38 protein-coding genes and 1 tRNA gene (2 of these 39 only partly in view) are annotated in these 57,671 nt (G+C 72.1%); 20 read left to right on the top strand and 19 right to left on the bottom strand.

Translation table 11 applies throughout. From position 1 onward, the window contains the following. The 5 genes from WMF20_RS15105 to WMF20_RS15085 form a co-directional block, all read left to right on the top strand. Nucleotides 1-1,233 carry the 3' portion of a hydantoinase/oxoprolinase family protein gene (locus WMF20_RS15105; RefSeq protein ID WP_437614258.1) on the top strand. It extends 828 nt beyond the left edge of the window, so only the last 1,233 of its 2,061 coding nucleotides appear in the window; its start codon lies beyond the left edge, outside the window; its stop codon occupies nt 1,231-1,233. 34 nt (nt 1,234-1,267) lie between these two features. Then, entirely contained in the window at nt 1,268-2,989 is a 1,722-nt protein-coding gene (locus tag WMF20_RS15100; protein ID WP_129575005.1) for a hydantoinase B/oxoprolinase family protein, read from the top strand. Nucleotides 2,990-3,020: 31 nt separating this feature from the next. Beyond that, a complete protein-coding gene (locus WMF20_RS15095; RefSeq protein WP_437614256.1) occupies nt 3,021-4,562 on the top strand; it encodes a hydantoinase/oxoprolinase N-terminal domain-containing protein in 1,542 nt (513 codons plus the stop codon). Nucleotides 4,563-4,572: 10 nt separating this feature from the next. Further along, nucleotides 4,573-5,670: a DUF917 domain-containing protein gene (locus WMF20_RS15090; RefSeq protein ID WP_129575003.1), complete on the top strand. Its 1,098-nt coding sequence runs from the start codon at nt 4,573-4,575 to the stop codon at nt 5,668-5,670. A gap of 71 nt (nt 5,671-5,741) precedes the next feature. Next, complete coding sequence (locus WMF20_RS15085) at nt 5,742-7,076, top strand: purine-cytosine permease family protein (protein WP_437617124.1); 1,335 nt, start codon at nt 5,742-5,744, stop codon at nt 7,074-7,076. Here the strand turns inward: WMF20_RS15085 and WMF20_RS15080 are convergent. Together WMF20_RS15080 and WMF20_RS15075 are read right to left on the bottom strand one after the other, a co-directional pair. Then, nucleotides 7,039-9,501 carry a SpoIIE family protein phosphatase gene (locus tag WMF20_RS15080; protein WP_437614254.1) on the bottom strand — a complete coding sequence of 821 codons (2,463 nt, stop codon included), beginning with the start codon at nt 9,499-9,501 and terminating at the stop codon, nt 7,039-7,041. The two genes, WMF20_RS15085 and WMF20_RS15080, sit on opposite strands and share 38 nt — an antisense overlap. A gap of 17 nt (nt 9,502-9,518) precedes the next feature. Next, nucleotides 9,519-9,896 carry a hypothetical protein gene (locus WMF20_RS15075; RefSeq protein WP_129575000.1) on the bottom strand — a complete coding sequence of 126 codons (378 nt, stop codon included), beginning with the start codon at nt 9,894-9,896 and terminating at the stop codon, nt 9,519-9,521. A 601-nt stretch (nt 9,897-10,497) separates the two neighbouring features. On the opposite strand from WMF20_RS15075, the gene WMF20_RS15070 reads away from it, so the two are divergent. After that, on the top strand, nt 10,498-13,293 hold the full coding sequence (locus WMF20_RS15070) for a beta-propeller fold lactonase family protein (protein ID WP_437614252.1): 2,796 nt from the start codon (nt 10,498-10,500) through the stop codon (nt 13,291-13,293). 90 nt (nt 13,294-13,383) lie between these two features. Here the strand turns inward: WMF20_RS15070 and WMF20_RS15065 are convergent, their stop codons facing one another. Beyond that, nucleotides 13,384-18,378, bottom strand: coding sequence for an AAA family ATPase (locus WMF20_RS15065; protein WP_437614250.1), 4,995 nt, complete (start codon nt 18,376-18,378; stop codon nt 13,384-13,386). Nucleotides 18,379-18,594: 216 nt separating this feature from the next. Next, on the bottom strand, nt 18,595-19,137 hold the full coding sequence (locus WMF20_RS15060) for an SPW repeat domain-containing protein (RefSeq protein ID WP_437614248.1): 543 nt from the start codon (nt 19,135-19,137) through the stop codon (nt 18,595-18,597). A gap of 113 nt (nt 19,138-19,250) precedes the next feature. Here WMF20_RS15060 and WMF20_RS15055 point away from each other — a divergent pair, with 113 nt between their 5' ends. From WMF20_RS15055 to WMF20_RS15045, 3 genes are all read left to right on the top strand, one after another. Continuing rightward, complete coding sequence (locus WMF20_RS15055) at nt 19,251-20,894, top strand: ribonuclease J (protein WP_129574997.1); 1,644 nt, start codon at nt 19,251-19,253, stop codon at nt 20,892-20,894. A 303-nt stretch (nt 20,895-21,197) separates the two neighbouring features. Further along, nucleotides 21,198-22,547, top strand: a complete 1,350-nt coding sequence (locus WMF20_RS15050; RefSeq protein WP_437614246.1) for an RNA polymerase sigma factor RpoD/SigA — start codon at nt 21,198-21,200, stop codon at nt 22,545-22,547. 372 nt (nt 22,548-22,919) lie between these two features. Beyond that, complete coding sequence (locus tag WMF20_RS15045) at nt 22,920-23,936, top strand: sugar-binding protein (protein ID WP_437614244.1); 1,017 nt, start codon at nt 22,920-22,922, stop codon at nt 23,934-23,936. Nucleotides 23,937-23,987: 51 nt separating this feature from the next. On the opposite strand, the gene WMF20_RS15040 is transcribed toward WMF20_RS15045, so the two are convergent. The 7 genes from WMF20_RS15040 to WMF20_RS15010 all read right to left on the bottom strand — a co-directional run bounded on the left by WMF20_RS15040 (nt 23,988) and on the right by WMF20_RS15010 (nt 33,691). Continuing rightward, nucleotides 23,988-26,417 (bottom strand): substrate-binding domain-containing protein, encoded by a 2,430-nt coding sequence (locus WMF20_RS15040; protein WP_437614242.1) that lies wholly within the window; start codon nt 26,415-26,417, stop codon nt 23,988-23,990. Nucleotides 26,418-26,741: 324 nt separating this feature from the next. After that, a complete protein-coding gene (locus WMF20_RS15035) occupies nt 26,742-27,737 on the bottom strand; it encodes an aldo/keto reductase (protein WP_437614240.1) in 996 nt (331 codons plus the stop codon). Nucleotides 27,738-27,976: 239 nt separating this feature from the next. Continuing rightward, nucleotides 27,977-28,735, bottom strand: a complete 759-nt coding sequence (locus WMF20_RS15030; RefSeq protein WP_437614238.1) for an SDR family NAD(P)-dependent oxidoreductase — start codon at nt 28,733-28,735, stop codon at nt 27,977-27,979. A 2-nt stretch (nt 28,736-28,737) separates the two neighbouring features. After that, nucleotides 28,738-29,382, bottom strand: a complete 645-nt coding sequence (locus WMF20_RS15025; RefSeq protein WP_437614236.1) for a hypothetical protein — start codon at nt 29,380-29,382, stop codon at nt 28,738-28,740. Between the two features lie 25 nt (nt 29,383-29,407). Next, entirely contained in the window at nt 29,408-30,259 is an 852-nt protein-coding gene (locus WMF20_RS15020) for an SDR family NAD(P)-dependent oxidoreductase (protein ID WP_437614234.1), read from the bottom strand. A gap of 93 nt (nt 30,260-30,352) precedes the next feature. Next, nucleotides 30,353-32,539 (bottom strand): glycoside hydrolase family 3 N-terminal domain-containing protein, encoded by a 2,187-nt coding sequence (locus WMF20_RS15015; protein ID WP_437614232.1) that lies wholly within the window; start codon nt 32,537-32,539, stop codon nt 30,353-30,355. A 147-nt stretch (nt 32,540-32,686) separates the two neighbouring features. Then, the gene (locus WMF20_RS15010) at nt 32,687-33,691 is read right to left on the bottom strand and encodes a beta-ketoacyl-ACP synthase 3 (protein ID WP_437614230.1); all 1,005 of its coding nucleotides are present in this window, start codon (nt 33,689-33,691) and stop codon (nt 32,687-32,689) included. Between the two features lie 111 nt (nt 33,692-33,802). On the opposite strand from WMF20_RS15010, the gene WMF20_RS15005 reads away from it, so the two are divergent. Together WMF20_RS15005 and WMF20_RS15000 are read left to right on the top strand one after the other, a co-directional pair. Next, nucleotides 33,803-34,522, top strand: a complete 720-nt coding sequence (locus WMF20_RS15005; protein ID WP_437614228.1) for a hypothetical protein — start codon at nt 33,803-33,805, stop codon at nt 34,520-34,522. A gap of 227 nt (nt 34,523-34,749) precedes the next feature. Continuing rightward, nucleotides 34,750-35,196, top strand: coding sequence for a hypothetical protein (locus WMF20_RS15000; RefSeq protein WP_437614226.1), 447 nt, complete (start codon nt 34,750-34,752; stop codon nt 35,194-35,196). 165 nt (nt 35,197-35,361) lie between these two features. On the opposite strand, the gene WMF20_RS14995 is transcribed toward WMF20_RS15000, so the two are convergent. Beyond that, nucleotides 35,362-35,733, bottom strand: a complete 372-nt coding sequence (locus tag WMF20_RS14995; RefSeq protein ID WP_437614224.1) for a hypothetical protein — start codon at nt 35,731-35,733, stop codon at nt 35,362-35,364. Nucleotides 35,734-35,986: 253 nt separating this feature from the next. On the opposite strand from WMF20_RS14995, the gene WMF20_RS14990 reads away from it, so the two are divergent. Both WMF20_RS14990 and WMF20_RS14985 read left to right on the top strand, forming a co-directional pair. Next, entirely contained in the window at nt 35,987-37,687 is a 1,701-nt protein-coding gene (locus tag WMF20_RS14990; RefSeq protein WP_437614222.1) for a hypothetical protein, read from the top strand. Nucleotides 37,688-37,942: 255 nt separating this feature from the next. Beyond that, nucleotides 37,943-39,943, top strand: a complete 2,001-nt coding sequence (locus WMF20_RS14985; protein ID WP_437614220.1) for a DUF1565 domain-containing protein — start codon at nt 37,943-37,945, stop codon at nt 39,941-39,943. Nucleotides 39,944-39,982: 39 nt separating this feature from the next. Here the strand turns inward: WMF20_RS14985 and WMF20_RS14980 are convergent, their stop codons facing one another. Then, the gene (locus WMF20_RS14980) at nt 39,983-41,506 is read right to left on the bottom strand and encodes a cyclic nucleotide-binding domain-containing protein (RefSeq protein WP_437614218.1); all 1,524 of its coding nucleotides are present in this window, start codon (nt 41,504-41,506) and stop codon (nt 39,983-39,985) included. Between the two features lie 228 nt (nt 41,507-41,734). Here WMF20_RS14980 and WMF20_RS14975 point away from each other — a divergent pair, with 228 nt between their 5' ends. The 4 genes from WMF20_RS14975 (at nt 41,735) to WMF20_RS14960 (ending at nt 45,519) form a co-directional block, all read left to right on the top strand. Continuing rightward, entirely contained in the window at nt 41,735-42,571 is an 837-nt protein-coding gene (locus WMF20_RS14975; RefSeq protein ID WP_437614216.1) for a metallophosphoesterase family protein, read from the top strand. Between the two features lie 87 nt (nt 42,572-42,658). Beyond that, nucleotides 42,659-43,393: an AgmX/PglI C-terminal domain-containing protein gene (locus WMF20_RS14970; protein ID WP_437614214.1), complete on the top strand. Its 735-nt coding sequence runs from the start codon at nt 42,659-42,661 to the stop codon at nt 43,391-43,393. A 173-nt stretch (nt 43,394-43,566) separates the two neighbouring features. Further along, the gene (locus WMF20_RS14965) at nt 43,567-43,725 is read left to right on the top strand and encodes a hypothetical protein (RefSeq protein ID WP_165373982.1); all 159 of its coding nucleotides are present in this window, start codon (nt 43,567-43,569) and stop codon (nt 43,723-43,725) included. Nucleotides 43,726-43,800: 75 nt separating this feature from the next. After that, entirely contained in the window at nt 43,801-45,519 is a 1,719-nt protein-coding gene (locus WMF20_RS14960; RefSeq protein WP_437614212.1) for a L,D-transpeptidase family protein, read from the top strand. Here the strand turns inward: WMF20_RS14960 and WMF20_RS14955 are convergent. The 5 genes from WMF20_RS14955 to WMF20_RS14935 form a co-directional block, all read right to left on the bottom strand. Beyond that, entirely contained in the window at nt 45,506-46,762 is a 1,257-nt protein-coding gene (locus tag WMF20_RS14955) for a pyridoxal phosphate-dependent aminotransferase (RefSeq protein WP_437614210.1), read from the bottom strand. The genes WMF20_RS14960 and WMF20_RS14955 overlap by 14 nt on opposite strands. 141 nt (nt 46,763-46,903) lie before the next feature. Beyond that, nucleotides 46,904-49,336 (bottom strand): S8 family serine peptidase, encoded by a 2,433-nt coding sequence (locus WMF20_RS14950; protein WP_437614208.1) that lies wholly within the window; start codon nt 49,334-49,336, stop codon nt 46,904-46,906. A gap of 116 nt (nt 49,337-49,452) precedes the next feature. After that, complete coding sequence (locus tag WMF20_RS14945; protein ID WP_129574979.1) at nt 49,453-50,985, bottom strand: acyl-CoA carboxylase subunit beta; 1,533 nt, start codon at nt 50,983-50,985, stop codon at nt 49,453-49,455. Nucleotides 50,986-51,001: 16 nt separating this feature from the next. After that, nucleotides 51,002-52,405, bottom strand: a complete 1,404-nt coding sequence (locus WMF20_RS14940) for a VWA domain-containing protein (RefSeq protein ID WP_437614206.1) — start codon at nt 52,403-52,405, stop codon at nt 51,002-51,004. A gap of 35 nt (nt 52,406-52,440) precedes the next feature. Then, nucleotides 52,441-53,211, bottom strand: coding sequence for a redoxin domain-containing protein (locus tag WMF20_RS14935; protein ID WP_437614204.1), 771 nt, complete (start codon nt 53,209-53,211; stop codon nt 52,441-52,443). Between the two features lie 108 nt (nt 53,212-53,319). On the opposite strand from WMF20_RS14935, the gene WMF20_RS14930 reads away from it, so the two are divergent. From WMF20_RS14930 to WMF20_RS14920, 3 genes are all read left to right on the top strand, one after another. Then, entirely contained in the window at nt 53,320-53,955 is a 636-nt protein-coding gene (locus tag WMF20_RS14930) for a hypothetical protein (RefSeq protein ID WP_437614202.1), read from the top strand. Between the two features lie 813 nt (nt 53,956-54,768). After that, a tRNA-Arg gene (locus WMF20_RS14925) sits at nt 54,769-54,842 on the top strand. 34 nt (nt 54,843-54,876) lie between these two features. Then, nucleotides 54,877-55,416, top strand: coding sequence for a nucleoside deaminase (locus tag WMF20_RS14920; RefSeq protein WP_437614200.1), 540 nt, complete (start codon nt 54,877-54,879; stop codon nt 55,414-55,416). A 138-nt stretch (nt 55,417-55,554) separates the two neighbouring features. Here WMF20_RS14920 and WMF20_RS14915 read toward each other — a convergent pair whose 3' ends face one another. Next, nucleotides 55,555-57,671 carry the 3' portion of a biosynthetic peptidoglycan transglycosylase gene (locus tag WMF20_RS14915; protein ID WP_437614198.1) on the bottom strand. It continues 250 nt past the right edge of the window, so the window shows 2,117 of its 2,367 coding nt (coding positions 251-2,367); its start codon lies beyond the right edge, outside the window; its stop codon occupies nt 55,555-55,557.

Genomic DNA, 57,671 nt, shown 5'->3' with positions numbered 1-57,671 from the left:
GACATCATTTCCCTCGATATCGGGGGCACGACCGCCAAGTGCGCCGTCCTCCAGGGCGGAGAGGCGCGCGTCACCACCGAATACAAAGTGGAGTGGACCCCGACGTCCCCCGGATACCCCCTCATGATCCCGGTGATCGATATCGCGGAGATCGGCGCAGGCGGCGGCTCGATCGCCCGTATCGACGAGGCCGGACGGCTGGAGGTCGGCCCGCGATCGGCAGGCGCTGTGCCGGGGCCGGCCTGCTACGGTCGAGGTGGAGAGGAGCCGACCACCACCGACGCGAACCTCCTGTGTGGCCGCATCAACCCCGCGTACTTCCTCGGCGGCCGCATCCTGCTCGACGTGCAGGCCGCCCGCAGGGCGATCCACCGCATCGCCGCGCCCTGCGGCGTCACCGAGGCCGAGGCCGCGCGCGGGGTCGTCCGCCTGGCAAACGCGATGACGGAGAGCCTGCTCAGGCGCGTGACCGTCCGCCGCGGGCACGATCCGCGGGAGTTCGCGCTCGTCGCCTTCGGCGGCGGCGGCTCGATGCACGCCGCGGCCCTGGCGCGAAGCCTCCGGATCCGACGGGTCATCATCCCGGTCGCACCCGCGCATTTCTCGGCCTGGGGCATGCTCATGGCCGACGCGCGGGCCGACCTCGTGCGGACCGCGCTGGTGCGCGCCGAGCCCTCGCAGTCAGCCGCGCTCGCCGCTCTCCTCCGGGAGCTCGAGCACGAGAGCAGCGCCCTCGTCTGTCGGGGAGGGCTCGATCCGGCCCGCGTCTCCGCGCGCCGCTTCGCCGAGATGCGTTATGCCGGTCAGGAGCATACCGTCAAGGTCCCCCTCCCCGACGGCACGCTGGACAGCGCTGCGCTGAACGAGACCCTGGGGCGCTTCCAGGCCCTCCACGAGCAGCGTTACACGTTTCGCCTGGACGCGGCCGTGGAGATCGTGAGCCTCCACGTCGCAGCCGTCGGCGCCGTGGACAGGCCGCGTCCGGCGCGGCTCGATCGCTCTCCGCCGGATCCCACGCCCGCGCGCAAGGGCGCGCGCGCCATCGACTTCGACGAGCTCGGCGTGCTGGAGAGCCCCGTGTACGAGCGCGCTCGTCTGAGGCCGGGCATGCGCGTCGAAGGACCGGCCGTCGTCGAGGAGCCGGCCGCCTCGACGATCCTATCTCCAGGAGATCGCCTCACCGTGCACGAGCAGGGCAGCTTCCTCGTCGACATCGACGCCTCCGCCCGGTGAAGCGCGCCTCGACCCCTCAGCCGACGGATTTGTCATGAGCACGAGAACGAGGATCGATCCCTTCACGCTCGAGATCATCAAGAACGAGCTCATCGCTGCGGGCGACGAGATGTTCCACGCGCTGCAGCGGGCCGCCATGAGCCCCATCATCTACGAGGTCCTCGACTATGCCGCCGGGCTCACGGATGCGCGCGGAGACCTCCTCACCCAGGGCAACGGGGTCGCCGACTTCATCGGCGCGCTGAGCTTCGGCGTGGCCCACGTCCTCGACAAGTTCGGGAAAGAGCGCCTGGCCAGCGGCGATGTCGTCCTCCTGAACGATCCCTACGTGGGCGGCGGCACGCACCTCTCCGACGTCGCGCTGATCATGCCGATCTTCCACGAGGGCGAGCTCGTCGCGTTCGCCGTGGACAAGGCGCATTGGACCGAGGTGGGCGGCAAGGATCCGGGCTCCTGGACCACGGACGCGACCGATGTGTTCCAGGAGGGGCTCCAGTTTCCTGGCATCAAGCTCTTCAATGCCGGCAGGCCCGACGAGGGGCTCCTCGAGCTCATCCGGGCCAACGTGCGCACGCCCGACGCGACGCTCGGCGACCTGTACGCCTGCGTGGGCGCGCTGCGCGTGGGCGAGCGCGCGCTGCACCGTATCCTCCGCAAGTTCGGCGAGGGGACCGTCCTCCACGCCATGCAGGAGCTCCTCGGCGAGGGAGAGCGCAGGGCTCGCCTGGAGCTGGAGAGGCTCCCCCGCGGGACGTACGAGGCGACCGACTTCATCGACGACGACGGCGTCGGGAACGGGCCGTTCGAGGTGCGGGTGAAGGTGACGATCGACGACAGCTTCCTCTGCGACTTCACAGGGACGAGCGCGCAGGTGCCGGGGCCGATCAACTGCGGCCGCACCGGCCTGCATTCCGCGGTACGCCAGGCCTGGAAGGCGATCACCGATCCGCTGCTCCCGACCAATGAAGGCGTATTCCGGCTCGTCCGGGTCGTGTGCCCTCCGGGGACGATCTTCACGGCCGACAGGCCGGCCCCGGTCTCCACCTACTGGGAGACCATGCAGTACGCGACGGATCTCGTCTGGAAAGCCCTGGCGCACCTCGCCCCGCGCCGCCTGACCGCCGGACACTTCCTCTCCGTCTGCGGGACGATCATCCATGGCATTCACCCCGACGACGGCACCCCCTACCTCCTCGTCGAGCCGCAGGCGGGCGGCTGGGGGGCCGGCGCGGACAAGGACGGCGAGAACGGCCTCGTCTGCGCCGGCGACGGAGAGACCTACATGATCCCCGTCGAGATCTGCGAGGCCCGCTACGGGCTCCGCGTCGAGCAGTATGCGCTGGATATCGTGGACGGCGGGGCCGGCGAGCGGCGCGGCGGGCGAGGCCTAGTGCGCGACTACCGCATCACGTCGGCGTGGGCCAAGGTGACCGCGACCTTCGGTCGGCATCGATTCCCGCCATGGGGCCTGAACGGCGGCCAGCAGGGCTCGCCCAACTACCTGGAGCTCGTGCACGAGGACGGCAGTCGGACCGCGCTGGGCAAATGCGCCCGCCACCTCCTCAAGCGGGGTGAGCTCTGCCGGCTGCACACGGGCACCGGCGGCGGGTACGGCGATCCGGCGCGGCGGAGCCGCGAGCGCGTGCTCGAGGATCTGCGCTGCGGCTACATCACCGAGGAGCAGGCCAGGCGCGATTACGGCCTCGACCCTGCGCATGAGCCAGCAGCCAGGGCCCTCCCCTCCGAGGAGGGATGAGCCTCACGGCGTCCTGCGGAGGTGACCGCTCATGCGCATGGGCATCGACGTCGGCGGAACCAACACCGACGCTGTCATGATGGACGGCAGCGAGGTCGTGGCGAAGGTCAAGGTGCCGACCACGACCGAGGTGAGCTGCGGTGTCCTCGACGCCGTGACGCGCCTGCTGGCGCGAGCGCGGGTACCGGTCGGCCAGATCCACGGCGTCATGGTCGGCACCACCCACTTCACGAACGCGCTCGTCGAGCGCCGCCGGCTGCAGGAGGTCGCGGCGGTGCGGCTCGGGCTGCCGGCGACCGCGGCCCTGCCGCCCATGGTGGACTGGCCTCTCGATCTGCGGAGCGAGCTCGGCGACCACGGCTTTCTCGTCCACGGAGGCCACGAGTTCGACGGTCGCAGGCTGTCGTCCGTCGACGCCGACGAGCTGCGCCGCGTCGCCCGGGAGATCGGCCGAAGGGGCGTCCGCTCCGTCGCGATCACGAGCGTCTTCTCACCGGTCAACCCCGAGGCCGAGCTCGAAGCCGCGGCGATCCTGCGCGAGGTGCTGCCGGACGCGTCGCTCAGCCTGTCGCACGAGATCGGCCGGATGGGCCTCCTCGAGCGCGAGAACGCGTCGATCCTGAACGCATGTCTCAAGGATCTGGCGAAGACGACCATCCGCGCGCTCCGTGAGTCGCTGGCGCAGGCCGGCGTCTCGGCGCCGCTCTACCTCGCCCAGAACGACGGCACCCTGATGAGCGCCGACCGAGCGGAGCATTCTCCGGTGAGCGCCCTGTGCTCCGGTCCCACGAACTCGATGCGCGGCGCCGCGTTCCTCACGGGCCTCACGGACGCGATCGTGGTCGATATCGGCGGCACCACCACCGACGTGGGCGCGCTGCGCCGCGGGCTCCCGCGCGAGGCGTCGATGACGCGAAAGGTGGCCGGCGTGCGCTGCAACCTCCGCATGCCCGATGTGCGCTCCATCGGGCTCGGCGGAGGCACTCGCGTGCTCGACGGCCCTCTCCGGATCGGGCCGCGGAGCGTCGGCCACGAGCTGGCTCGCCGAGCGCTGGTGTTCGGCGGCGACACGTTGACAGCCACCGACATCGCCGTGGCCGCGGGGTTCGCCGCGATCGGCGACCGCGCGAGGGTCGCGCATTTGCCAGGCGAGCTCGTCGCGCGCGCGGCCGAGCGGATCCACGAGATGGTCGAGGCCGCCGTCGACCGGGCCAAGCCGGCGGCGGGAGGCATGCCGGTGGTCCTCGTGGGCGGCGGCGCCTCGCTGATTCGCGGGCCGCTCCAGGGGACCTCCGAGATCATCAGGCCTCAGCACGCCGAGGTCGCCAACGCGGTCGGCGCCGCCATCGCGCAGGTGTCCGGCGAGGTGGACCGGATCGTCAGCCTGGAACGCGTCTCCCGGGAAGACGCACTGGCCGAGGCGCAGGCGGAGGCGATCGCGAGGGCCTCCGCCGCCGGCGCCGACCCGGCCAGCGTCCAGCTCGTCGACGTCGAGGAGGTGCCGCTCGCCTACCTGCCGTCGAGCGCGACCCGGATCCGGGTCAAGGCGATCGGCGATCTCCGGAGCGCGTGAGGAGGCCGGCATGGGGCTCGTGCTCGAGCGCAAGGACCTGCGCGACCTGTCCCTCGGCGCCGCCTTCCTCGGCACGGGCGGCGGCGGAGATCCCTACATCGGCCGGCTGATGCTCGAGCGCGTGATGGCGGAAGGGCGCCGCGTGGAGATCGTCCCCCTCGGAGAGGTGTCCGACGGAGATCGCGTGATCCCCACGGCGATGATGGGGGCGCCGACCTGCCTCGTCGAGAAGATACCCAGAGGCGACGAGAGCGCGCTCTCGCTGCGCCGGCTGGAGGCGTTCCTCGGCGTCCAGGCGACGTGCACCATGCCCGTCGAGGCAGGCGGGATGAACGCGACCGTCCCGCTCATCGTGGGAGCGCAGCTCGGGCTGCCTGTCGTCGACGCGGACGGGATGGGCCGGGCCTTTCCCAACCTCTACCAGGATACGTTTCATGTCCACGGCGTCCCCGGGACGCCGATGGCCATCACGGACGAGCACGGCGATACGGTGATCCTGACGGCGTGCGACGACTTCCGCAAGGAGTGGATCGCCCGCGGCGTCACGATCCGCATGGGAGGCTGCGCGCACATCGCCGAGTATCCCATGGATGGGCGGACGGCGCGGCGAACGGCCATCGCTGGCACCCTGAGCGTCTGTCTCGCGATCGGGAGGGCGATCCGTGAGGCGAACGAGCAGCACCGCGATCCGTTCGATCGCCTCGTCGGCACCCTCCGCGACACACCCTACCGTCACGCCCGCGTCCTCTGGACCGGCAAGGTGATCGAGGTCTACCGCCGCACCACCGAGGGCTTCGCCAGGGGCTGGGCGCGGCTCCGGGACACCGAGGGATCCGGGGAGACGCTGGACGTGCTGATCCAGAACGAGAACCTGGTCGCCCGCGCCGGGACGCGCGTCCTGTGCAGCGTGCCCGATCTCCTGTGCATCCTGGATCGCGAGACCGCGGAGCCGATCACCACGGAGGCGCTGCGCTACGGGCAGCAGGTGAAGGTCGTGGGCGTCGCCGCGCCGCCGATCCTGCGCGCGCCCGAGGCGCTGGAGGTCTTCGGGCCGCGCGCCTTCGGCATCGATCTCGACTTCGTTCCCATCGAGGAGAGCGCGCCGTGAGCGCGCGCGACGGGCGCGAGGCTCCGCGCGGGAGCCAGCGCCACGGCCGCGGGGCCGCGGCCCGGGCCTCGATCGGGCGCGACGACTTCCCCCTGGCCCGGGTGCCCGAGGCCGAGCGCTACCCGTGGTGGAGCGTGGCCGTCCAGCGGTTCGGCGAGCTCTCCGCGCTATCTCAGCTCCTCCTCGGCGCCACGCTCGGTTTTCACATGACCTTCTGGAACGCCTTCTGGGCGCTGACGCTGGGTGTCGTCCTCCTGGAGATCACCGCGGTGCTCACCGGAGTCGCCGGCCAGCGAGAGGGCCTGTCCACGTATGTCCTCGCCCAGTGGGCCGGCCTGGAGCGTCACGGCTCCTCCCTGTTCGGACTGTGCACGGCGGTGAGCCTGGTCGGGTGGTTCGGTGTCCAGAACGCCATCTTCGCCGAGGGCCTCGCGGCGCTCGCCGGCGCGGGCCTGCCGCTGTGGGCTTATTGCATCATCACCGGCGCCGCCGTCACGCTGATCGTGATCTACGGGTTCCGCTCAATGGCCTGGACCTCGTACATCACGGTTCCCCTCTTCCTGGCCCTGAGCGCCTGGGCCATCCGGAACGCCCTCGCTCGGCACGAGCTGGCCGATCTCGTAGCGATGCCCCCGAAAGGAGAGCCCATGAGCGTCGCGGCCGGCGCGACCCTGGTGGCCGGCGGGTTCATCGTGGGTGCGGTCATCACCCCGGACATGACCCGCTACAACCGTTCGGCGGCCGACGTGGCCAAGCAGACCCTCGTCGGGGTGACCCTCGGCGAGTACACGATCGGGCTCACCGGCGTGCTCCTGGCGCACGCCGTCCAGAGCGCGAATGTCGTCCACATCGTGACGACGGAGGTCGGGGTCGCCGGAGCGGCGATCCTCGTGACGGGCACGTTGAAGATCAACGACTGGAACCTGTACTCGGCTTCCCTCGGCCTGGTGAACACGATCCATCAGACGGTGGGCCGCCACGTCGGGCGGGGCGCGATGACGCTCGCGGCCGGCGCCGCAGGGACGGCGCTCTCGATCGCCGGGATCCTGGAGCACCTCATCGGATTCCTCACGCTGCTCGGGGTCACCTTCCCGCCCGTCGCCGGCATCATGATCGCCGACTACTACGTTGTCCGCCGGCATCGCGCGGCGCTCGAGCGCACCCGGTCCGCCGGCTCGCTTCCCCCGCAGGTGGAACCCCCGAGCCTTCGCCCGCTCCTCGCCTGGGCAGGCGGGGTGGCGGCGGGACACCTCGTCCCTGTCGGCATCCCGGCCATCAACGCGCTCCTGGGCGGCTTCCTCGCCCACGTCGCGTTGAGCCCGGGACGTGGACCTCGATGGCCTCGGGCGCTCGCTGGCCTCGGGCGCGCTACTCGGGCGCGCGATACCTCGCCACGACGATCGTGATGTCGTCGTCCGGGCTCGGGCACCAGCCCTCGACCGCCTCGAGGATCCGGTCGCGGATCACCTCGACGGGCGCCGTCTGGACAGCCTCGATGATGGCGCACAGCCGCTCCAGCCCGAACTGCTCGTGCTGCGCGTTGCGCGCCTCGGTCACGCCGTCGCTGTAGAGCACGAGCACGTCCCCGTCCTCCAGGAAGAGCTCCGCGTCCCGTGTCATCGCCCCGATCTCGGGCAGCGCGCCGATCCAGACCCCGGAGCTCGCGATGCACGTACAGCGTCGGGTGCGCGCCGAACACACGATCATGTCGTCGTGCGCGCCGGCGAACGTCACGCGCCCGCTGCGCTCGTAACGGAGCAAGAGGAGCGTCGCGTGCTCGTCGCGGTCCAGCCGGCCGCGGACGTTCTTGTAAACCGCCTTGTTGAGCGCGACGACGACCCTCGCCGGGCTCGCGCTCGGGTCGTTGGACGTCAGCGCCGACACCATGCTCTGGATCATCAGCATGATGAGGCCCGCCGCGAGCCCGTGCCCGGCCACGTCGCCGATCCCGAGCCAACCGCCTCCGGGGGTCGCGAGCACGTCGTAGTAGTCACCGCCGACCTCGGCCGCCGGCTGCATGGCCGCGCAGAGCTCGAGCCCCTCGATCGAGAGCTGCTTCGGCACCAGCGCGGTCTGGATGCGCGCCGCGACATGGCTCTCCTGGCGCACTCGCTCCTGCTCCAGGCGCTCGCGCAGCTCCACCTCGCGCACGACCTCCCGGTGCAGCGCCGCGGCCTTGACCGCGGAGCCGAGCTGGACCCGCAGCACGTCGTAGCTCATGGCGCTGGCGCGGCTGTCGAGCACCGCGACGCCGAACGTCTCCACGTCGCCGAACGCGACCGGGAGCACGACCATGCTGCTGCGCTCCGCGCCGCCGAGGAACCCCGGCGGCGCGAGGCGGCGCGCCGGGAAGCTCAGGGGCGGCGCCTCGACCTCGCGGCCATGATCCATCAGGAACAGCGGCCGCAGCGAGGCGCGCTGGGCGTCGTCGTAGAGCGACACCGCCACGTGCGAGAGCTGCATCCGCGGCAGCTCCGACGCCAGCAGGCCCTTGAGGACAGGTAGGCTCAAGCACGCGGCGAACCCCCGCGCGCCGTAGATCACGTCGATCGCGGCGAGCTCCACGCGGAGCCGCTGCTCGCCCTCGACGTGCACGGACTCGCTCCCGATCAGGAGCCGCGCGGCGTGCCAGAGCGGCTCCAGGGCCGCCGCGTCGCCGCCCGCGGGGGCCGGCCGAACCCGCTCGCGCAAAAGGGAGATCACGGCCTGGAACTGGTCGAGGAGCACGCCCTCGCGCCTCGCCTCGTCGAGGAGCGCCTGGAGCGCGCGCAGGAAGCGGCCCCGGTCGCCCGCGAGCTCCTCCTCCAGCGCGGTCAGCAGGTCGCCCGCCCAGCCGTCGAGGGCGCCGATCGGGATCGCCACGCTCCTCCTGAGCGCGCTCTCCAGAGGCGCCCGCTGGTCGGAGACCGGGCGCGGATAGCCCTGCACGGGCGGCGACGGCGGGAGGATCGTGTCGCCCGCGCGGTAGCCGCAGCCGCAGGACTCGCGCTGCGTGAGCTCGACCTCCGCGAGCTCCAGCGCCGGGACGGCCTCGCCGCCGATCAGGCGGAGGATCGTGCTCACCGCCATCCCCCCGAGGCGCTTGATCGGCTGATGCACCGTGGTGAGCGACGGCTTCGTGAAGCGGGCAATGCCGACGTCATCGAAGCCGCACACGAGGACGTCCTCGGGGATGCGGAGCCCCTCCGCCTTGAGCACCTCGATCGCCGCGAGCGCCATCTTGTCGTTGGCGGCCACCACGGCGTCGAACTCGGCCCCGCGCGCCAGGATCTCGCGCATCGCCTCGCGCCCGGTCGGTATCGTGAACGCGCCGACCGCCACGAGGCGCTCGTCGCAAGGGAGCGCCCGCGCCGCGAGCGCCCTCCGGTACCCGCCGGCGCGCAGCTGCGCCTCCTCGCTGCTCGACGGCCCGCCGATATACGCGATGCGCCGGCGCCCGTGCTCGTCGGCCAGGTGCGCGACCGAGATCTCGCTCCCGAGGGCGTTGTCGACCATGAGGCTCGGGACTCCATCGATCGCCGTCCCGATGCTGCACACCGGCAGCGGCGCGAAGGACCGGCAGAACGCCCGCATGACGTCGACGCCGCCGTAACCGGAGAGCGTCGACGAGGCGACGATGACGCCGTCGGCCGTGTCCGGACCGATGAGGTGATAGAAGGTGCTCCGGTCCGCCTCGTCCGGCCGGAGGGCGCTCGACGGGTCGCCGAACGCCGTCAGGAGGTTGACGTCGTGCGCCTCGGCCGCGCGCTCGACCCCGGCGCGCAGCTCCGACTGATAGTCGCCGACGACATTGTCGACCAAAAACGCGATCGTCCGGCGCTTCCTCGTCATGGCCTCGGGCCCTCGGCTCATGCGTCGGCGATCGAGACGAGCTCCGGGCACATGCGATCCAGGGGCCTGAGGCTCCGGCGCTGCCACGCGAGCTGCGCGTCCGTCACGAACCGTATCCTGCATTTCATGCCGTGACCGACGAGGCTGCAGATGAGGCTGACGAACGCCTTGAGGCAGCTCGAGCTCATGAAGCACAGCCCGCGCACGTCGAGCTCGAGCGTGCTCACCGAGAGGCGCGCCACCTCGCCCTCCAGGGCCTTGACGTACCTGCTGAGCGGCGCGGCCGCCGCCATGTCCCCCCTCCCGGTGAGCTTGACGCTGAGGGTGTCGTCCCTCAGGGCCGGCTCGATCCCGAAGCTGTCGGTGACGAGAGGGTCCACGCGCAAGCTCCTCATAGCGTCTTCATCCCTCGACCGGCGCGCCATGCCCGCCAGATCGCCTCCCTCGGTCATGCAGCCACAGCTGGCCCGGTGGTCGATACGAGCCCTCCAGCCTACAGCGTCCTCGCGCTGGATCCAATCCCCTCCTGCGCGCACCGCCGTTCGGAGCGCGACCCGCGCGCGCAATTCGTGCTCTCCATCACAGCCGAGCCCGCCCCCCCGCTCCGCCGATGCCGCGATCCCCGCCGGCGCCGGCGACGCGACGCGGTCCACCGGCGCTGAGCGCGACTCACGTAGCTCGCGCAACTCAAGTAACTCACGCAGACGAGCGATCACGCCGCCTCGCCTCCCGCGTCGCACACACGTCCAGCCGCGGCGCCGCGCCGCACCGCGCGCCGCCGCTGTCGAGGCCTACATCAGCGACAGATACGCAAGATCTGCGAGAGCACGAGAGCGCGAGAGCACGAGAGCACGAAAGCACGAAAGCACGAGAGCACGCGCATTTGCAGAAAATCGCGCCGAGCTTCTTTGCATGCTTGAACAATCATTTGATCTTGTCTTACAGTCTTGGATTGTCGTTGTGGCTGGGGAGCCACTCGACACCACGGAGGCATCCATGACTCGATTGCCCGGTTCACGGTGGGCGACGCTAGGCGCTCTCGTCGCATCCCTGACTGCAGTATCGCTCTCCGGGGCCCCGGCGCTCGCCGCGCCGTCGTTCACCGCCTTCGAGAGCGGCCAGGTCCGCCCGCTGGCCATCTCACCCGACGGGAAGCTGCTCTTCGCCGTCAACACGCCGGACAACCGCCTCGAGGTGTTCCGCATCGGCAGCGGTGGCCTGGAGCACCGCACGTCGATATCGGTCGGCCTGGAGCCGGTGGCCGTCGCCGCCCGCAGCAATAACGAGGTCTGGGTCGTCAACCACCTGTCGGACAGCGTGAGCGTCGTCCAGCTGGGCCTCGGCGGGCAGACCGGGCGCGTCGTGCGCACGCTGCTCGTGGGCGACGAGCCGCGCGACATCGTGTTCGCCGGTCCGGGGCGAAACCGCGCCTTCATCACGACGGCCCACCGCGGCCAGAACGTCCCCTACGACCCTCAGTTCACGACGCCCGGCGTCGGCCGCGCCGACGTGTGGGTCTTCAACGCAAACCAGCTCGGCCAGTCGCTCGGGGGTAATCCGCTCAACATCATCACCCTCTTCAGCGACACGCCGCGCGCCCTCGCCGTGACCCCGGACGGCACCCGCGTGTACGCGGCGGCGTTCCACTCCGGCAACCGCACCGCCACCGTCAACGAGGCGCTGGTCCCCGACGGCTTCGGGCCGAACGGCGCGCCGGGGCCCAGCACCAACTTCGAAGGCGTGCCGGCGCCGGAGGTCGCCGTCATCGTGAAATACGACGGCGGACACTGGTACGACGAGCGGGGCAATCTCTGGGACGACCAGATGAGGTTTTCGCTGCCCGACAAGGACGTCTTCGTCATCGACGCCATGGCGAACCCCCCGGCGTGGATCAGCGGAGCGCAGGGCTTCTTCTCCGGGGTCGGGACGATCCTCTTCAACATGGCCGTCAACCCGGTGAACGGGAAGGTCTACGTCGCGAACACCGAGGCCTTCAGCCAGCAGAACTTCGAGGGGCCCGGCCTCTTCGCCGGCGAGACCACGCGCGGCCACCTGCACGAGAGCCGGATCACCGTCCTCAGCCCGGGGAGCGTCGCGCCGCGGCACCTCAACAAGCACATCGACTACAGCACCTGCTGCGCCCCGGTCCCCAACGCCGAGAACGCGAAGAGCCTCGCGTTCCCGCAGGAGATGGCCGTGACCCGCAACGGCGCGACGCTGTACGTCGCCGCGCTCGGGTCGAGCAAGATCGGCGTCTTCAGCACCGCCGCGCTCGAGAACGACACGTTCGTGCCGAGCACCGCGAACCAGATCCCGGTGAGCGGCGGCGGGCCGACCGGCCTCGTGCTCGACGAGAACAGGAATCGCCTCTACGTGCTGACGCGCTTCGACAACTCCATCTCGATCATCAACACCACAACGAAGACCGAGGTGGGACACGTCCCGATGTACAACCCCGAGCCGGCCAGCATCGTCAACGGCCGCCGCTTCCTCTATGACGCCTCGCTCACGTCGAGCCACGGCGACTCGGCCTGCGCGAGCTGCCACGTCTTCGGCGATCTCGACGACCTGGCCTGGAACCTCGGCAACCCCGACGCCCCCGTCGTGCCGGACCCGGGCCCCTTCCCGTTCGGCCTCTACGACGTCATCTTCAACCAGGAGATCACGGACCCGATCTTCCACCCGATGAAGGGGCCGATGATGACGCAGAGCCTGCGGGGCCTCGCCAACCACGGGCCGATGCACTGGCGCGGCGACCGCACCGGGGGCAATCTCGAGCCGTCGGCGCAGCCGGACGACGGGGCGTTCGACGAGCGGGAAGCCTTCCGGCAGTTCCAGGTCGCGTTCGCCGACCTGCTCGGGCGCAGCGGGCCCCTCCCCCCCGAGGACATGGAGGCCTTCACCGACTTCATGCTCCAGGTCACCTACCCGCCCAACCCGATCAGGAACCTGGACAACTCGCTCACGCCCGATCAGCAGGCAGGGAAGGAGTTCTACAACGGCCCCGTGGTCAACTCGATCGCGAGCTGCGGCGGCTGCCACGTGGTCGACCCGGACGCCAACCCGGGCGACGACTTCCCCGGCTTCTTCGGGACGAGCGGCGCCTCCGTCTTCGACTTCCAGACGCAGCTCTTCAAGATACCGCAGCTCCGCAACGTGTACACCAAGGTCGGCGCCTTCGGCCTCGCGGATATCCCGTTCGTCTTCCTGTCGCGCGACAACCAGCACGTGGGAGACCAGATCCGCGGGTTCGGCATCCTGAACAACGGCACCGTCGACACGATGTACCGGTTCTTCTCCGCGATCGGGTTCTCCGACCAGTTCCCGAACAACCCCGATGCCCTCCCCTTCACGCCGGCGGGCGACGTGCTGCGCAGGCAGCTCGAGGCCTACGTGCTCGCCATCGAGAGCAACATGGCGCCGATCGTCGGCCAGCAGGTGACGCTCACGCACAACAACAGCGCGGTGGCCGGGCCGCGCATCGACCTGCTCATGGATCGCGCCGACGTCGGGGAGTGCGATCTCGTCGCGAAGACCCAGGGATTCCTGCACGAGGTCGGGTTCCTCTACGTGGGCAACGGCCACTTCCTCGCCGACCGGCAAGTCCTCCCGCCCATCAGCGACGCGGTGCTCCGCCTGCTGTCCACCCAGACGCACCACGATCTGACGTACACGTGCATGCCGCCCGGCTCGGGCGCGCGCGCCGGCATCGATCGCGACAGCGACGGCTTCCTCGACGGGGACGAGCGCGACGCCGGCAGCGACCCCGCCGATCCGAACAGCACGCCCTGACCCTCCCCGACGCCGCCGCGCGCGCCGCGTGCGCGCGCGGCGGCGCCGCCCGCACCACCTAGGCGGAGCGCGCGCGGCGACGCCGCGTGATCACGCCTGCCGCGACGCCCCTGGCCGGCGCCCGGACGAGCCGGCCAGCCCGTTCGGGCCCAGCGCATACGCGATGCTGCTCTGCAGCGTCCCCATCGTCACGATCGACCCCAGGAAGACGTTCTGCTCCACCAGCGCGCGCGCCACCTCGGGCCGCACCCCCGAGAGCACCGTCTTCGCCCCGAGGAGCTGCAGCGCCTTGGCCGTCTTGATCAGCGCGTCCGCCACCGTGGCGTCGACCTGCGCCACGCCGGTGATGTCCAGGATCACCACCTTGGCCTGCCTCGAATGGAACCCGGTCAGCGCCGTCTCGAGCACCTGCTGCGCGCGATCCCCGTCCATCGCCCCGACGATCGGCATGACCAGCACGTCGTCCGTGATGGGGATGATCGGCGTCTGCCGGCGCATCATCTCCTGCTGCAAGAGCGCCCGCTCCGCCTCGGACGCGGCGCGCAGCTCGAGCTCCCGCTGCAGCTGCTCGTTCGAGCGCTGCAGCGCCTCGGTGCCCGCGCGGATGCTCGCGATGAGCAGCGCGTTCTCCAGCGCGATGGCCGCCTGCGAGGCGAGGAGCCCGCAGACCTCGACCCTGCCGGGCGTGAACGCCCGCTGCACCACGTTGTTCTCCAGGTACAGGAGCCCCGCCGAGCGCCCCTGGTGCGTCATCGAGAGGCACAGGATCGAGCGCGGCCTCCGCTCCGCGACGTACGGGTCCGCCGCGAAGCGGCTGTCGTGCCGCGCGTCGTTCACCACCACCGGCTCCCGCGTCCTCGCGACGAGCTGGACGACGCTCGTCGGGACCTCCCTGCCGTCGAGCGCCGGGATCGACAGCCCCGTCTCCACCACGTCGGGATCGACGCGCATCGACGCCACGATCGCGAGCTTCCCGTCGCGCTCGAGGATCAGCGCGCCCCGCTGCGCCCCCGCGTTCGCGACCACGCTCCGCATCAGCCGGTCGAGCAGCCGGTCGAGCACGTTCTCGCCCGCGACCGCCTGCATGGCCTTCACGACCGTCGCGACGTCGAACGACTCGGTGCTCCCCCGGCGCGTCACCGTCGTGCCGACCACCCGGGGCGGCTGCGCCTCGCCGAGCGACGCCGGATCGAGCAGCTGCTCGTGCTCCTTCGCGAGGTGCTCCGCCTTCGCGACCGCCCCCCACCGGAGGTACGCCCGGTACGCGTCGACCATGTGCCACCGCGCGATCCGCTCCCGCCCCCGCTGCAGGTAGAACCGCGCGCACAGCTCGTGCGCGAGCGCCTCCTGGTGCGTGAACTGGCTCTGCCGCGCCCCCTCGATCGCCTGATCGTAGAGCTCCGCCGCCTCCGCGTCCTCGCCGAGGACGCGCGCCACCTCCGCCCCGATCAGCCGCTCCTTGTGCGCGTAGTTCTCCGGCGCGTGCCGCGCCCAGCCCGCGATCTTCGCCCGGTGCTCCGCGACGGCCGCGAGGTGCCGCTCCCGCTCCTCCGCCGTCGCCGTCGCGCACAGCGCGAGCAGCGCGAGGCTCAGGTAGAAGGGGATGTCGTTCGCGAGGAACAGGCCCATCGCGCTCCCGCTGTGCTTCTCGGCGCGCGCCGCCATCAGGAGCGCGCCCTCGGCGTCGCCGTACAGCACCGCGAGCACGAGCATGTTCACGAAGTACCAGCACCGCGGCAGCTCCTGCGCGGGCGCGAGCCCCGCGAGGAACGCGCCCTCGTCGAACGCGCCGTCGCTCAGGCTCCTCAGCCCGGTCGTCCTGCCCTCCAGGCACGCGATCATCTGCTGCGCGACGACGAGGACCGGCGTGCCGAGCGGATCCTGCGTCCGCTGCAGGAACCGCAAGAACCCGGTCAGATCCTCGCGGAGCGCGCCGAGCTCGTGGCCCGAGCAGAGCTGGATCGTCACGATGTTCAGGCAGGCGTACGCGCCGAAGCTGAAGTCGCCCGAGCTCAGCCCGGCCTCGTACGCCTTGGCGAGGCACGCGACCGAGGCGCGGACCGGCTCGAAGAGGTGGGACGGCGCGCCGCACACGACGTACGCCTTGCACTGGAGCTCCACCCCCGCGGGCCGCTCGCAGAGCGCCAGCGAGACGCCCTGGAACTGCCGCGCCTCCTCAGGCCGCCCCATCCCGCCCGCGAGCAGCAGGCAGTAGATGCCGTACGCGCACGCCGCCGCGGGCGAGTTGCCGTACCTCAGCGAGAGGTTGACCTGGGTGGCCGCGATGAGCGCGAGCAGCGCCGGGTTCAGCGTGTACGCCCCCGGGATCATCGCCGCCAGGAGCCGCAGCGCGGCCAGCTGCTCCTCGTCGCCGACCCACGGCGCGTCCGCGAGCTCCTCGATCCGGCGGCCGGCCAGGTGGACCGGCACCTCCGCGAGCGCGGCCCCGAACGCCGCCTGGATCGCCTCGAGCGGCTCCGGCAGCTCGATCCCGAAGAGCGCCACGCCCTCGCGGCCGACCCGCAGCACGTCCTCGAACTCCCCGCGCATCGTGTGCACGAGGATCCGGAGGTTATAGACCTCCGCGCGCTCGAGGCGCGAGCGCGCGTGCGCGAGGAGCTCGCGGATCGAGGCCTCCGCCTGCTTCTCGTTGCCGCTCAGCCACTCGGACTCCGCCCGCTCCCGGTGCAGCGCGAAGCAGAGCGCGTAGTCCTCCTCCCACCCCCGCGGCCCGAGCAGCGACAGCCCCGTCCTGAAGTGCTCGGACGCCGCCGCGTGCGCCATGGACGCCTTGGCGCGCTTCCCCACGGTGAGGTTGAGCCGCGCGAGCTCCAGCTGCTCCGCCCGGTCCTCGATCAGCGCCGCGCCGATGTTGCAGTGGCTCGCGACCTTGAACAGATCCTCGTCGCGCGACTCCTCGCTCAGCTGCGCCCGCATGAGGCGGCCGATCCGGAGGTGCACCTCCTGCTTGCGCGCGTCCTCGATCAGGCTGTAGGCCGCCTGCTGCCCCCGGTCGTGCAGGAACCGGTACCGCACCGAGAGCGGCAGCTCCGCCGGCGCGCCGCCCGGCGCGTGCAGCAGCCGGTAATCGGAGTCGAGCGGCAGCACGATCCCCTCGCGCAGCGCCTCCCAGAGATCGGCCGCGACGTCCGCCGGCGGCATCTCGCGCACGGTCGCCAGCGTCTTCAGATCGAACTGGTGGCCGATGCACGCGGCGAGCTGGAGCACGAGCTGCGTCGCCGGCGAGAGGCGCTGCATCTTGTCGATGAGCAGATCGTGCACGTTCACGGCGCCCCAGCGCTGCCGGATCGCCTCGAGGTCCCACGTCCACCGCCCGGCGCCCGGGTCGAAGGACACGAGCCCCGCCGCATGGAGCTCCTTGAGCAGCTGGCTCAGGAAGAACGGATTGCCCTTGCTCGTCGCATACAGCACCTCCGCGAGCGCCTGCACCTGCTCCGGGCGCGCGCTCAGCGCGTCCGCGACGAGCCTCTGCACGTCCGCGAGCGAGAGCGGCGGGAGCAGGAGCTCGCGCCGCGGGACGCCCGCGGCCTTGAGCTCGCCGAGCCAGATCATGAGCGGCTGTCCCGCGATCGCCTCCTGGTCGCGGTAGGCGCCGATGATGAGCAGGTAGGCCCCGCCCGGATCGGTCAAAACGACGTGCAACAGCTTCAGCGAGGCCGGGTCGGCCCACTGGAGATCGTCGAGGAAGAGCACCACCGGGTGCTCCGCCGACGTGATGACGCGCAAGAAGTCCTGGAACACCAGGTTGAAGCGGTTCTGCGCCTCGTTCGGCCCGAGCTCGGCCACCGCGGGCTGCGGCCCGATGATGAGCTCGAGCTCCGGGATGAGCTCCACGAGGATCCGCGCGTTCTTCCCCACCGCCGCGAGGAGCTTGTCCTTCCACTGCTCGAGCGACTCGGCCGGCTCGGTCAGGAGCTGTCGGACGCGCTGGCGCAGCGCGCCCGCCACGGGCGCGTGCGGCATGTTCCGGCTCAGCTGATCGAACTTCCCCTCGATGAAGTGCCCGCGCCGCTGCGCGACCTCCTTCTGGAGCTCGTTCACGAGCGCCGATTTCCCGATCCCGGCGCCGCCCGCGATGAGCAGGAGCTCGCACCGGCCCCCGCGCGCCCGCTCGAAGGCCGCGAGCAGCTCGGCCATCTGCGCGTCGCGCCCGTAGAGCTTCTGCGGCAGCCTGAGCTCGCTCGAGACATCGCGCGATCCGAGCTCGAACGGCTCGATGCGGCCGGTCGCCTCGAGCGCCGAGAGGCACGCGTCCAGATCGGCCTTGAGGCCGGTCCCGCTCTGGTACCGCTCCTCGGCGACCTTGGACATCAGCTTCTGCACGATGTCGGACACCGCCCTCGGGATCTCCGGCGAGCGCTCGCACAGCGGCGTCGCGACCCGCGCGATGTGGCTGTGCATGAGGTCGACCGGCTCCGCCGCCTGGAAGGGGAGCACCCCGGCGAAGAGCTCGTACAGCGTCACTCCCAGCGAGTAGAGGTCAGTCCGGTAGTCGATGACGCGGTTCATTCGGCCGGTCTGCTCCGGCGACATGTAGGCCAGCGTCCCCTCGAGCAGGTCCGGGCGCTCCGCGGCCAGCGTCTCCTCCGAGAGCCGCGTCGAGCTGCCGAGGTCCGTCAGCTTGACCTGCCACGTCTCCGGGTTGACCAGGATGTTCTGCGGCTTGACGTCCTTGTGGATGACGTGCTTGCCGTGCACCGCCGCCAGCGTGCCGGCCAGCGACGAGGCGATACGCAGCTTGGCCTTGAGGTCGAGCGGCGCCGAGCGGGCGAGCTTGTCAAGCGGCACCCCCGGGAAGTACTCCATCACGAGCGCCGCCCCGCCCGGGATGCTCTCCAGCCGATGGGCGCGAACGACGCTATCGATGTTGAGGTGACGCGAGATCTCGAGCTCGTGTCGGAGCTGCGCGACATGCCGCTGGCCGGGGCGCTCACCCTTCAGCACCTTGATCGTCACCGGGGTACCGTCGGCGTCCCGCTTCGCGCGGTAGATGACGGTATCCGCGGTCTCGTACATCAGCTCAACCAGTGTGAAGGGCAGATCCTCGATCCTGGTCTTGCGCATGGTTTGTCGATGGTTGCATGGGCCGAACGCCCATGGCAAGCGCTTAAGCTCGCTGCGGCGAGGCGGGCGATGTGCGCTGTGGTGCGGTGATCGCGAGTCCGATCGGCGCGATACCGCAGCTCGCGGAGCGTGGGTGGGCCGGAGAACGGTGGGTCTCGGCGCGGGGCGAGTGAGCGCCTCGGAAGGCGCGTTGCCGGCCGGCCGGCGCGCGCGCGGCTACGCGATCCGCGCCCGGCGGCCGACGCCCTTCACCGCGCGGTAGTCGGTGAGCAGCGATCCGAGGATGGTCGCCGCGCCCGTGGCGGCGTGGATGAGCGCGGCGAGCGGCGAGCGCTTCGCGTAGCCGAGCACGAACGGCGCCGCGATCGCGGACGCGCCCCACGCGTGGTCGATGGCCTCGTGCACCTCTATCGGAATCAGCTTCGCCAGGCTCAGGCGATAGTCGGTGAGCAGGGAGACGGACACGACCGACGCGCCGAGGATCACGCCGGCGATCCGCGCCGACGGCTTGCGCGCGGACAGGCCGGCGAGGGCGACGATGATGCCATTCGAGTAATCGATGACGGAGTGGACGTCCTGGGGGACGACGCGCGCGAGGGGCAGGACGCCGAGGAGCGGCCTCGAGGGAATCGTCGCCTTCTGCCGCGTCTCCCGCGCGATCAGGCCGGGTCGTTCGAGCTCTGCGGCGGGCCGGTCGTCCGGCGGCAGGCGGGTCGCCGGCAGGTCGTCCGCGCCCAGAGAGACGTTGGATTGTGCCATGGATACCTCCCGTGACGCGGGAGAGGCAATCCGCAGACCGGAGCACAGGCGCACACACCACGTCAGCAGACGAGCCGGCTCTCCCGGGATCAGCGGTGCTAGGCTGCGCGCCCATGGGAGTCCGGATCATTCCTCTCGGCGGCCTCGGCGAGGTCGGGATGAACGCGATGCTGATCGAGGAGGATGGCCGCCGCGTGCTCGTCGACTGCGGCGTCATGTTCCCCAACGACCAGGTGCTCGGCGTCGAGGTGGCGATCCCCGACCTCAGCTACGTGCGCGAGGCGGGCGGGGTCGACGCGGTGATCGTGACGCACGGCCACGAGGATCACATCGGCGGGCTGCCGTCGCTGCTGCGCGAGTTCCCGGTCCCCGTGTACGGGACGCGCTTCACCCTCCGGCTCGTGCGCGAGCGCCTCCTCGAGCACGGCATCGACGTGCCGCTCCGCGAGGTCGAGCCCCAGCAGCACTTCACGGCGGGCCCGTTCCGCGCCGAGCCCCTGCGCGTGACCCACTCCATCCCCGACGCGGTCGGCTACGCGATCGAGACGGGCGAGGGCATCCTCATCCACACCGGCGATTACAAGATCGATCTCACCCCCGTGGGCGGCGAGCGGCTCGATCTCGGCCGCTTCGCCGAGTACGGCCGCGCCGGCGTGGCGGCCCTCCTGTCCGACTCCACCAACTCGGAGCGCGACGGCTGGTCGGTGAGCGAGACGGCGGTGGCCGAGGGGTTCCTCCGGCCGTTTCGCGAGGCCAAGGGCCGCATCCTCGTCGCGCTGTTCGCCTCCAACGTCCACCGGGTCCAGAGCGTCCTCGACCTCGCCGCCCAGCTCGGCCGCAAGGTCGTGCTCGCCGGGCGCAGCCTCGCGACAAACACGCGGATCGCCCAGGAGATCGGCATCCTGACCATCCCCCCCGGCGTGCTCGTCGACGACGCCACCGCGGCCACGCTCCCGCCCGCGCGCCTCATCGTGCTCGCCTCGGGCGCGCAGGGCGAGCCGAACAGCGCGCTCGCGCGCATGGCCGTCGGCGATCACCACCGGCTGCGGGTCGACCCGGGCGACACGGTGATCTTCTCGTCCCGCGCCATCCCCGGCAACGAGATCGCCGTCAGCCAGCTCGCCAACCGCCTGGCGAGGCGCGGCGCCGTGGTGCTCGATCGCGGCCTCGACCCGATCCATGCGAGCGGCCACGCCCAGGCGGAGGAGCAGAAGGTGCTCCTCGACGCGGTCCGGCCGGAGCACTTCGTCCCCATCCACGGCGAGTACCGGATGCTGCTCGCCCACGCGCGCACGGCGCTCCGGATGGGCGTGCCGGCGTCGGGGGTCTTCGTGGTCGAGGACGGCGAGTCGCTGGTCGTCGAGGACGGCCGGATGCGGCTCGGGGACGCGGTGAAGACCGGGCGCGTGTGGCTCGACGCGCGCGGCGGGCTCGACGTCTCCGAGATCGTGCTGCGCGAGCGCGAGCAGATCTCGGATCAGGGCCTCGTGATGGTGCTGGTCGTGGCCGACCGCAAGACGGGCGAGGTCCTGCGCGGCCCCGAGCTCCTGGGGCGCGGGGTGGCGCACTTCGAGGAGGGCGGCCCGCTGTTCGTGGCCGCGCTCGAGAGCGCGCGCGACGCGCTCGCGGCGCTGTCGCCGGCGGCGCGCACGCTGGCGCCGGCGCTGGAGGACGCGCTCAGCCGCGGCGTGCGGCGGGTGTTCCGGCGCGAGGCCTCGCGCCGCCCCGCCGTGCTCCCCCTGGCCGTGCTCCTGTGAGGCGCCGCGGGCGCGCGGCCGGGGCGCGGCGGCGTCCGGCGGCGGACCGGGGGCCTCAGGCGCCGCGTTGCGCGCTGACGCGCGCCCATCCCCCATCTCCGCACGCTGGGCCCTTTCCTGAGCGCAACCAATGATTACGGTGCAGGGACCGGCGGAGCCCCTTTGCTCTGCCGTGGCACGGCCGGCGTCGGCTCGTGGTTCCTCCTGGGGATTGCCCTCCAGGGCTTCGCGCTCCGGCGCGCGGCCGGGTGGACCACCGCGGCACGGCCCCATGGTGGAGCGATCGAGATGAAGGAGAAGCCCATGAGCTCGCTCCTGGCGGGCGAGACCGGAACGACAATGAGGGAAGAGAGGGACGCTCGCGACGAGGTGCAGCTCGACGCCGGGCTCGGCGCGGCCTCGCCGTCTCCGTGGGACGCGCCTTCCGGCGAGCGAGCCGCGCCGCCGGGCGAGGACGTGACCGAGATCTACCTGCAGGAGATCTCGCGCAACGCGCCGCTCAGCCGGGATCTCGAGGTGGAGCTCGGCCGGCGGATCGAGTCGGCGGAGCGCGCGGGGATCGAGGCCTGGGCGGCGTCGCCCGTCGCGCTGCGCGAGCTCGCGGCGCTCGCGGACGACCTCCGGGCGGGGCGGGTCACCGCGGGCGAGCTGCTGCTGAACGCGGACGCGGACGAGGAGCTGCGCGACGCGGCGTCGGCGCGGCTCGCGCGGCTGCTCGGGCGCGCGCGATCCGTGGCCGAGGCCGGCGAGGCCGCGTCGCGCAGGGCCCGGGCCGAGCTCTCGGCCGGGCTCACCGACGCGCGCCTGGCCCCCGCGGTGGAGGAGCGGATCGAGCGCGCGCTGCGCGAGGCCGCGGCCGCGGCCGACGGGCCCGCGCGGGCGGCCATCGAGGGGACGCTCTCGGCGATGCGCGACGCCCGCCGCGCGGCGGCGGGAGCGCGGGCCGAGATCGTCCGCGCGAACCTGCGCCTGGTGGCGTCGGCCGCCCGGCAGCTGAGGCACCGCGGCGTGCCGCTGCTCGACCTGATCCAGGAGGGCAACCTCGGGCTGATGCGCGCGGCGGAGAAGTTCGACTACCGGCGCGGGTACCGGTTCAGCACGTACGCCACCTGGTGGATCAAGCAGGCGCTCTCGCGCGCGCTGCTCTACCAGGGCCAGGTCATCAAGGTGCCGGTCCACTTCGCCGAGACCCGGCGCCGGGCGCTGCAGGCGCGCAAGGAGCTCGAGCAGGAGCACGCGCGCGAGGCGGCGCCGGAGGAGGTGGCCGAGCGGAGCGGGCTGCCGATGGAGAAGATCCAGACGCTGCGGGAGATGGCGCTGCCGCTCGTGTACCTGGACGCGCCGGCCGGGGACGACGACGGCGCGCGCGCGGGCGACTTCTTCGCGAGCGAGGACGCGGCGCCGGACGAGCTCCTGGTCCACCGGCGGCTGCACACGCAGGTGCGCTCGCTGCTCCAGTCGCTGACCCCGCGCGAGCGCGAGGTGCTGCGGCTCCGGTTCGGCCTCGACGGCGAGCAGACGCACACGCTCGCCGAGATCGGGGGCATGTTCTCGGTGAGCCGGGAGCGGGTGCGGCAGATCGAGGAGAACGCCCTGAGCAAGCTGCGGACGCTGTCGCGCCGGCAGGCGCTCGACACCCCGCTCGGGGGTTAGGGCCGGCAGCGCAACACGGCCCGATTCACCGCCTCTCCGCGCGCTCCCGATCCAGCCCTCGGTGCGCCTCGCGCGCACCACGTAGCCGCCGTGCGGACACATCCTCAGCAGCAACCCCACAATCAGGAGATTCGCACCGCACATCCCATGTGCCTCGCCTCACTTGTTTTCCAGAGCTGGTGGGCACGCACACCCCCGCGCCATGCCGGAACAGGTGGCCCGGCGCGTCGCCTCGAGGATCGGCCTGGGTCGTTCATACGAGTCGCGACATCGTCGATGTGAGTCGCTAGCATCGTTCCGGGGCATCACCGATGTCGCGGATCAGCGACGTCGTATCGAACGCTTGGCGCGGACGAACCGAGGAGAACGGCCATGAATCATCAGAAGGATCTCTGGAAGCTCGCGTGCGCAGCGTTCGCCATGCTGTCGATGGCGTCGATCGCAGGCTGCGATCAGGGCGTTGGGGAGGAGGTCAGCAGCAAAGGCACCGGCAAAGGGGCTACGACCGAGGTCGTCAAGCTCGCGTTCGTGACGAACGGGTCCAGCGACTTCTGGAAGATCGCGTTCGCCGGCGTCCACAAATACGAGCGAGAGGCCAAAATCCAAGTCGACATCAAGGTGCCGCAGAACAGCACGCCCACGGAGCAGAACCAGATCCTCGAGAGCCTCGCCAGCCAGGGCTACGACGCCGTCGGCGTGAGCGTCCTGGCGCCGGACGATCAGGTGACCGTGCTCAACAAGGTCGCGGAGAAGGTCAAGCTGATCACGTTCGACTCCGACGCCCCGAAGTCGAACCGGCTGCTCTACATCGGCACGAACAACTACGAGGCCGGCAAGGTGCTCGGCAACGAGATCGTGAAGCTCTTGCCGAACGGCGGGAAGATGGCCGCCTTCGTCGGCATGTTCGCGGTCGACAACGCGGCCCAGCGCCTCAAGGGCATTCAGGACGTGGTCACTCAGCACGGCATCCAGCTCATCGACAAGCGCGAGGACAACACCGATCTCGCCAAGGCGCGCGCGAACGTGGAGGACATCATCAACGCCCACCCGGACCTCAACGTCGCGATCGGCCTCTGGTCGTACAATGGGCCGGCCATCGCCGCCGCCGTCGATGCGCTCGGGAAGAAGGGCAAGGTCCTCCCGGCCGTGTTCGATGAGGAGGACGCGACGCTCGCCGGCATCGAGAACGGCACCGTCGCCTGCGCCGTCGTGCAGAAGCCGTTCCAGTTCGGTTACCTGGGGAGCAAGTGGCTCCACGACCTCGCGACCAAGGGCGACGCGGCCATCGCCGCCATCCCCCCGAACAAGGTGATCGACACCGGCGTCGACGTGATCAACAAGGAGAACGTCGCGCAGTTCAAGGCCACGCTCGCCGAGATGAAGAAGTAGCCCGTCCCCCGGCGGCCTGGGCTCGACGGTCCGACTCGTGGCCGTCCCGGTTCAGCTCGGCTCAGAAGGGCTGGAGGTGCGTGAGCGGCGATAGACGATCTGGCCGCCGGTCTTCGACAGCGCGTAAGCGAACCCGAGCTCCAGGGTCGAGCGGGTGATGAGGCTCCCGAGGTCCACGCCCTGCTCCACCATCAGCCGCGCCGCCGCCGGCGTGATGCCGACGAGCACGACCTCGGCGCCGAGCAGCCGCGCCGCCCGCGCCGCCCGCAGGAGGTGCTCCACCGACGCGGCGTCGACGACCGCCATCCCCGTGACGTCGACCAGCACCACGCGCGCGTGGTGCTCGGTGATGTCGTGCAGCATCGACTCGATGAAGCGGCCGGATCGCTGCGCGTCCATCGTCCCCACGATCGGCATCACGAGGATGTTCCGCGCGATGGGCACGACCGGGCTCGAGAGCTCGCGGATCGTGTCGAGCAGCGACTCCTGGTGCCGGTTCGCGTGCTCGAGCTCATGGGTCCGCTCGGTGATCCGGTGGACGAGCCGCGCGTTCTCGATCGCCACGGCCATCGTGTCGACGACGCGCTCGATCATCGTGAGGTCGTCGAGCGAGCACGCCGCCCGGCGCTCGCTCTCCAGGACCAGGGCGCCGAAGGCGGACCCGCCGGCGAGCAGCGGGACGCCGACCAGGGTGTGCGCCCCCTTCCCGCGCGCCTCGACGACATCGGGCGCATCGTGGAGCTCGCCAGAGCGCGTATCGACGATGATCGGCCGGGCGGTGCTCAGCACCCGCCCGATCATCGACCTCGCGTCGAGGGGGGCTCGCTCCTCGCGGCACCCCTCGTTCCCCGCGTCCACGGTGACGAGGAGGAGCTCCTTCTCGCGGCTCGCGTAGGGGAGCTGCTCCCTTCGCTTCGCCGCCTTGCGGTTCGCGTCCAGGGCCAGGTAGTCGGAGAGGGGGAGCGACCAGGGCGTGCGCTCGATGGTCACGACGTCGATGCCGGTGTCGATGAAGCGCAGCGCGGACCCTCCCCCGGAGCCGGCGCGCGCGGGCAGCCCGGCCAGGGCCTCCTCGACGCCCCTCGATAGCATGTCGTGGAGCACCTGCACCGCGCGGTGGCCCATCTCGTGCTCGCGCTGGACCAGGACCGCGTGGATGGTCCCTTCCCGGAGCATCGCGAGCGTGTCCGTAAGGAGATCGAAGGCGACGATCTTGAGCTCCCCCGCCCGCCCCAGCGCCCTCGCGGCCGCACCCCACGACAGGCCGTTCTCGGCGCAGACGCCGAGGGCGCCGGCGATCCCTCCGGTCTGCACGGCCTCACGGGCGATCCGCATCCCGAGCTCCATGTCGAACCGGTCCTCGGCCGGCGGCTGCAGGTCGAAGCGCGTGCCGGAGACCGCCGCACGGAACGCGTCGACGCGCTCGCGGCTGTTGATGGCGCTGAGCCAGAACGTCAGCGCGCCGATCTTGCCTCCGCCCGGGAGCAGCCGGGCCATCATCTCCGCGGCGAGCCGCCCCGCCGCCACGTTGTCGGTGCCGATATAGGCCTGAGCGCGGCTGCCCTCGGCGGGCGGCGTGTCGATCGTGACCACCGGGATCCCGGCCTCCGCCGCCCGACGGATCGCCGGCTCGAGGACCTCCGGGGTGATCGGCGCCACGGCGATACCGTGCACGCCCCGGTCGATGGCGTCCTCGAGGATCCCGCGCTGCTCGACGGCGCTGTGGGCGGGGGCGTTGCGGACGTCCACGTGGATGCCGACGCTGCGCCCCGCGGTGAGGGCGCCATCCCGGACGTTGTTCCAGAACGCCAACGGCGACCGGTCCGGGACGTGGTAGATGCGGAGCTCGCGGGCCGCGGCGTCGCCGCGCGCGCCCCCGGAGGGGCCGTCGCTCAGCAGGACGAGGTGCACGGAGCGCCATTGCGGCTCGAGCTGCACGCTCTTGATGCCTTTCGAGATCATCTCGACGAGCTCATGCGTGCTGGTCCGCGTGGCCACCGCGTTCAGCACCGCCTCGAGCACGCGCACCTCCTGGGCCGACCGCGCCTTGTCGTTGTAGAGCTCTCGCCGCTCCAGCGCCGCGCCGGCGCTCGCGGCCAGCGCGAGGAGCCGCGCCCAGCGCTCGCCGGAAGGCGCCTGCCCGTCCGGCTGCTCGACGGCGAGCACGCCGATCGTCTCTTCCTGCACGCGCACCGGGGTGAGGACCACGACCGCGGCCGCGGGCACGAGGTGCAGCGCCGGCGCCCCCGGCAGGTGCTCGCGGTACCAGTCGGCGGCCGCCATGACCCGAGCGCTGTCCGCGGAATCATGCGTCGGAAGCGTCGCGATCACGGTGGCCGGCCCCGCGCCGCCGACGACCTCCTGCGGGCTCGCCAGCACGCCAGCGAGGCCGACAGAGGCTTTGTAGACCAGCTGCTCCCCGTCCCGGACCAGGAGACTCCCGCGCTGCGCGGAGGGCACGGTGCCCACGGCGTCGATCACGATATGATGCAGGGTTGCGTGAAGATCGAGACCGGTGACCATGCGCCTTACGCCCCCACACCCCACCCCGACCACGGCGCAGGTGCACGCCAGTGGGCGTGATCGAACGGCATCTTGTCAAGGGGGTGACCGAGCCGCCTCGGGCGCCGCTCGCCTCCTCCGCACGGCGTCCTCGGCAGGATGGCGCTCTCCCTCCGTCGAGGGAAAACTCGGGTTAGGCGGACAGGGACCCAGAAAGGAGAGCGCCGATGCAGTGAAACGATTGGCACGCTCGGGGCGCGAGCCGCGCGTCGGCGCGGGCTGGATGCGGCGCGAGGCGCGGGCTCAGCGCGGCGAGTCGCCGCGGCGGTACTCCGCGGTCGCCTCGTCGAGCCGGGCCTTCAGCTGCGGATCGAGCACGAGCTCGGCCGCGGCGAGCGTGGCGTCCAGCTGATCGGGCCGGCTGGCGCCGATGATGGCCGAGGTGATCGCCGGATTGGCGAGCACCCACGCGACGGCGACGGTCGTGAGGGACTGGCCTGCTTCGGCGACGATGCCTTGCAGCTTCTCGACGGTCGCGAACGCGCGCTCGTTCCAGTAGCGCTGCTGGTAATTGCCCGCCGCCGTGCCCAGCGTGAAGCGCGTGCCCGGCGTGGGCTCGCCGCGGCGGTGCTTGCCCGTGAGGAGCCCGCCGGCGAGCGGGTTGTAGGGGATCACGCCGAGGCCCTCCTCCTGCGCGAGCGGGAGCAGCTCGCGCTCGATCTCGCGGAACAGGAGCGCATAGCGCGGCTGCACGGACACGAACCGCGTGAGCCCGCGCACGTCGGCGCGGCCGAGCGCGCGCGCCAGGCGATAGGCCAGGTAGTTGGATACGCCGATGTACCGCGCCTTGCCGGAGCGCACCACGGTGTCGAGCGCCTCCAGCGTCTCGTCGATCGGCGTGTCGCGATCGTCGGAGTGGAGCTGATAGAGATCCACGTAATCGGTGCCGAGGCGGCGCAGCGAGGCGTCGATGGCGTCCAGGATGTGCTTGCGCGAGGCGCCCTGATCCCATTCGTTCGGGCCGACGCGGCCGACGCACTTGGTGGCGAGGATGAAGCGGTCGCGCTTGCCCTTGAGCCAGCGGCCGACGATCTCCTCGGTGCGCCCGGCGGTCGGCAGGCCGCCGCCCAGCGGGTACACATCGGCCGTATCGAGGAAGTTGACGCCGGCGGAGGCGGCCTTGTCGAGGATGGCGCGGGAGGTCTCCTCGTCCGTCTGGAAACCGAACGTCATCGTGCCCAGGCACAGGCGAGAAACGGTGAGGCCGGTACGGCCGAGGCGGGTGGTCGGGATGCTCATGGTCTTCCGTGGGTTCTTCGGGGGCAGGCCCGTACAGTTTCGGACAGGGCGGCTCGGGACGTCAATCGGGCACGCCGAGCGGGGTGAAGCGGTGTGAAGATGAGAGAGATCGACCGCAGAGGCACGGAGAGCACGGAGGGTGAGACGGAGAGGGAGAGAAAGATCCCCGTGCTCTCCGTGACGCTGTGGTCGATCGGCCGATGGCCCGCGCCGCTCGGCGCGCGAGCCGAGCGGGCAGATCAGTAATAGATCGGCCCGACGCTGCCGCCGCCCGCGACGACGGCGTCACCGTTGATCGCGACGCTCCTCGGCGAGGCGAGGAACGCGACGATCCACGCGACCTCGCGAGCGTCGACGATGCGGCCGATGCTCACCGAGGCGGCGAGCTCCTTCTCGGGCTCGGGCCGGACGCGCTCGGTGCGCGTCGCGCCGGGGTGCACGACCGTGACGTTGATCCCCTTCGGGCCCAGCTCGTCCGCGAGGTTCTTCGTGATCGCCGCCACGCCGACGTTGCGCAGGGTGGCGACCGGGCGGCCGGTCTTGCGCACGGCCAGCCCGCCGATGTTGATGATGCGGCCCCAGCCGTTCGCGATGAGGTGCGGCGCGACGGCGCGCGCGGTCCGCAGGTAGCCCACGACCTTGATGTTGATGTCCTCGATCACCTGCGCATCGACGATCTGATCGAGGCGCGTGGCGGGCGAGATCCCGCCCGGCAAGGCGGCGTTGTTGACCAGGATGTCCACGCCGCCCAGCGCGGCGACGGCGCGCTCGACGAGCGTGTTGACCGAGGTCTCGTTGCCTGTATCGACCACCAGCGGGACGACGCGGCGGCCGGTCTCCGCCGAGAGCTCGGCGGCGGTCGCCTCCAGCTTGTCCTTGCCGCGCGCGGCGATCACGACGTCGGCGCCCTCGCGCGCGAGCTCGCGCGCGATGGCCTTGCCGATGCCGCGGCTGCCGCCGGTGACGATGGCCCGCTTGCCGGTGAGTTCGAGATCCACGATCAGCTCCCTTTCCTTCGCAGACACGACGCCTGCGGCCTCGTACGTGGCGGGAGCCGCGCAGGGGCACGTCTCGTTCCATGCTCGTCTCGCCACGTTCGATCCGGGGAGCGAGCGCGCGCCTCGCCCGGTCCTGGTTCCGGCGCGCCTTCGGGCGGCGCCCGCGACGCCAGCGGGCCCGGCGCCCGCCTGCTTCGCAGGCAGCAGGCTGCTTCCGCCGTGCTGCGGGCGGAGCAGCCCGCGCGCCGCGCGGCTGGAATCAAGCCGAGGGTGGCCTTCCGGAGGAGCTTCCTCGCGACCGCGCGGGTCATGGACAGGAGGCCGGAGGAGAGGTGCAGCCCGCGGGTCCGGAAGTCGGGCGGGATCCGCAGCTTCCCGCCGACGATGGCCCGGCTCCGAGGCAAGCCGAGGGGCGCGGTCTTCCAGAACTGGAATCCGACGATCGCGCCCGTGTCGGCGCGGCGGAAGACATGGACGACATCGTCGGTCCTGGCGTGGACGCAGAAGTGCTCGAAGCGCTCGGCCATGAGCGCGTTCGAGAGGGCGTGGAGCTCGCGCAGGCGCTGGTCGTCGAAGTCGCGCCGCTCGATGGTCTCGACGCGGACGGCGGGGCGCCGCGGGGAGAGCTGGAGAAGGAGGTTCAGCATGATGGCTCCGGCCCGCGGAGGTCGTCTACGCCCCGTACATGGCGAGCAGCGCCCGCCTGGCCTCGTCCGCGGCGGCGTTCACGGGGCCGATCAGCGCCGCGTCCATGCCGAACGTCGTGCGCAGCGGCCTCTGGCCGTGCGGCATCTCGAGGAGCTTCAGCAGCACGTCCGCGAGCTCCGCCGGGTCGGGTCCCTTCAGCGTCTTGACCATCTCGAGCGTGGCGCGCGTCACGCCGTCGAGCGCCCCGTACTCGGCGGAGCGCGCCTCGTCGTCGTTCGGCCAGGTGTTGTGGAAGAGCTTCGTGTGGACCAGCCCCGGCTCCAGGATCACGACGTCGATCCCGAACGACTCGAGGTCGATCTTGTAGCCCTCGGCCATCATCTCCATCGCGGCCTTGGCCGCGCAGTAGTGCGCCGTCTTCGACATGAGGATGCGCCCTCCCACGCTGGACGTGAAGGCGAGCACCCCCGTCTTGCGCCGGCGCATGTGCGGCAACACGGCGCGACAGACGCGCTGCGCCCCGAAGACGTGCGTGTCGAAGAGCCGCCGCAGCTGATCGACGCTGCTGCACTCGGTCAGCCCGATCAGACCGTTGCCCGCGTTGTTCAGGACCACATCGATCTGCCCCGTCTTCTCGACCACCGTCGCGACCGCCGCGGCGACGGAGGCGTCGTCCGTGACGTCGAGCGCGACCGCCTCGATCGGGGTGCCGGCGGCCGCCAAGGCGGCCACCTCGTCGCGCGCCGCCCGGTTCTTGCCCTCGGGATCGCGCATGCCCGCGAAGGCCACATAGCCGTTCCGCGCGAGCGCCTCCGCCACGCTCCGGCCGATCCCCGTGCTCGCGCCCGTCACCAGCGCCACCCGCTTCGCCGTCATCGTCCCTCGCCTCCTCGAGCGCCGGGGCCTCCCCGGCGCTGGCCGCGCGAGCGATGCTAACACGCGGCCTTTTGGATCGAGGTCGGCGCGCAGCTATGCAACGGCGAAGCCGGCGCTCAGCAGGTCCTGCGGCCGGGACGAGGCTCCGATGTGGACGCGGAACTCCCCCGGCTCGACCACGCGGCGCCCCTCCGCGTCGATGATCGACAGCGCCGAGGCGGGGAGCTCGAACCGCACCGTTCGCGCCTCGCCCGCGGCCAGGCTCAGGCGGCGAAACGCCTTGAGCTCCTTCACCGCCCACGTGGACGACGTCACCAGATCCTCGACGTACAGCTGGGCGATCTCGACCCCCTCGCGCTCTCCAGCGTTGGTGATCGTCACCTCGAACGAGGCCACGCCGTCTCGCCCCACGCTGGGCGTCAGGACCTTCAGGTCGGCATAGGCGAAGCGCGTGTAGCTCAGGCCGAAGCCGAAGGCGAACGCCGGCTCCTGCGTGAGGTCGGCGTAACGGCTGCCGTGCTGGCCGCGGGCCTGGTTGTAGAACACCGGCTGCTGGCCCACGTGGTAGGGAAACGAGATCGTCAGCTTGCCCGAGGGGTTGATCCGCCCGAAGAGCGCCTCGGCCACGGCCCGCCCGCCCATCATCCCCGGATTGAACGCCTCGACGATGGCCGACGCGCCGAGCACCGAGCGCGGCAGGACGAGCGGCTTGCTGTTGACGAGGACCACGACCGTGGGGATGCCCGTCCTGGCGATCGCGTCCGCCAGGGCCCTTTGCCCGCCCATGAGCTCCAGGGTCGCCGTGCTCCTCGTCTCGCCGATGAACTCGATCCGATCCCCGACGACCAGGACCACCGCGTCGGCGCCCCGGGCGAGCTCCACCGCCGCGGGGATGCCCGACTCGTCCTCGCCGACCACCGAACAGCCTGCCGCGTGCACCACCTCGCACCCCGGCGGCGCGAGCTCCCGGATCCCGTCCACGATCGTGACGATGCTCGAGCGGGGGTGCTCGGGGCCGTTGCCGCCGCTCATCTGGCCCGACCCGAGCGACCAGTCGCCCAGCTGGGCGATCGGGTCGTCCGCGTTGGGGCCGATCACGGCGATCCGCCGGAGGGGCCTCGGCCCCGCGCCGTCCGCGAGCGGCAGGAGGCCGTCGTTCTTCAGCAAGACCAGCGAGGCCCGCGCCACCTCCAGGTTGAGCGCCCGGTGGGCCTCGCACCCGATGACCTCCTTGATCCGCCGCTCGCTGCTGTACCCGGGGTCCTCGAAGAGCCCGAGGGAGAACTTGAGCGAGAGCACGCGCCGCACCACCGCGTCGATCTCGGCTTCGGCCAGGAGCCCGCGGCGCACCGCCTCCTGCGCCCCCTCGTAGAACTGCGGGGTCATCATCATCAGGTCGTTGCCGCTCCGGATCGCCACCGTGGCCGCCTCGGCCATGTCCTTGCAGACCTTCTGGTCGAGCACGAGGTTGCCCACGTTGTTCCAGTCGGTCACGACGATCCCCTCGAAGCCCCACTCCTCCTTGAGGACCTCGGTCAGCAGCCAGCGGTTGGCGGTCGCCGGTATCCCGTCCATCGACTGATATCCGGTCATGAACGCCATGCAGCCGCTCTGCGCGGCCCTCTCGAAGGGCGGCAAGAAATACGAGCGCAGGTAGCGCTGCGAGATGTTCGCCTCCGAGGCGTCGCGGCCGCCCAGCGTCTCCGAGTAGCCCGCGTAGTGCTTGGCCGTGGCCAGCACCGCGTCCGGATCGTCGAGGCCCTTGCCCTGATAGCCCTTGACCATCGCGCACGCGAGCTCCCCGATGAGGTAGGGGTCCTCGCCGAACGTCTCCCCCACCCTGCCCCAGCGGAGATCGCGCGTGAGGCACAGGACCGGAGAGAACGTCCACTTGAGCCCCGTGGCCCGCATCTCGGCGGCGGTGACCCGGGCGACCTTCTCCAGGAGCCCCGTGTCCCAGCTGCACGCCATGCCGAGCTGCGTCGGGAAGATCGTGGCGCCCGCCCAGAAGGAATGACCGTGAATCCCGTCGTCGGCCATCAGCACCGGAATGCCGAGCCGGGTGCTCAGCGCGCGCTTGATCGCCGCGTCCGCGTCCTTCCCGTTGCAGTGCAGGAGGCTGCCGACCTTCATGCGCCCGATCGCGTCCTCCAGGTCCCCCTGCGCGTCCAGCTGCATGAGCTGGCCAACCTTCTCATCCAGGGTCATCCGGCTCAGGAGATCTTCCACCCGCTTGCCCACGGGCTGCTTGGCGTCTTTGTAAAGGGGAGCGTCGATCATGAGTCCTCCTGAGCGATTCCTCGAGCCGCCGTTCAGCGAAGCGCAGCGCGCGCTCCTTCAACGCAACGGGCAACGCAACGGGCGCGCCGGGCGGGCCACGGTCGGCCTCGCCGCGGTCAGATCACATGGCGACCTCGCCGCGGTCAATCACATGCGGACCACCGCGCTGCCCCACGTGAGCCCGCCGCCGAGCGCGCACAAGAGCACGTGATGCCCGGGCAGGATCCGCCCATCGCGGAGCGCCTCGTCGAGCGCGATCGCGACCGAGCCGGCGCTGGCCTCGGCCGCGCTCTCGCCGTCGAGCGCGCCGAGGACGCGCTGCCGCGGGCACCCGAGGCGATCGGCGAGGTGCGCGGCGAGCTGCGCGTCGGCGTGGTGCGGGATCACCCAGTCGACGTCCGCGGGCGCGAGCCCGGCCGAGGCGAGCGCCGCGAGCGCCTGCGCGCCGAGGTGCTCCTCCACGGCCTGGCGCAGCTCGGGCTGCTTCACGCGCAGGTACTGCCGCCGGTCGGCGAGCCGCTCGACCGTGAGCGGCTCCGCGGAGCCGCCGCCGGGGACCTGGAGCACGTCGGCCCTCTTCCCGTCGGCCCGGAGGCTGACGCTCAGGATCCCGCGCCCGTCGCCGACCGCCGGCCCGACGACGACCGCGCCGGCGCCGTCGCCGAAGAGCTGGGCCGAGGCCCGGTCGCGCGGATCCAGGCGGCGCGAGAGCAGGTCCGCGCCGATCACGAGCACGTGCTTCATGGTCCCCGCCGCGACGAACTGGCTCGCCACGGACAGCCCGTAGAGGAAGCCCGTCAGCGAGGCGGAGAGGTCGAACGACGGGATGAGCTCGGCGCCGAGCTTCTGCTGCACGTACACCGCGGTCGCCGGCATCGGCGCGTCACCGCTCGATGTCGCGAGGATGATCATTTCGAGGTCGCGCGGCCCGAGGCCGGCCGCGTCGAGGGCCGCCTTCGCCGCCCTCGTCGCCAGGTCGCTCGTCGTCTCGCCGGCGGCGCCGCGGCGCCGCGCGTCGCCCGCGCTCGCGTCGGCCGCGGCGCCGTCCGCTGGCGGCGCGCCTGCGTGCGCCTCGCCCTCCGGGGCGGCGAGCGGCAGGGAGCGGCCTGTGCCGAGGATGCGCGCGCGGGGATTTCTGGCATCGGACGTCATTGGAAGCCGAGCCTACATCATGGGCTGCGGGTTGGGACGGGCGATCGCGCGCCGGGCCCGGTACACGGAATGCTTGAGTCGCGGACGCGCTCGGGTACATAAAGCGCCGCGATGGCTACGAGCTCCGAAGACAAAGACCGCCCCGACACGGACGACGCACCTTCCGGCGAGGCCGACGCGCAGGACACCAGCAGGGAGGACGGCGAGGGCCGCGCCGACGCAGCGGCCCCCGCGAGGGCCTCGCGCCCTGCGAAGCCGGCGGGCGCCGCGCGGCGCCCGGCGGGCAAGAAGCCCGGGGCGCGGCCTCGCGCGGCCGCCCAGCCGCAGGGCGGCTCGCTCGGCAAGAGCATGATCTTGTTCCTGATCATCATCGGCGGCCTGGCCGCGGCGTTCGCCTATTTCGGGCGCGAGCCCGCGCCCGGCGCGGCCGGTCCGAAGTGGAAGCCGGGCGACAAGGCGCAGGTCGAGGTCACCCTCGTGTCCAGCGACATCAAGGATCTCGCCTGCTGGTCGGCCGAGGAGATCAGCGGCCGGCACTGCGCGTTCGAGTCGCCCACCAAGGGCTGGTCCAAGGGTGACGCGGACGACAAGAAGCTGCTCCGTCCTTACACGACGACCGACCGCGTCCAGTTCCTCGCCTCCGGCCTCTGGAGCGAGCCCGCCCTCACGGGCAAGCTGCCGTCCGCACGGTTCGCGGTGAAGTGCACCTACACCGTCGAAGGCAAGATGAAGAAGCCCGGCGTCCGCTGGTCCAGCGAGGGCGCTTGGCTCGACAGGACGGATGACTGGTACACGGGGCTCTTGTCGGAGTGCAAGCTCATCAACCCCTGATGTCGCAGGCGCTGCCGCGTTCGCCTGCGTCGCACGCGGCCCGTGCCGCACGACGCGGCGCATGCGGCGCGCCGAGCGTGCTGCGCCATGGCTCTCGTGTGACCGCGACCCTCCGTGGTAGTGTCATGATCGGCTTGGAGGTGCTCATGCCCAGTCATCGGGTGACCGCATTGGTGTCGTTGACCGCATTGTTCGCCGTTGCTGGATGTGAAGCTGACCCGGGCACCGTGAACGTTCTGCCGATCTACGTCACCGTATCGAGCTCCTCCGGCGGGGGCGAGGGCGGAGAGGCCGGGACGACGACGACCACCACCACCACCACCGTCTCCACGACGAGCGCCGGCGGCGAGGGCGGCGCGGGAGGCGTGGCGTGCACGTGCGACGCCGGGCTCTCGTGCTGTGGACCGGCCTGCGTCAACCTGGCCAACGATCCGCACAACTGCGGAACGTGCGGCACGCGCTGCCCCGACGAGCAGGCGTGCATCCAGGGCGAGTGCAAGGATCCCTGCGATCCGAACTTCGGGTGCGAAGAGGGCATCTGCTGCGGGGTGCAGTGCTGCCTCGGCGGCGCGATCTGCTGCGACTACGGGACCAGCGCCGAGGCGCCCGACCTGCACTGCCAGCAGCCGGAGAACGGGACCTGCCCGCTCGCCTGCACCGGCTGCGGGAGCTGACCGACATCGACAGCGGCGCGCGTCGGCGCATCGCGCGCCGCGCGCGGCTCCCGTGACCGGCACGCGACGCGCCGGCCTGCTGCGCGCCGCGCGGGCGCCCGTGCGGCGCGCGCCGCCCTGCCGAGCGCGCGCCTCGCCCTCGCGCGGCGCTCGCGCGCGGACGGCTCACGCCTTGTCGAAGGCCTTGCCCGGGTACTTCCGCTCGAAGTGCCCCACGATGCCGCGGCCGATCGCCTCGATCGTGAGCCCGGCGATCCCCATCTTGATGGCGGGTCCGACCAAGGGGACGAAGCCGACCGCCCGGGTGGCGAGGAATTTCAAGCCTTGCCCGAGGATGGCGAAGCTCCCGCCGGCGGCGGTCGTCGCCACGGAGCCGACGCTCTCGCCGTAGATCTCGCCGATCATCGTCATCATGTGGGTCTCGATCGCGACGAGCCCGGCGGACGTCGAGATCGGGAGCGGGAGCGCGGCGAACGCGGCGCCGCCGATCGCGTAGCGGTGAACCCAGCGAAGAGCTTCATCCCTGCACGTCGTCATGCCTCGAGGTTGCCGCAAGTCGCGCCGTCCGTCCATCGCGCACCGCGCCGACGCCGCGGGCGCGACATCGGCCCGGGCGCACGGCATGTCGTGTGTGCGCTGCCTTCCCTGCCGGCGGGAATCGCGCATGCATGACCGTCGCTCGGCTCGACCTCCGCGCTCGCGCCGGAGGGCGGCCCCGAGGCCATGCGACCCCGCGAGGGGATGTCGAGCCGTCGGAGCCCGCGGCGACCCGGGCTCCAGCGAGGTGCCCATGACAGCGCGACCCGCGCCCTTCCGCCTGCCCTACCTCTGCGCCTGCGCCGCCCTCGCGGCGTGCGGCCCGGCGCCACGTCCCGCCTCGCCAGGAGCGGAGCCGCCGCCGGGCCACGAGGGCGCGGGGACGCCTTTCGCCGAGCGCGTCCCGCTGTTCGAGGACATCGGCTCGCTCCATCACCCCGTGACGACGTCATCGGCGCTCGCGCAGCGCTATTTCGATCAGGGCCTGCGGCTGGTCTATGCGTTCAACCACGACGAGGCGCGGCGGGCGTTCGAGGAGGCCGCCCGCCTCGATCCCGGCCTCGCCATGGCCCGCTGGGGCGTCGCGCTCACGCTCGGCCCCAACATCAACCTGCCGGCCGAGCCGTCGCGGGAGCGGGCCGCCTTCGTGGCCGTCGAGCAGGCGCGCGCGCTCGCCGCGTCCGCGAGCGAGCGCGAGCGCGCGTACATCGAGGCGCTGGCCGAGCGCCACGCCGCGACGCCGGGCCGCGACCGGACGGCGCTCGACCGCGCCTACGCGAGCGCGATGCGCGAGCTCGCGCGCCGCTTCCCCGACGATCTCGACGCCAGCGCCCTCTTCGCCGAGGCGCTCATGGACCTGCGCCCGTGGGATCTCTGGACGCTGGACGGCCGGCCGCAGCCCGGGACCGAGGAGATCGTCTCCACCCTGGAGGGCGTCCTCCGGCGCGATCCCGAGCACCTCGGAGCGAATCACTATTACATCCACGCCGTGGAGGCGTCGCGCGCGCCGGAGCGCGCGTTGCCGAGCGCCGAGCGGCTCGGCGGTCTGGCCCCAGGGGCTGGGCACCTCGTGCACATGCCGTCGCACATCTTCATGCGGGTCGGCCGGTACGCGGACGCGTCCGACGCCAACGAGCGCGCGGTCCTGGTCGATCGCCGGTACATCCGCGAGCAGCGCCCGGCGGGCATTTATCCGATGATGTACTTCCCTCACAACCTCTATTTCCTGTCGGTCTCCGCGAGCATGGAGGGGCGCAGCGCCGTCGCCGTGCGCGCGGCCCGCGAGCTCGGCGCCGCGGTGCCCGACCGCCACGTCCGGCACATGCCGATGCTCGAGATGTTCCGGCCAGCGCTGCTGTTCGCCCTGGTCCGGTTCGGCCTCTGGCAGGACGTCCTCGCCGAGCCGGCGCCGCCGTCCGAGCAGCGTTACGCGACGGGGATATGGCGCTATGCGCGCGGCCGCGCGCTCGCGTCGCTCGCGTCGACGGCGCGCCCCGACGACGCCGCGCGCGAGGCGGCGGCGCTCCGGGCGGTATCGTCCGAGATCGCCGGGGTCACGATCGGCAGGAACCGCGCGAAGGACCTGCTCGAGATCGCCTCGCTCGTGCTGGAGAGCCAGATCGCCTCGGAGCGCGGCCAGGCCGGCGCCGCCGTCCGCATGCTCCAGGCGGCCGTCCGCGTCGAGGACACGCTGCGCTATTTCGAGCCGCCGGACTGGCCCGAGCCGGTCCGCCACACGCTCGGGGCGGCGCTCCTCAAAGCGGGTCGGCCGCGCGACGCCGAGGCCGCTTATCGCGAGGATCTGGCCCGTAATCCCGACAACGGCTGGTCCCTCTCGGGCCTCGAGCAGAGCCTGCGCGCACAGGGCAGGGAAGAGGAGTCGGCCGCCGCACACGAGCGCTTCGAGCGCGCCTTCGCGCGAGCCGACGTACAGCTGTCCGGGTCGCGCCCGTGAATGTCCGGCCTCGAGCGGCCGCGGACGACGAGGAAAGCGCGCTTCGCCGGCATCCGCCTCGACTCAATCTGCTACGTTGATGGGGTGTTGTGCGCGAAGCTTGGACTCTCAGCGCTCCTGTGTCTCTTCTCTTTCACTGTCAGCCTGTGCGCCGCGTCGCTCCTCGGTTGCGAGGACACCGAGCTCCCGCCGTCTACGTACGTCCCGCGGGACGACGCCGGCGAGCCCCCGTGTGCGCCGGGGCAACTCCGCGGCATGAGCGGGTGTATCTCCGTGGGCGTCCAGGGATGTATCGGCGATTTCGTCGGCGAGGACGGGTTCTGCCGTCCCGCGCTCGAGCGGTGCTCGCCCGGGGCCGTCCCGGCGTTCGACGGGGGCTGCGTCGACGTCGGGATCCCCGGGTGTGCAGCGGAGTTCGTGGAGGGCGGCGGCTGTCATCCCACGATGGCCAAGTGCCCGGAAGGGACGTTCGCGGTCCCGCAGAAGGGGTGTATCTCCATCGACGGCCCAGACGGCTGCGGCTCGGGGCCGTGGGGCCAAGTCGCCGAGGCGCCCGGCGACATCCATGTCGATCCGAGCTACGCGGGTGGGGGCGGCGACGGGTCGCGGGACAGGCCGTTCACGACGCTGGCGGAGGCGCTCTCGGCGGTGCAGGCGGACGGCCGAGTCGTCCTGGCCGAGGGCGAGTACGACGAGCCGGTCGAGATCTCGAAGCCCATCGAGCTGGTCGGGCGGTGCGCCTCCCGGGTCGTGCTCCGGGGCGAGCAGAGCGATCCGAGCGGCAACGTCAGCGCGGTCTGGATTCATGACGTCGAGGGCGCCGGCGTGCGCGGCGTGAGCGTGATCAGCCCGTCCATCGGGGTGTTCGTCCAGGCGGCGGAGGTCTCGGTGCGCGACGTCCGCGTGACGGGCGAGAGCGGCAGCGGCGTCGTGGTCGCGCTCCCCGGCGCGAGCCTCGAGCTGTCGCGCAGCCTGGTCCAGGCGTCGTGGGCGGGCGAGGGCACGGGCGATCAGTGGACGAGCGTGCTGGTCATGTCCGGGGCGCGGGCGCGGCTCACCGAGAGCGCGTTGATCGACGGCACGGTCCACCTGCGCATCACCTCCGACGCGGAGGGGGTGGTCGCCGAGGGCAACCTCCTGGAGATCACCGACCAGCAGGCGGCAACGACCGACTCGGTCGGCGTGATCCTGGAATCGGGCGCGCTGCAGCTCGACGCGAGCGCCCTCGTCCACCACCGCCTGGGCGCGCTGGTGACGGGCGCCTCCGCGGAGCTTGCCGCGACGCGCGCCCTCTTTGCCGCTCCCCCCGAGGGGGCGCTGGAGGCCGGCGACGTGGTCGTGGAGCAGGGCGCTCGCGCGACGCTCGAGGGCAGCGTGCTGTCCGGCGCGTGCGACGCGCAGCTCGTCGTCGCGGGCGCCGGCACGGCGGTCGAGGTGTCCGGCACCCTCTTCCAGGGCGCGGCCGCCGCGGAGCCGGGCCGCCTCGGGTACGCCGTCGAGCAGCGGGGCGGCGCGCTCTCGCTGTCGTCGAGCGCCGTGCGCCAGGCCGGCGACGCGGGCCTGGTCGTGTCGGGCGGGACGTTCTCCGCCAGGGGCGTGGTCGTCGCGGGCACGCGCGCGCGCCCGATCCATCGGGATCGCGCGGCTGGCGTGCTGGTGCACGGCGCGCGCGCCACGCTGGCGTCGACGATCGTCCTGGGGGCCCATGTTGCGGGCATCGCCGCGTCCCAGGGCGCGGAGCTCGAGCTCACGGAGAGCCTCATCGAGGGAACGCGGCCGGAGGAGCGCGACGGCACCGGCGGCGTCGGCCTGCTGAGCGCCGGGTCGGCGCGGATCGTCGTCCAGCGGTCGGCGGTGCTGGAGAGCCGCGTGGCGGGCATGCTGCTGCTCGCCGCGCCGAGCACGGTGGAAGACACGATCATCCAGGGGGTCGAGAGCGGGACGTTCTCCACGCTGAGCGTCGGCGGGCAGATGGAGTCGGTTTCGGACCTGGGCGATGGGCTCCTCGTCCTCCGTTCGAAGGCGCAGGTGCGCTCGGTGCAGGTGGAGGGCTGCGCGCGCGCCGGGCTGCTCTTCGGCGACAGCGACGGCGCGCTCGCGCACTCTCGCTCCACGGGCAACCGGTTCGGCCTGGTCGTGCAGGGCACGCGGGCGCCGGAGCTGTCGCAGGACAACACCTTCGAGGACAACCAGGAGAGCGATCACGTCACCGAGGGCGCCCTCCCCGTCCCGAGCAGCGCCGCGCCCGCCCCGTGACGCGCGCCCGCTGGACGCAGCGCGCCCCCCGCCGTGTAGCTACACCGAGAAGAACTGACGAATTTTCTCGAGGAGCGCGGTCGTCTTGGCCTCCTCGGCGCCGGCGCGGGCGCGGCGCACCGACACGCTCTCGTCGAGCGCCGACTGCCGCGCGGCCAGCACCTCCGTGATCTTCTCGGCAATGCCGGGCGCCGCCGCGAGGATCTCCTGGAAGGCCTCCTTGTCGACCTTCACGAGCTCGCAATCGCTCACCGCCTGGATGGTCGCGCTGCGCGGCTCCCCGGTCATCAGCGACATCTCGCCGAAGAACTTGCCCGGGCCGAGGCGCGCCACCTCGGCCGTGCTGCCGCCCTCGCGCCCCACGACGACCGAGACCTCGCCCGACTGCACGATGAAGAGCTCGTGCCCAGCGGCCCCCTGCCGGATCACGATCTCTCCGGTCATGTAGCTGCACGTCTTCGACAGCGTCGCGAGCCGGTCGAGGAGCGGCGGGGGGAGCGCGGCGAGGAAGTCGACGACGCGCAGCGACTGCAGGCGGCGCTGCCGCTCGTCGGCCTCGCTGCGCGCCTGCGACTCGGACGGCGCCTCGGCCATCCGGACGACGCGGGTGGGGAACGGGACCGCGATGCCCTCGCGGTGGAACGCGTACCAGATCCGCTGACGAACGTCCGAGTCGACGCGATCGCGGCGGGCGAAGTCTTCGATGAAGAAGCAGACCTGATAACCGATGCTGCTCTCGTCGAACCTCGCGGCGAGCACGAACGGCGGCGGCGCGAGCAGCACCCCGGGCGCCGAGGCCACGGCGCCGAGCAGCGCCTGCTCCACGAGCCGCGGCGACACCTCGTAGGGGCCCCGCACCTCGATCGTGCGCCGCGCGATGGCGGTGGGCTTCGTGAAGTTCCGGATCGTGCTCTTCGCGAGCGTGCCGTTCGGGATCGTGAGCTCGATCTGATCGTTCGTGAGGACCGTGGTCGCGCGCCAGTTGATCTCGATGACCCGGCCGATGAGCCTCGGATCCGGGTCGATCTGGATCCAGTCCCCCACCTCGAACGGCCGCTGCGCCTGGATCGCGAGCCCGGCGAACAGGTTCCCGAGCGTCTCCTGGAGCGAGAGGCCGATCACCGCGGTGAGCAGCGCCGAGGTGGTGAGCAGCGATCCCGGCTCGACCCCGGCCGCGCGGAGCGTGATGAGCGCGACGCCCGCGTAGACGAGCCCCTGGATGATGTCGTGGATGATCCTGGAGAGCGGCCGCCCGAGGCGCACGCCGAGGATCAGGTCGACGACGAGGAGGAAGGCGGCGCGACCGAGCGCGGTCAGGAGCAGGAAGAGCGCGACGACCGAGAGCGTCACGCGAAGCGACGACGCCGGATCGAGCGGGATCCGGGCGAGCAGCGCCGCCACGTGGAGGACGAGCAGCGCGACCGGCAGGCGCAGCTTCCCGCGCTGGGCAGGCGGCATCAGCAGCCGCAGCGCGAGGAGCAGCGCGGCGGCGATCCCGATGCCGATGGCGCCCGACGACGCGATCCGCACGAGCACGTCCGAGATGGTGGCGGCGCCGCGCATGGCGGCCGATGGTAGAGCTCCGCCTGCCCCTGTCACAACCGCGTCGCGCGCGGGCTTCGGGACCGTCACGGCGCCCCTCATCGGCTGCGCCTGCGGCGCGCCTCGCCTGCGAGGCCGCCGCGATCGCCGGGCGCGCTCCGGGGCGCCCCGCGCCGCGGCGGATGGCGTCGCCGAGAGCTTGCGTCGATGTCGCCGGAACGACGTCGGTCGGACCTCACGATCGCGTCGATGGCGACGATCGCTCACCTCACGGACTTTCATCTCCTCGAGGCGGATCACGACCGCCGCCGCGGCGCCGAGCGGTGGCGGCTTCGTTATCTGAGCTTCGGCCGCCCCATCGACGCCGCGCAGCGCCGCCGCCGCGCGCTCGCCGCGCTCGCCGAGGCGTGGCGGAGCGGGGCGGACCACCTGGTGCTCACCGGCGACCTCACCGAAGACGGGACGCCTGCCCAGTTCGAGGTGCTCGCCGCGGTGCTCTCGGAGAGCGGCTGGGACCCGGCCCGCGTCACGCTGGTGCCTGGCAACCACGACGCGTATGGCGGGGGCGACGCGTGGGAGCGCGCCCTGGAAGGCTGTCTCCGCCCCTTCGCGGCCACCAGCGGGCGAGGGGCGGTGGTCGCCCTCCCGGGGGCCGCCGTCACGGCGGTATCGACGGCCATGATGCAGCCGGTGCCCCGCTCGGCGGGGGCGATCGCGGACCGCGAGCTCGCGCGCGTCGCCGCGCTCGCCGCCGAGACGCGCCGCTCGGGCGACGCGCTCGTGCTCGCCCAGCACCACCCGCCGCTCCCGCACCCGATCGGCGCGATGCAGTGGCTGGACGGCCTCATCAACAGCTCCGAGCTCATGGCGCTGCTCCACGAGCACGATCACCTCCACGTGATCCACGGCCACACGCACCGGGAACACGACGCGCCCGTGCGCTCCGGCGCGCCCCCTCGCATCTTCTGCGCGCAGGCGCTCGTGGACGGACCTTCTCCGCTGCGGTTCTACCGTGTGCGTTACGGGCGCCTTCTCTCGGAGCGCACGCGGGTCCGGAGCGGCGCGTCGACGTTCGCGTTGGCGTAGAATCTCTCACATGCACTGGAGGCGCGATCGCCCCTCACCGCCCTCTTTTCGCCGGAGACGTGGCTCGTATAGAGTCCTCGCCGGATCATGAAATTCTTTGTCTTGCTCAGGGGCACGGTCACCCTCGTTGCTGTCTCGGCGTTCGCGGCCCTCCCGGGCTGCGGCGGCGCCGAGCCCACGCCTGCGGCGCCGGTGATGCGCGACGCCGAGCCTGTCGAGACGTCGCGTCCGACGATGAGCTCGCGGTCCGAGATCGGCGGCATGAACGAGGAGAAGGTGCAGGCGGCGTTCGAGCGCGCCTCTCTGCGGCTCTCGCGCTGCTACCAGAAGGGCGTCGAGCGGATCCCCTATCTCGGCGGCGAGATCCGCTTCAAGGTCCGGGTGACCGAGGAGGGCACGGCGCGCTGGGCGTTCGTGAAGGACTCGACCCTCGGCGATCGCGAGACCGAGGCGTGCATGCTCAAGGTCCTGAAGGCGACGAAGTGGCCGAAGCCCGTCGGCGGAGAAGGCCTGGCGGAGAACAGCTTCACCTTCGAGCCGAGCAGCGACGAGCGCCCGCCGGTGCCGTGGACGCCCGACCAGCTCGGGACGCCGTACAAGAAGGCGCGGCCGGCGCTCGCGTCGTGCCGGAGCCAGGCGGGCGGCGCCCAGCTCAAGGCGACGCTCTACATCGACACCGACGGCAGGCCGCTCAGCGTGGGCGTCTCCAGCGCCGACGAACGGGGCGAGGAGGCGGCCGAGTGTGTCGCCGGCGCGCTCCGCGAGATCACCTTCCCCTCCCCCGGCAGCTACGCGTCGAAGGTGAGCGTCGACATCGACTGACGCCGCTCGCTGCCGGCTGCTCGCACGCCGTGCCGGCGCCGGCTGGCGCGCCGAAAGCCGCCGGGTCCCGGCTCGGTAGGGCGTGGAGGACGGTCGCTGGCGTTGTCCACCGGGCGCGAAATCTCCCGCCCTTGCTGGGGGCGCGCCCCGCGGGACTGCGCTACGCTCCGGTCGTGGGCAAGGTCCTCTGGCAGATCCTGGCGCTCTTGTGGAAGGTGGCTCGCCTCGTCCTGTGGAAGTGGCTGAAGCCGCGGCTGATGAGGCTGATGATGCTCACCGCGGCGTTCGTCGGGGTGATCCTGCTCGTGGTGGCCGTGCTCGGCAGGCTGTAGGGCGGTTCTCGCGGGACGGGCGGGCGCCGCTGGCTTGTCCGCGGTGGCTTCCGGCAAGTAGTCTCTCCGGCTTGCATGGCTAGCTCACCGTCCTCCTTGCTCCTCGCGGCCCTGACGTGCGCGATCGCGTCGGGGGGCGCCGCCGCTTGCTCGGAAGAGAGCCCCGCCGCGGCGACGCCGGCCTCGCTCGAGGCCGATGTGCCGCGCGTCCCTGCCGAAGCCGACGCGCGCCGCGCCCCCGCCGAAGCCGACGCGCCGCGCGCCGCGACCGTCGAGGTCGACGCGCCGCGCGCCGCGACCGTCGAGGTCGACGCGCCGCGCGCCGCGGTCGTCGAGGCGGCGCACGTCGCGAACGCGCCGGCCCCGGTCCAGGAGGAGGACGAAGCGACGCCGGCGAGCGCGGCGAAGGAGGGCGCGCGCATCTATTCGAAGGCGCGGTTTGCCTGGATCAACCCCGGCCCGTACCCGACGCGGGGCTGGAGCGGTTACCTGGGCCTCGGCGGGTCCGTCGCGCTCCGCGGCGGCAGCGTCGAGGCCGCGCGGACGCCGGGGGAGGGCTGCGACGCGTGGTACGCCGTCGAGCCGCGGGGCTACATCTGCGCCGGCGCCAGCGCCACGGTCGACCCGAGCGACCCGGTCGTGGTCGCGTTGCGGCCGCACGCGCCCAAGATCGACTCGCCGTGGCCCTACGACTACGCGGAGTCGACCGGCGCGCCGCGCTACCCGCGGCTCCCGACCGCGAAGGAGCAGCGGCGCTCCGAGTGGGACCTCGAGGCGCACCTCGCGAGCGTCGCGAAGGTGCGCGCCGCCGAGGGGTTGAGCGACGAAGCCCTCCGGGAGATCGACGAGGCGCTCGTGGGCGTCGATCTGAAGCCCGCGGGCGTCGCCGCCCCGGCGCTGTTTCCCTTCGGCGACCTCGTGCGCGAGGCGCGCGACCGGATCGTGAACGGCTCGACGGTGGCGTTCACCCGGGCGTTCGACGCGCAGGACCGGACCTGGGTCGTGACCTCGGACCAGACGTACATGCCGAAAGATCGGCTGAAGCCCTACCCGCGCTCGAGCTTCCAGGGCGTGTGGCTGAAGGACGGGCGTTCGCTCCCGCTCGCGTTCTTCCGCAAGACCGATCGGCCGAAGTACCAGCGGGGCGCCGGCGGCCGCTTCGAGCCCACGGGCGCGTCGTTCGCGCGGCTCGCCTCGGTCGGGCTCACGGGCCGCGCCGAGGTCGAGGACGGCGCGCGGTTCCTCGAGACGCAGGATCCGGGGGTCTACGTGCTCGCCGACGACGCCGTGGTGATCGAGGCGGCGAAGCGCTCGCCGCTCGAGGGCGAGAACGATCCCTCGTCGCCGCCGCGCAAGTGGATCGAGATCAGCGTGCTCGGCGGCTGGTTCGTCGCCTACGAAGAGCTCACCCCGGTGTTCGCCACGCTGATCTCGCCGGGGCGCGGCGGCGTCCCGCGGAAGGGCATCCCCGCCATCGAGACCGCGGCGACGCCGACGGGGCGCTTCCGCATCGACGGGAAGTTCGTGACGGCGACGATGGTGTCGAGCTCGAACGACAGCATCGTCCACTCCGAGGTGCAGTTCGTGCAGAACTTCCACGGCCCCCACGCGCTGCACGGCGCGTACTGGCACGACGCCTGGGGCGAGCTGAAGAGCGGCGGCTGCGTCAACCTCTCCCCCATCGACGCGAAGCAGATGTTCGCCTGGACCGACCCGCCGGTCCCGGACGGGTGGCACGGCCTGCGGGCCTCTCGCGACGCCGGCCGCTCCACGGTCGTCCTCATTCACCGCTGATCGCGCGCGCCATCCGGTCCACGAGCCGCGGCGCGGCCTCCGCGAACACCTCCGGCTCGAGCAGCAGTCCGACCACGAGGAAGCCGTCGCGCGGCATGTCGAAGAAGTAGCCGGGGTGGACGATGATCCCCTCGTCGCGCACGAGCAGCTCGACCCAGCCGTCCTCGTCGTGCACGCGCGGGACCTCCAGCGTCGCGTACCACCCGCCGTCGATCGGCAGCCGCCGGACCGCGCCCCCGGCGCGCGCCGCGATCGCCGCGTCGAGCGCCGCCAGGTTCGCCTGCACGCGCGACAGGATCGCGCGCTGGACGGGCGCCCGCGCGGCGAGGATCTCCGGCAGCGCGAGCTGCACCGGGGTGCCGACCGAGAGGTAGGTATCGGCGATGATCTCGAGCCGCTCCACCGCCGCGGCGGCGAGCTCCGGCGGCCCCGAGACCGCGATCCAGCCGAGCTTGAGCTGCGGCAAGGCCATCACCTTGGACAGCCCGCTCAGCACGAAGGTCAGCGCCTGCCGCCGGCCGGCGAAGCTCGGCAGGCGGTCCGGGGCGAGGTCTCCGTGCGCGTAGTCGCCGAAGACCTCGTCGACGATCAGCGCGAGGCCGCGCTCCCGGGCGCACGCCTCGAGCGCCGCGGCGTCGTCGCGGCGCACGAAGGAGCCGGTCGGGTTGTTCGGGTGGACGAGCACCACCGCGCGCGTCCGCTCGCCGGCGGCGCGCTCCAGCGCGCCGAGGTCGATGCGCCACCCCTCCTCCTTGAGGAGCGGGTACGGCGTGAGCGCGACGTCCTCCAGGCAGGCGAGGTACTCGAGGAGCGGGTACGACGGCACCGGGACGAGCACGTCGTCGCCGCGCTCGGCGAGCAGCTTGAGCAGCCAGCCGTACGCCTCGCTGGTGCTCGCCGTCAGCACGACGCCCGCCGGATCCACGTCGATCCCGCGCTCGCTGTAGTACCGCGCCACCGCGGCGCGCGCGGCGGGGTCGCCGAGCGGCAGCGGCGCGTACGTGGAGCCGCGCGGCTCGCCCAGGCGCGCGATGAGCGGCGCCGTCTCGACGATCCCGCAGCGCGTCGGGTTCGACTCGGTGAAGTCGACGAGCGAGCGCCCTGCCCGGCGGGCCTCGACGAGGACGGACGCGAGCCGGTTCTCCGAAAGATCCCACCCCGTGCGCGCCGCGAACCGGAGCGGCCTCGGCGCGGGCGCGCGCCCCGCGTCCGCCTCTTCCGTGGAAGGCCGATCTGCGCTCACCCGTCTCTCCATGGTCTCTGATCCATCGTCGTCGTGGTCTGCCCTGTCGTGCCGCCCGGCCACGGTGACATGGGCCGCGCCGGACGGCAGCCGGGGCGCGGGCCTCCGGGCGCGACGCCGAGCCCCGCGGGTGGCGGGCGCTCAGCCGCGGCGCCGTCGGCGCGCCGCGAGCGCGGCGGCCAGGGCGCCCGCGAGCCCGACGGCGACGCGGCTCGCCGGCCCCTCCCGGTCAGCGCCGGCGGCCGCGCAGGTGCACGCGCCGCTCGTCACCTCGAGCTCGCCGTTCGCCATCCACACGTCGCTCCCGACCGGGAGCTCGCGCGCGCCGAGCGAGACGCCGTCGTAGAGCACGTCGACGGCCAGCGTGGCGCCGCCGGAGCCGCGCGGCGCTGCGACCGCGAACCGCCACAGCCCACGGCGCACCTCCGTGAGCGGCGCGTGCATCGCCCCGCCTTGGAGCGCGACCGTGAGCTTGTCGGCGGCGACCCTCACCGGGGCCCCGTCCGCGCGTCGCAGCTCGATCGTCCCCCAGACGGGCCAGGACGGGTCGGGCCTCGCGTAGGTGCTCGACAGCACGTACCAGCTCCTGTCGAGCGCCGGCGTGTTGTCCCCGGCCTCGGCGGCCTCCAGCGCCAGTCGCGTGCCCTCGAGATCGAGCACGCCGGGCCCGAGCTGCGCCTCGAGCGGCACGGCGCCCCTCGGGTACCGCGCGCCCGCCTGGAGCGCCTCGGTGACCTCTGCCTGGGTCAGGTTCGGGTTGACCTGGAAGAGCAGCGCGATGGCGCCTGCGACCTGCGGGGCCGACATCGACGAGCCCGACGCGATCGCGTGGTAGTCGTCGACGACGAAGCAGGGTTGGTCGTCGGGGCACCCGGGCGTGTCGAACAGCCCTCCGGGGCCATTGCGCGGGTCGACCCCGCTCCCCATCGCGGCCGCGACCAGGCCGCCGGGCGCGCTGATCTCGGGCTTGGCCACCCCGAACGGCGTGGGGCCGGCCGCGCTGAAGTAGCAGGCGCTGTCCTCCTGGATCGTCTCACCGTCGAGGCTCATGAGGCGAATGCTCGTCGAGCTCCCCTGCGGCTGCCAGCGGACGCGGTTGATGGTGCATCCCACGGCGAGCAGGCCGGGGTGGCTGGCGGGCACGTTGATCGTCCCCTGCTTGATGCCACGCGTGAACTGGAGCCCGAGGTCGTGCGACGCCGAGACGTCGCCGAGCCCCGTCACCCAGAGCTGCGCGTCCCCGCGGCCTTTCAGGTGGATCGCGAACTCGCCCGCCTCCCATGCCCCGCTGAAGGCCACGACGGCGCTGTTCGTGTTCGCGTCGATGGGCTTCCCGTTCGCGATCCGGTTGATCACGGCGCCCGTGGTCTCGCCGTCGTCGGCGGTGTAGCCGGCGCTCTCCCCGGGCTCGATCAGGCCGATCCACGTCTCGCCGCCCGGCCCCTCGAGGCCGACCGACACCTCGTCCCCGGGTCGGAACGTGATCCAGACGTATCCCTCCCCGGTCGACGCCCTCGGCGTGCGGATGGGCACGCGCGTGTCGGCGTACGGCGAGACGTGCGCCTCGGTGTGGATCCCCATCGGTCCTTCGCCGTCGATCTCGTAGAGCGCGCCGCTGTTGCCGGCGGCGACGACGATCGCGCGTCCCGGGTGATTGTCGCCGACCATCGCGGCGAGCCCTGCCTCGAGCGGGCTCGTCCCGTCGTGAGGCCCGAAATCGCTCCCGACGCTCAGGTTGACGACCGCCGGCATGCCGAGCTCCTCGGCGCGATCGAAGATGAACCGCACCGCCTTGAGGATGTCCGGATCCTCGAAGCCCTCCCCGGGCAGCGAGGGCGCGGCGACGATCAGGGTCGCGGCCGGCGCCACCCCGACGTACCGCGGCCGCGCCGTGACCATCGGCCCGCCGTTGCCCGCCGCGATGGAAGCCACGTGCGTGCCGTGCCCCGCGATGTCGCGGACAACGCGCAGATCCCCGCTCTCGAGCATGGCGTCGAGATCGGCGTCGGAGAGGATCGCGCACCGCGACTGGTTCGGGTCATCGCACCCGTAGTCCTCCTCGAGCTGCGCGTGCAGCCCTTTGGGCCTCCCCGCCTGAAGCAACCATCTGATCCGCGTCTTGCCGTCCTTGCGCCGGAAATCCGGGTGGGCCACGTCGATGCCGGTATCGACGATGCCGACGATCACCCCGGTGCCGTCCGCCCCGGTGGCCTTCCGGTAGGGGTCGACGCGGATCCACACCTTGGACCGATCGAGCTGGGGCTGCCGCGGCGGTCCTGTGAACAGCGAGAGCTCCGGGTGCGCGTCGGCGAAGACGCCGACATCGCCGGGCGCGAGCCGGACGGTCCCGAAGCCCGGCGCGACCGGGAGCAGGCCGAGCGACCGCGCGTCGGCGCCGGCGGGCAGCGGCACCAGCACCGGGATGCGCCCGCCCGGATCGGCGAGCGGGTGCCGCCCGAGGCGCGGGCTGAGCAGGCGCGCCACCGCCGGGGCCGGGACGTCGGCGCGCGCTTCGCCTGCCGCGAGAGCGAGGCCGAGCAGCGCGAGGGAGAGCGGGAGCCTGCGGGCGAGCACGCGGCGAGTCTACACCACCTTCGCGCGCGGCCGGCCCAGCGGAGCGCGCGGCCCTCGCGGCGCGCCCTCGCTGACGCCGCGGCGAGCCGCGCGCCGCGCGCCTGCCGGCGCGCCGCTCACACCGGCGGGACGAGGTGCTTCTTGCGCGGCCGCTCTTCGACCTTGCCGGCGTACCGCTCGAAGCGGCGCGCCACCTCGCGGCGGAGGTTCGCCGCCGGCACGACCGCGTCGATCACGAGCTCGCTCGCGAGCTTCTCCAGGTCGACGTCCGCGCGGTACTCGTCGCGCAGCTTCTGGACGAGCGCGTCGCGCTCCGGCCCCGCCGGTATCGCCTGGATCTTGTTGAAGTAAACGGCGTTCACCGCCGCGCTCGGCCCCATCACCGCGATGGACGCCGAGGGCAGCGCGATGCACTCGTCCGGCGCGAACGCCGGCCCGCACATCGCGTAGAGCCCGGCGCCGTACGCCTTGCGCACGACGACGGACAGCTTCGGCACGGTCGCCTCGCTCACCGCGGCGATCATCTTCGCGCCGGCCCGGATGATCCCCTGCCGCTCGACGACGGTCCCGATCATGAAGCCGGGCACGTCGGCGAGGTACAGGAGCGGGATGTTGAAGGCGTCGCACAGCCAGATGAACCGCGCCGCCTTGTCGGCCGAGTCCACGAACAGCACGCCGCCCTTGTACTTCGGCTGGTTCGCGACGATCCCGACCGCCCGCCCCTCGATGCGCGCGAGCCCCGTGACGATCTCCCTCGCGTACAGCTTCTTGATCTCGACGAAGCTGCCCTCGTCGATGACCGCGTCGATCACGGCCATGATGTCGAACGGCTTGTTCTCGTCCGCGGGGATCACGTCCTCGAGCGGCCGTTGCCCTGGCTTCTCCGGCCTCGGCTCGACGCGGGGCGGGGCCTCCGCGGAGCTCTGGGGCATCAGCGCGAGGTAGCGCTTCGCGAACGCGATCGCCTCCTCCTCGGTCTTCACGAGCACGTCCCCGCACCCCGAGACCGAGCAGTGCATGCGCGCGCCGCCGAGCTCTTCGAGCGTGACCTTCTCGCCGATCACCATCTCCGCCATGCGCGGCGAGCCCAGGTACATGCTCGCGTTGCTCTCGACCATGCACACGACGTCGCAGAACGCCGGGATGTACGCGCCCCCCGCCGCCGACGGGCCGAACAGCAGGCAGATCTGCGGCACCAGGCCGCTCAGCTCGACCTGGTTGTAGAAGATCCGGCCCGCGCCGCGCCTCCCGGGGAACATCTCGATCTGGTCGGTGATCCGCGCCCCCGCCGAGTCGACGAGGTAGAGCAGCGGGCAGCGGAGGCGCCGCGCGGTCTCCTGCACGCGCAGGATCTTCTCGACGGTGCGGCGCCCCCACGAGCCGGCCTTCACCGTCGAGTCGTTCGCCATCACGCACACCGGGCGCCCGGCCACGGTCCCGCTGCCCGTGATGACGCCGTCGGCGGGCAGCTCGGGATCCAGCGCGTTGGCGAGCGCCGCGTCCTCGATGAAGCTCCCTTCATCGAGGAGCAGCGCGACGCGCTGCCGCGCGAACAGCTTGCCCTGCTCCGCGTTCTTGTCGTGGTATTTCTGCGCGCCCCCCTTCTCGATGCGCGCCGTGAGCTCCCTCAGCTTCTGATCGAGCGACATGGCGCGACCCATAGCCCTAAGCGCGCCGGGCGACCACCTCCCGCGCCGCCGTTTCGAGCTCCCGCGCGGTCCGGGCGACCAGCACCTTGGTCGACGCCGCGGCGTAGCGCAGCATCGCGCTGTCCCCCGTCCCCCAGGCGGCGGGTCCCTCGGGGCAAACCCAGAGCAGCGCCCGCGCCCGGTCGCGGAGCCTCCGGACGACCTCCGCCTCGTCCGCAAAGTAGTTCGTGCGCCCGTCGCCGAGGATCACGAGGGTCACCCGCCGGTCCACGTCCCGCCCGTACCGCTCCTCGAAGGCGCGGAGGACGCGCCCGTAGTTCGAGTTGTGCGCCCGGCTCACCACCTCGCCGCGCTGGATGCGCTCGAGCGCCGCGCCCACCGGCATCGCCGCGAAGAGCTCGGTCGTCTCGGCGAGCTCGCTCACGAAGACGAACGAGCGCGTCCGGTCGAAGAGCTCCTGCGCCGCGCAGACGAACTCGAGCATGAACCGCGCGGCGACGCGGACCGAATCCGACACGTCGCACAGCACCATGAGGCGCGGCTTGTCGCGCCGGCGCGCCCGCCGGGCGGGCTGGAAGGGGACGCCGCCGGTCTGAAGGCTGCGCCGCAGCGTCCGGTGCGGATCGATCCTGCCGCGCCGCGCGCGGCGCCTCCGGAGCCTCTCGGCGCCGCGGAGCCGCTCGGACAGCGCCCGCACGGCGCGGCGCACCTCGTCCATCTCGCCTTCGCCGAGCGAGGCGAACGGCACGTCCATGCGGCCGGGGGCCGCGGGCTCCTCGCCCTCGAGGCGCCGGAGCGCCAGCGTCACGTGCTCGCGCACGCGGTGCCGCATCCGCTCCATCTCGGCGGCGAGCGCGTCGGCGAGGGCCTTCCCCCGGTCCTCGCCGAGCGCTTCCTCGAGCGCGCTCCGGATCCGCCGCAGCGCGCTGGCGACGGCGGGCACCCCGAGCTGATCCATCACCCGCTGCGCGAAGAACCCGACCTGGAGCGAGCTCGTCATCGGCGCGAGCACGCGCGCGATCCCCGCCGACCGGAGCGCCTGGTCGAGCTCCCCTGCGGTCCCTGCGAGCGCCTGGAAGCCGAGCGCGTCGCCGGACGCGCCGCTCCGCTCCGCCGCCGCGGTCAGCAGATCGCGGAGGGCGGAGAGCTCCCCCTCCGAGAACCCTCGCTCCCGGAGGCGCGCCCACAGATCGCCGACGTGCGCGCCCTCCGGGGAGAAGAAGCGGTCGAAGCAGGCGCGGTACCGGCAGAGATCGGCGGCGCGCTCGACGACCACCGCGCCGATAGCGTCCCGCAGCCTCGCGCGGTCGCCGAACCCGACGAGGACGCACGCGCGCGCGGCCTCGATGGCCTGCGCCGTCGACACCGCGAAGCCGTCGCGCCGCAGCGCCCACAGGAATTCGTCGATGGAGAGGAGCATGGAGGGCCTTGCCGATCGCCCGCGGCCCGCGGCGGCTACGGCGCCGGCGCGGGCTCTGCGAGCAGCGCCTGGAGGAGCTTCTCGACCTGGGCGTGCCGGGATGGGTCGTACCCGACCACCACGTCGCGGATGACGCCCTTCTTGTCGATCACGAACATCGTGGGGAGCGCCTTGACGCCGTAGGCCGCGGAGGTCGACTCCGAGTCGTCCGAGGCGACCGCGTAGCGCATGGACAGGGCCTGCGCCGTCTTCGTCGCGACGCCCACGCTGTCGGTCGTCAGGCCGATGACCTGCAGCCCCTGCGCGGCGTACGTCGTGTGCCACTTCGAGAGCTGCGGGGCCATCAGGCGGCACGGCCCGCACCAGGTGGCCCAGAAATCGAGGAGCACCACGTTTCCGCGCAGCGCCCCGATGTTCGCCGGAACGGTCCCCGCCACGGTGGCGAGCGGCTTCCAGCCGGGCGCGAAGGTGCCGATCTTGTCGAGGCGAAGGATCTGATCGTGCCCCGGGAACGGTACCAGCGTCGGCGCGACCTCTCGCTCCTGCCCGCCGCGTCGGATCCGGAGGTTCACCACGTTACCCGGCCCCGCGAGCGCGACGCGGGCGACCAGCTGCTTCGGATCTTCGAGCGGCACGCCATCCGCCGCGACGACCTGGTCCCCGTCCACGATGCCCGCCTTGGCCGCCGGCGAGCTGGTGACGACGTGCTTCGCGACGACCCCTCCGGCCGGTCCGGGCGCCAGCTCCACGCCCAGCCAGGCGCGGCGAGACGCTTCCTGGGCGACCGCCTGTGAGGCCCCTCCCATCAGCGCAGCGCCTGACAGCGCCACCAGCGTCGCAGCGAAGAGGGCGCGCCATGCGCGGCCTCGCCTGGAAGAGGCCAGGTGCATCCTGGCAGTGTAGCATCTCGACCGGTGCGGTCCCGACCCCGCCTCCCTGCGTGGTGCGCGCTCGCTGTGGCGACCCTGGCCTCGCCGATCCTCTCGATGGAGGCGCAGTCCCGTCCCGGGTGGGCGCTCTTGCCCCTCGGCTGTGCGCCGTCGCGCTCCCGGACGCCCCACGAGGAGGCAACCGCGTGGATCGAGCGCGGCTCCAGCCCCGTCGCCGAGCCGCGCGCATCGGCCGTTGCTCCCGCTGCGCGTGCGCCCGCTGCGCGTGCGCCCGCGGAGCCGTCGGCCTGGGAGCTCGTCGGGCAGCTCGCGAGCTTCACGCCGGCCACGGGGCGGGCTCGCTCCCAGCATTTCACCGGCGAGATGGAGGCGGAGGTGCGTATCAACGCGGCCGCGGCTCCCTACCCGGCGCTCGGCCCGGCTCGCGCGCTCCCGCCGGGCGCGGCCTTGGTCGAGCTCCACTACCCGGCGGGCTCGCCGGAGCCGGTGGCGCTGCTCGCCATGGTGAAGCGCTCGGCCGGCTACGACCCTGACGGCGGCGACTGGGAGTACCTCGTCCTCACGCCGCAGGGCACGTCTACCCACCGCGGCGCCTTATCTCTCTGCAAACGTTGCCACGCGGACGCCCCGCACGACCACCTCTTCGGAGGCCCGCGATAGCGCGTCGCATCAAACCGCTTCGTCGACGAGTGGCTCAACTCCGCAAAGATTGCGGGCCACGTCCCCCGGCGCGACACCGCTGCCCGAGCCCTGGTGGTGCGGGGCTCCGTGAGCATCGAGGAAACGGCTTAGAAACCTGAATATTCCGCCGGGGCGTTCCTCTCCGAGGGCCTGCCGGGGTCGACGCCGCGCAATGGCACGGAGGCTGCTCTAGGCGGAATTGACCGTGTTCTTCGCTGTGGGCTGCAGCGTGTCGCGGTCCTCCTCCCTCCTGACGGGCCTCGTTAGCTTGCGCTTGGTCGTCCAGCTGGTGCGACTTCGCCTCGTCTGTCGCGCAGCTGCTGCTTGGCTTACGTCTTTTGCTGTCCTGTCTGCTTGGCCTGCTCGCCTCGTGGTGCGCTTCAGAGCTTCGCTTGTTTTCGAGAGCGTGTGAGAGCGCGCGGCCATTCCGTGACGGAATCGCCGCGCGCCATGTTTTTGTCCTACGACCGGCTGCCCCGGCGGTCGACTCCGCGCGTGGCCGACCACGTCGCTGCGTGGCTCGCTCGCTCGGTCGTCTCGTTCGTACGGCGGTGCGACGGCCGCGAGGCGGGCTCAGCCGTGTACGGGAGCCAATCGACCGGAGGGGGCAACGAGGATCGAGCGGCGTTTGCCCGTGAAAGCCGCGCCCTTGAGCGAGCGACCTCGAGCGCGATCACTTTTCCTTTGACAGGTCGCTCCGGGGCGTATAAACGCCGGCACTCACTTCGCACGAACGAGTGCGACGCGAGGAGCGCGGTGGCGTAGCCACGTCTTGCTGCTTGTCTTTACAGAGCGCCCATAGCTCAGCTGGATAGAGCATCGGCCTACGAAGCCGGGGGTCGGAAGTTCGAATCTTCCTGGGCGCGCCTGATCGGTTGTGTGACAGATCCAGAGACCCACATGGATGACGGAGCCGAGGTGCTCCTCTCCGCCGTGTCGCGACCGGAGGATACCGGCGTCGAGGATGCTGCTGGCATCGACGTGATGCGGATGCGCGAGGCGCTCGGCGAGGCCGAGGCCGCAGCCGCCGCTGGCGATGTGCCGGTCGGAGCGCTCATCGTCGATGCGGCGGGGGTCGTGCTGGCGCGGGGCCGAAACCGGCGCGAGCTCGATCAAGATCCGACCGGACACGCCGAGGTCGACGCGCTGCGGGCGGCGGCGAGGCAGCTGGGCCGGTGGCGGCTCGAAGGGGCGACGGTGTACGCGACGCTGGAGCCGTGTCCCATGTGCGCGGGCGCGCTCGTCAACGCCCGGATTGCGCGGCTCGTCTACGGTTGTCCGGATCCGAAGGCAGGGGCGGTCGACACGCTCTTTGCGATCGGGCGCGACACCCGGCTCAACCATCGCTTCGCGGTCACGTCGGGTGTGCTCGCGGACGAGTGCGCTGCCCTGCTTCGCGCGTTCTTCGCCAAGCTCCGGACCGCCGCGCAGCGGCGCTGACGGCGAGGCCCGCGGGGGCGCGGGTCGGATGCAGCGGCTCGGCGGTGGGGCCCGCCAGAGCGCGCGCGGGCGCAGGTCGTGGTGCGGGTTGACGGCGAAGGCCACGAGGGCGCCGGACGAGGGCCGCGCGGGCGCGGGTCAGGGCGCCGTCCAGGCGCCTCCCTGCTCCTCGGGTCGGTCCTCGATGGCTTCGCCGCCGTCTCCGGCGGGTTGCCGGGGCGCGAGATGGGGCGCGGGGGAGCCTCGCACGACGGTCTCCTGCAGCCCCTTCTCGAGCTCCTCGTCGGAGATCCGGTTGCGCCTGCGCGCGATCTGCATGAGCTTGCGCAGGTACTCGCTCCATGCGGGCGTCACCTCCCCGGTCGCGTCGAAGTGCTGCACGCTCGGGTTGGGCAGGATCGATGCGATGTAGAGCGCCTGTCCGAGCGAGAGCTGCGCCGCCGACGCGTTGAAGTAGTGCCGCGCGGCGGCGCCGATGCCGTAGACCAGCGGTCCGAACTCCACCACGTTCAGGTAGAGCTCCATGATCTGCTCCTTGGTGAGCTCCTGCTCGAGGTACATCGTGAGCAGGGTCTCCTGGAGCTTGCGCGCCACGCTCTTGGTCCGCTCGAGGTACAGGTTCTTGGCGAGCTGCATGCTGACGGTGCTCGCCCCCCGCACGAACCGCCTCTTCCGGAGGTTCTCGCGGATCGAGTTCTTGATGGCTTCCTCGTCGAACCCGTGGTGCCGATGGAAGCCGCCGTCCTCCGTGGTCAGCACGGCGACCTCCATGAAGCGGGAGATGTCCTCGTACGGCACCCACTCGGCGGTCCCCGGCCCGGACTCGATCTCGACGCGCTGGCCGCCCGGTCCGTAGACCAGGCGCCGGAACGCGCGCTTGAAGCGATCGACGCTCAGCTCCGGCGGCATCTCGGTCACGCGGCAGGTGTTGGAGATGCCCCAGTCCAGCGAGAAGGTCCGATCCAGGTTGGCGGTATCGAAGCGAAGCTTCCCCTCGATCCCGAACGAGCCGGCGAGCCTCATGCCGTGGAGCTTCGCCACGACCCCCTTGGGCGCCGAGTCCAGCATCGACTGGCACGCCGAGAGGGGCACCTCGAAGCTGCCGCGGACCCGGTGCGAAGCCCCGGCTTGCTCGTACTCGCCGCGCGCGATCAGCCGCAGGGCGCCGAGGTCGATCTCGGCGTCCTCTGCGACGATCTTGGACCCGTCGAGCTTGCCGTTCGCCTTCGCCCGCCATGCCAGGTCGAGCCCGGCGATCGGCTCGTCTGCCAGGGCTGCGCTCCGCAAGGAGAGGTTCTTCAGCCTCCCTTCGCCGTCGACGCCCAGCGTCTGGCCATCGGCCGACAGGACCACCCGCGCGCGGCTCACGATCGAGGTCCGCGCCACGTCGAACAGCCCCATGTCGCCCTCATGGACACCGAGGGTCGAGAGCCAGATGGGCCCCCCGTGTACATCGGCGACGATCTCCTGCGGGGTCTCCTTCGCGTCATTGATGGGCACGCGAAGCCGGAAGGTGAGCGCCTGCTGGGCGTCGGAGCCGGCGGTCGAGATCGCCGCCTCGCCGGGCGAGAGCTCCACCACGAGGGAGCCGGCCTCGCGCCGTACGGCGAGGCTGCCCGGTCCCAGGTTGAGCATATCCGTCCTGCGCTTGAGGCGTGCGGTGACCCCTGCGACGTCGACTTTTGCTCCCTCGCCGAGCGCCAGATCGATCATCCGGGCCGCCCGCAGGAGCGCTTCTCGCACCGCGAGCCCGCGGTTCTGGCCCGTGTCGTCCCTCTCGACCGGTTCGGCCGCCCTCTTGATCTGTGCCGGCCGGGTGCTCCCACCCCGCTCGGGCGCCACCTGGGGTTCGGGCTCGACCTCCGGGAGCGTCACTTCGGCGTCGATGGCCGCAGCCGAGAGCTCGCTCACCTGGTAACGAGCCTGCTCTCGGGCGAGCACCAGCCGGCCCTCTCGGACCGAGAAGGCGGCGCGTCCCAGGGACAGCATCGCTTCCTGCGCGAAGATGGAGGTCCGCCCCTCGGCGCGCGCCAGGTGTACCCCGGTCGCGGACAGGCTCTCTCTGGGCACGTCGGTTCGATCGGTCCAGACGAGCTTCAGCCCCTCCAGGTCGGTGCTCCCGCCCCCCTCGCTCGGGACGACGCCGGTGCGCCCTGGCGTCTGCCCAGCCCGCCATGTCTCGAGCTCGTGGAGGATCGCCTCCTGCGGGCCGATGGCGGAGACCGTGCCCCCGCGCATCGCGACGCGGCGTCCCG

The organism is Sorangium sp. So ce834 (genome assembly GCF_051521425.1).
Taxonomy (GTDB): domain Bacteria; phylum Myxococcota_A; class Polyangia; order Polyangiales; family Polyangiaceae; genus Sorangium; species Sorangium cellulosum_D.
This window is presented reverse-complemented; position numbering and strand designations above follow the sequence as displayed.

Excerpts from the sequence above, each read along its gene's own strand:
- WMF20_RS15070 (WP_437614252.1), top strand. The coding sequence starts at position 10,498 with ATGACTCGATTGCCCGGTTCACGGTGGGCGACGCTAGGCGCTCTCGTC.
- WMF20_RS15015 (WP_437614232.1), bottom strand. The coding sequence starts at position 32,539 with ATGATCGACGCTCCCCTTTACAAAGACGCCAAGCAGCCCGTGGGCAAG.
- WMF20_RS15065 (WP_437614250.1), bottom strand. The coding sequence starts at position 18,378 with ATGCGCAAGACCAGGATCGAGGATCTGCCCTTCACACTGGTTGAGCTG.
- WMF20_RS14980 (WP_437614218.1), bottom strand. The coding sequence starts at position 41,506 with ATGCGCGGCGCCGCCACCATCTCGGACGTGCTCGTGCGGATCGCGTCG.
- WMF20_RS14995 (WP_437614224.1), bottom strand. The coding sequence starts at position 35,733 with ATGACGACGTGCAGGGATGAAGCTCTTCGCTGGGTTCACCGCTACGCG.
- WMF20_RS15075 (WP_129575000.1), bottom strand. The coding sequence starts at position 9,896 with ATGAGGAGCTTGCGCGTGGACCCTCTCGTCACCGACAGCTTCGGGATC.
- WMF20_RS15060 (WP_437614248.1), bottom strand. The coding sequence starts at position 19,137 with ATGGCACAATCCAACGTCTCTCTGGGCGCGGACGACCTGCCGGCGACC.
- WMF20_RS15055 (WP_129574997.1), top strand. The coding sequence starts at position 19,251 with ATGGGAGTCCGGATCATTCCTCTCGGCGGCCTCGGCGAGGTCGGGATG.
- WMF20_RS15020 (WP_437614234.1), bottom strand. The coding sequence starts at position 30,259 with ATGACGGCGAAGCGGGTGGCGCTGGTGACGGGCGCGAGCACGGGGATC.
- WMF20_RS14985 (WP_437614220.1), top strand. The coding sequence starts at position 37,943 with ATGAGCGGGTGTATCTCCGTGGGCGTCCAGGGATGTATCGGCGATTTC.
- WMF20_RS14940 (WP_437614206.1), bottom strand. The coding sequence starts at position 52,405 with ATGCTCCTCTCCATCGACGAATTCCTGTGGGCGCTGCGGCGCGACGGC.
- WMF20_RS14970 (WP_437614214.1), top strand. The coding sequence starts at position 42,659 with ATGAAATTCTTTGTCTTGCTCAGGGGCACGGTCACCCTCGTTGCTGTC.
- WMF20_RS14920 (WP_437614200.1), top strand. The coding sequence starts at position 54,877 with ATGGATGACGGAGCCGAGGTGCTCCTCTCCGCCGTGTCGCGACCGGAG.
- WMF20_RS15050 (WP_437614246.1), top strand. The coding sequence starts at position 21,198 with ATGAGCTCGCTCCTGGCGGGCGAGACCGGAACGACAATGAGGGAAGAG.
- WMF20_RS14945 (WP_129574979.1), bottom strand. The coding sequence starts at position 50,985 with ATGTCGCTCGATCAGAAGCTGAGGGAGCTCACGGCGCGCATCGAGAAG.
- WMF20_RS15005 (WP_437614228.1), top strand. The coding sequence starts at position 33,803 with ATGGCTACGAGCTCCGAAGACAAAGACCGCCCCGACACGGACGACGCA.
- WMF20_RS14960 (WP_437614212.1), top strand. The coding sequence starts at position 43,801 with ATGGCTAGCTCACCGTCCTCCTTGCTCCTCGCGGCCCTGACGTGCGCG.
- WMF20_RS15095 (WP_437614256.1), top strand. The coding sequence starts at position 3,021 with ATGCGCATGGGCATCGACGTCGGCGGAACCAACACCGACGCTGTCATG.
- WMF20_RS14990 (WP_437614222.1), top strand. The coding sequence starts at position 35,987 with ATGACAGCGCGACCCGCGCCCTTCCGCCTGCCCTACCTCTGCGCCTGC.
- WMF20_RS15080 (WP_437614254.1), bottom strand. The coding sequence starts at position 9,501 with ATGACGAGGAAGCGCCGGACGATCGCGTTTTTGGTCGACAATGTCGTC.
- WMF20_RS15100 (WP_129575005.1), top strand. The coding sequence starts at position 1,268 with ATGAGCACGAGAACGAGGATCGATCCCTTCACGCTCGAGATCATCAAG.
- WMF20_RS15025 (WP_437614236.1), bottom strand. The coding sequence starts at position 29,382 with ATGCTGAACCTCCTTCTCCAGCTCTCCCCGCGGCGCCCCGCCGTCCGC.
- WMF20_RS14935 (WP_437614204.1), bottom strand. The coding sequence starts at position 53,211 with ATGGGAGGGGCCTCACAGGCGGTCGCCCAGGAAGCGTCTCGCCGCGCC.
- WMF20_RS15090 (WP_129575003.1), top strand. The coding sequence starts at position 4,573 with ATGGGGCTCGTGCTCGAGCGCAAGGACCTGCGCGACCTGTCCCTCGGC.
- WMF20_RS14975 (WP_437614216.1), top strand. The coding sequence starts at position 41,735 with ATGGCGACGATCGCTCACCTCACGGACTTTCATCTCCTCGAGGCGGAT.
- WMF20_RS15010 (WP_437614230.1), bottom strand. The coding sequence starts at position 33,691 with ATGACGTCCGATGCCAGAAATCCCCGCGCGCGCATCCTCGGCACAGGC.
- WMF20_RS15045 (WP_437614244.1), top strand. The coding sequence starts at position 22,920 with ATGAATCATCAGAAGGATCTCTGGAAGCTCGCGTGCGCAGCGTTCGCC.
- WMF20_RS15035 (WP_437614240.1), bottom strand. The coding sequence starts at position 27,737 with ATGAGCATCCCGACCACCCGCCTCGGCCGTACCGGCCTCACCGTTTCT.